We start from the raw sequence: 54,473 nt of genomic DNA, 5'->3' as shown, positions 1-54,473 counted from the left end.
TCTGGCCGACTGCCGCCCGCTGCTGAGCGACCTGCACGAGGCCGAACAGGCCGCGCGCGGTGCGCAGGCCGAGGCGCAGGGCCTGCTGTCCATCACCGCGCCGCAGATGTTCGGCATTCAGCATGTGGCGCCCATCGTGCTCGACTTCCTGCAGGCGCATCCCCGGGTGCAGGCGCGCACGCTGTTCGTCAACCGCGTGGTGCATCTGCTGGAGGAGGACATGGACGTGGCCGTGCGCATCGCGCACCTGCACGACTCGGGCCTGACCGCGCTGCAGGTGGGCGCGCTGCGCCGCATGGTGGTCGCATCGCCCGGCTACCTGGCGCGGCACGGCGAGCCGCGCCACCCGCACGAGCTGGGCCAGCACCGCGCGATTGCGTTTTCGTTCGACGCGCGGGCACCCTCGCCCTGGCGGTTTCGCGATGGCACCACGGGCACACCGCAGCAGGCCTGGATCAGCAACAGCAACGAGGTGGACATCGCCGCGGCCGAGGCGGGCCTGGGGCTCACCCGCTGCCTGGCCTACCAGGCCGCCGCCAGCCTGCGCGCCGGGCGCCTGCGCATCGTGCTGGCCGAGCATGAGCCCGACCCGGTGCCCGTGCACATCGTCTACCCCGCGGGGCGGCGCGCACCGGCCAAGGTGCGGGCCTTCGTGGAGTTCGCACGGCACCGCCTGGCTGCCGAGCCGGTGCTGCAGGGCCGCGGCCTGGCACGGCGCAGCAGCAGCACCAGAAGCAGCAAGCGGTGAGCACCGGCGGGTGCGCGGTGGACCACGCAGTTCAAGGCCATTTCATGGCCTTGCGCTCGCTGCCATTGCGCAAGCAGCTATCTAATCAATAGCAACCGCACCATCGATCACCGGCGCGTGCCGCTGCGCCCACCAGAACATCGGCAATGCCACCAGCGCCGCCACCGACAGCGCGACGAAGGCCAGGCCGAAATGCTGCCCGGCACCCACCACCGAGTTGGCCAGCGTGGGGCTGAGCGCCGCGCCCACGCCCTGCAGCGTCATCACCAGGCCCAGCGCGGTGTTGAAGCGGCCGCTGCCCTGCGTGAAGCGCTGCACCATGAGCGGCGTGGCCACCCCCAGCGCGCCGGCGGCCAGGCCGTCCAGGATCTGCACCGGCACGTTGCCCCAGTCGGCGGCGATGAGGTAGGCCAGCGCGCCGCGCACCGGCAGCACCAGGATGGCGGCGTACACGAACCACGCCACGTCGAAGCGGCGGCTGCGCGACACCCAGAGCGCCACCGGGATCATCGTGACCTGGGCCACCACGATGGCGATACCGGTCCACAGCAGCGGCGACGAATCGGCCACGGTGGCGGCCAGCCGCTGGTTGAGGAGTGGCAGCATCGCGGCATTGCCCAGGTGAAAGAACAGGCAGGTGATGCCGAACAGCAGCAGCGGCTTGTTGGACAGCAGTGCGCCCCAGCCGGTGCCGCGCTCGACATGCTCGCCCAGCGTCTCGGGCGACTCGCAGCCGCGCGCGGCCTGGTGGTCGATGTCCCCCGCGCGGATCGACAACACCGCCAGCACCGCGCCCACGGTCATCGCCGCCATCACGGCCAGGATCCAGTGCGCGCCGAACCAGTGCGCCACCAGCCCCGCGCCGATGGCCGACACCATGTTGCCCGCGTGGCTCCAGGCCTCGTTGCGGCCCGTCTGGTGCTTGAAGCCCGAAGCCCGCGCCAGCCCCAGCGTGAGCGCGGCCATGGTGGCCGCCAGCAACGCCCCGGCCACGCCGGTCATCACCTGTGATGCGATCAGCCACGTGCCCTGCAGCGTCGAAAACGCGAGCGCGCTGGCCGCCAGGATGGCGAGCGCAGCCACCACCGTGAGCAGGCGCTTGGCGCGCGAGCCGTCCACCCACGCGCCGGCCAGCGGCGTCATGGCCATGCCCGCCAGGCCGCCAGCGGTCATGGTGTAGCCGATGAGCTCCTGCTGCACCTGGCTCTTTTGCAGGTAGGTGGCCAGGAACGGCCCCAGGCCGTCGCGCACATCGGCCATGAAGAACGCCAGCAGCGCCAGCGCCATCAGCGAGCCCGGCACCGCTGCCGGGCCCGCGCCAGCCTTGCTGCCGGCGGGCAGGCCGCCGGCAGTTACCGCGCCGGCATCAGCCATGGCCGGGCCCCACGGGCTTGCCGTTCACCGTGCGGGCCTGCACCACCTGGCCGCCGCCGGTGGCCAGGGGGCGCACATCGCCCTCGGCCTTGACCTTGTCGCCGACCTTCAGGCCCAGGTGCTTCAGGCCGTCGGGCTTGGTGTGGATGAAGTCGCCGGTGTCCAGCACCACCCCGTTGGGCTCGCCGTGCTTGGCGTAGTTCAGGCGCGCCACGGTGCCTGCCACGTGGCCGGGGTGGTGGTGCGGCGCGGCGGGCTTGCCGTCGACCGAGACCACGCGTTCCAGTTGGTAGACCTCGTGCTCGGACTCGCCCTTGGGCGAGGGCTCGGCCACGGTGCCTTCCAGCACCACGGCCTGGCCGGGCTTCAAGGCAGCAAGGCTTGCCGACGCGGCGCTGTCGTGCGCGTCGCACACGAACTGGGCGGGGGCGCCTTCGCTGTCGATCATCACGCCTTCGATGGTGCCCTTGGGGCTGTAGATCAGGTGCTGGAACTGGCCTTCGACGGACCAGACGTCGATGTCATGGGGTTTGGCGGGCATGGGAATCCTTGTGTGAAGTGAATGAAAAAACGCGAAAGAAAAATGCAAGAGAAAAAGGACTGACAACGCTGCAGGGACCCGTCAGGCTGCGGCTGCGACACCGCCGGCCTGACGACAGGTCACGACGCGGGCTGCGGGGCTGGCACAGGTGGTACTGGCGGCGCCATGGGCGCTCCCGGCCCGGCTGCCGGCGGGACACCGGCAGGACCCGCAGGCCCGGGGCCTGGCTCGCGGGGGCCTTTGGGGCCGGCAGGACCGCGTGCTCCGGGGCCGCCCTTGGGACCGGCCTGGGGCGGCTGGGCTCCGCGCGGACCGGGCAGCGGGGGCTCCACGCCAGGGCCTGCGAACAGCTCGCGGGCGGTGTCGGCAGCAGGGCCCATCGCCGTGGCCTCCAGCGCACTGCCATGCGGCCCGCGAGAGCCCCATCCGCGTGCGAACAAGGTGCTGCCCGGCTGCAATGACGCCGCCATGGCCGTGCCCACATGCGGCGGAAAGCGCACGATGGTGCCGCTGTCCATCAGCACGCCGTTCGCCTCGCCGCCGGGGGCGTACAGCACCTGGGCCACGCGGCCGCTGGCGCTCATCGCGGCCAGCGCAGCGGGGTCGGGCCGCGGCGCAGGGGCGCTGCCCGAGGCGGGTGGCGTGTCTTCGACCGTGCGGCCACCGACGGTCAGCCGCACGGCACGCAGCACCGGCGCATTGGGCGCACGCCAGCCGCTGACCTGCACCGTGTCGCCGGGCCGCGCGGCCTGCAGCAGGGCTGGCGAGAGGTGGGGTGGCAACTGCACCTGCGTGCCGTCGGTCAGCAGCAGGCCGTCCACGTCGCCGCCGGGGTTGACCAGCCAGCGCTTGAGCTGGCCGGAGACGACGGGCGCCGCGCCTTGCTGCGCCGCATCGGGCGGCGGCCGCAGCGGCCGCGCGGGGCGTGCGCCGGGCGGTGGCAGGGCACCGGGTGCGCCTGCGAGACCGGGGACCGCTGCGCCGGCTGGTGGCGGCGCGAGAGGCGGTGGTGGGGGCTGCTGGGCCCAGGCAGCACCTGCCAGGCACAGGCCTGCGCACAGGGCAAGGGGACGAAGGGAATGTCGCATGGATCAACTCCAGTGGGTGGGAATGCCCTGGCTGTACTCACATTGCGTGCCAGGCACGATTCCCTTTCAAATCAACCACTTGCATCGTTGCACCGCCGGCTGGCTGCATGCGCGGGGGACACCCTGGCGTCCGCTTTGCGGACAGGTGGCACAGGCCATACCCCCCATCGCCGCCCCCGCATCACCCCATCCGCAGCCACAGCGCCGACAGCGCACACACGATGAGGAAGGGAATGCTGATCTTGTGGAACTCGCGCAGGCCGTGGGGCAGGCGCGCCAGCCGCAGCGCGATCAGGTTGGCCAGCGACCCCAGCACACAGCCGAAGCCGCCCACGCTCACCCCGGCGGCGAGCGCGGGCAGGTCGCGCACCGGGCCGTCGAGCAGGATGGCCGCAGGCACGTTGCTGATGAACTGCGAGGCGACGATGGCCGCCAGGTACGCGCGCCAGCCCTCGGCAATGGGCGCGTGCTGCAGCAGGCTGGCCACCGCGGGCAGCTCGGCCAGCTGGCGCAGGTCCACGAACATGAGCGCGATGATGGCCAGGAGCGCCCAGTCCACCCCCTTGAGCACGCGCGGGTAGAACACCAGGAATGCGCCGAACACCAGCGCCAAACCGGCCACCAGCCAGTGCCGCTCCAGCGCCACCACGAAGGCGACGAAGAGCACGCCGGCCAGCGTCAACAGCCGGGGCTGCACGGCCGGGGCCTCGGTCGCAGGGCGCAGCGTGATCGCGGTGCGCGGCACCAGCACCCACACCGCCACGAAGAGCCAAAACAGCATGATCGCCACCGTGGGCGCCATCATCCCCATGAAGCCGAGAAAGCTCTCGCCCGAGCGGTGCCAGAGGTACAGGTTCTGCGGATTGCCGATGGGCGTGAGCGCAGAGCCCGCATTCACCGCCAGCGCCTGCAGCACCACCAGCCGCGCTAGCGGCAGATCGGCCTGGGTGGCGAGCACGCGGGTCAGCGGCACCAGCAGGAACAGGCTCACGTCGTTGGTGACCAGCGCCGACAGCACCGCGGCACCTGCCGTGAGCAGCATCGCCAGGCTGCGCAGATCCGTCACGCGGCCCAGCAGCCGCTGGGCGGTGGCCTGCAGCATGCCGCTTTTCTCCACGCCCTGGGTGATGGCCAAAAGACCCGCCAGCGCGCCCACGGTCTGCCAGTCCACCAGCCGCAGGTAGTCCATGGGTGCGCGGGGCCGCAGCACGGCGAAGAGGACGGCCACGGCCACCAGCACCCACAACAGGCCGTTGCCGCCGCCGGGCGCCTCATCGGCTGCAGAGGACGCGCTGTGGGAAGGCGCAGTGGATGTGGCAGGTGCGTTTGCGCGGGCGGGAGAGGAGTCGGTCATGGACGGGTGAAGGTAAGAAAACGAGGCGCGCGGAGCGATGAGAACGCGACAGCGACATCGAAAGCGGCAACGACGGCGGCGGACACAGAGGCAGGCATGGGCCGGTCACAGTGCCAGCCCAATGGCCAGTGCGTGCAGCGCGCAGGAAGTGGTGTGGCACTCAAGACCCGTGCCCGCTGTTCAACACTGCACGAACGCCGCCCCGTACAGGGCGGCCGGGCTGCCAGGCACGTTGGCGTGGATGCAATGCGGACAGGCGGTGTCCGCGGATGAGACACCTGGGCGCGCGACGGCGACAGCTTGTAGCCGCACTGGTGGCGCGCGCAGGCTGCCGGCCGCGCGCGCGGAGCGTTCATCGCCATCGCTACTCCAGCCCGTACTGCGACAGCTTGCGGTACAGCAGCTGCCGGTGGATGCCCAGGCGCCGCGCGGCTTCGGCGCGGTTGCCCTGGGCGCGCTGCAGGGCCTGCTCGATCAGCAGCCGCTCCAGCCGTTCCACCGCCACGGGCAGTTCGGTGTCGAACCAGTCGGCGGGCAACGCGCTGGCGGCGCCTTCCGCGCCCACAGCATGGGCATCGGTGGGCGCGGAGCCGTGTGCCAGGTCGCCCTGCACGTCCGCCGCGCTGATCACCGGGTGGCGCACCAGCGCCTGGCAGCGCTCCATGCGGTTGCGCAGCTCGCGCACATTGCCGGGCCAGCGGTACTGCAGCAGCGCCTGCGCCGCGTCGGCAGACAGCGCCTTGGGCACGCCGTGGCCCGCTGCCAGCCGCAGGAAATGCTCGGCCAGCGGCACGATGTCGGCCAGGCGCTCGCGCAGCGGCGGCACGCGGATCGACAGCACGTCGAGCCGGTAGTACAGGTCTTCGCGAAAGCGCCCCGCGCGCACCGCCGCGGCCAGGTCGTGGTGGGTGGCAGCCACCACGCGCACGTCGACCTTCACCGTGCGGTGGCTGCCCAGCGGCGTCACCTCGCCCGCCTGCAGAACGCGCAGGATCTTGGCCTGCACCGGCAGCGCCATGTCGCCGATCTCGTCGAGCAGCAGCACGCCGCCGTCGGCCGCACGGAAGCACCCGGGCCGGTCGCCGGTGGCGCCGGTGAAGGCGCCGCGCACGTGGCCGAACAGCTCGCTCTCCAGCAGCTCGGGCGGAATGGCCGCGCAGTTGATCGCGACGAAGGGCGCGTGGGCGCGGTCCGAATGCCGGTGCAGCGCCCGCGCCACCATGTCCTTGCCGGTGCCGGTCTCGCCCAGCACCAGCACCGGAACGTGGCTGGCCGCCGCCAGGCCGATGCGCTTGTGCACCTCGCGCATCGCCTGGCTGGGGCCGACGAGGGTGTTCTCGTCATCGTTGCCATCGCGGCTGTCCTCCGCGCCGTGGGCGAGCTGCCGCGCCGTGTCGGGCGACGCCGTCTCCTGCCGCAGCGCGCGGGCCAGCACCTCGATCACCGCGTCGCGGCCGATGGGCTTGGCCAGGTGGTCGAAGGCGCCCAGGCGCATCGCGTCGATGGTGTTGGCGCCGCTGGCATACGCCGTCAGCACGATGACCGGCGGCAGGCGGGGCAGCCGGGCCTGCAATGCGGCCAGGGTCTGCAGGCCGTCCATGCCGGGCATGCGGTGGTCCAGAAAGACGGCGTCGTAGCGCTGGCGCGGCATGCCTTCGAGCGCTGCATCGCCGCTGGCGGCCTGGTCCACCGTGTGGCCCAGGCCCTCCAGCGTCTCGGCCAGGGTTTCGCGGAAGGCGTCGTCGTCGTCGACGATCAAGAGGCGTGCCATGGAAGCTCCAGTGCAAAGCGGGTGCCGCGGGGCGGCGCGGCGGCAGGCGGCGTGGCGCCTGCGGGGTCGTGGTGGGGCGCTGCGGGTACGTCGATTGCTTCGGGTGCTTCGGTGGAGGCCGTGGCGGTGGCGCCGCCCAACGCCACATGGTGCAGGTCACCGCCATGGGCCAGCGCCACCTCGCGCGCCAGCGCCAGGCCCAGGCCGGTGCCGTCGGCGCGGCCGGTGGCAAAGGGCTCGAACAGCCGCGCCTGCAGCGCCTCGGGCACGCCCGGGCCGTCGTCGTCCACCTGCAGCACCAGGCGGTCCGCGGGCTGCACCACGGCACCCAGCGTGACTGTGCCCCCCTGCTGCGCGTGGCGCACCGCGTTGTCGAGCAGGTTGTCGATGGCGCGGCCTACGTGCTGCGGGTCGAACTCGGCCTGTGCGGGGGCGCCGGGCCGCAGCACCAGTGCCACGCCGCGCCCGGCGGCGCGGGGGGCGGCGGCATCGAGCCGCTCCTGCAGCCACGCGGGCAGGTCGATGCGCCGGGGGGCCAGGTTCAAGGGCTGCACCAGCGCGAGCAGGCTTTGCACCAGGCCTTCCAGCCGTTCGATCTGGCCGAGGATGGCGCGCAGCGCCGCAGGGTGGCGCTCGGGCGCAGCGGCCAGCGCGTTCTCGGCCTTCAGGCGCATCGCGGCGATGGGGTTGCGGATCTCGTGGGCCAGGCCGCCGGTCATGCGGCCGAGCGCGGCCAGGCGCTGGTCGCGGCTGCGCTGCTGGGCGGCGGCGCGCAGCTGGGCGCGAGTGTCTTCAAAGCGCAGGCGGTAGCGGTTGAAGCCGTCGACGATGCGGTCGATCTCGCGCACGCCCGTGGGCTCCAGCACCGGCACCGCGTCGCCCTCGGCGGCGGCCAGGCGCGCCTCCAGCCGCTGCACCGCCCGCAGGCCGCGCAGCAGGATCAGGCCCAGCCAACCACCCGAGGCCAGCACGGCCACCAGCAGCACCGCCAGGCCGATGCGCAGGCTGTTCTCGGCCGCCAGCGCGCCGGCATGGGTGCGCGTCATGGTCCAGGCGGCCAGGTCGTTGCCCGGCGCGGCCAGCGGGCAGGCGGTGACGATGAGCGCCTCGCGGCTGCCGCGCACCACGTCGGTCTGGGGCTGGCGGGTGCGGGCGGCCAGCTCGGCCATCTCCAGGATCAGCGGCTGCTCGGCCGCAGGCACGTCGCGCTTGACGCCGCTGCCTTCGTAGGTGGGGTAGGCATACGCCAGGAACCCGCCCTGGGCCTGCCACACGCCCCCCTCGACATGCGGCACCTCGATCAGCACCAGCTGCAGCAGCACCTGCAGCAGGTCGATCTGCGGCTGCGCGGGCGCGGGCTGCGGCACCGACCGCGCGTAGCGTGCGGCGATGGCGCTGCACGAGCGCTCGGCCGCCGTGCGGCCGGCCGCCAGCTGGGCACCGGCACTGCCCCGGTAGACCGACACCATCACCACCGCCAGCGTGGCGCAGATGGCGAACAGCAGGACCCAGAAGAAAACCAGCTGGCTTCGGAGCGATCTCATGGCGGGCGGGCGGGCGGGCAGGGTCGGTGGAAGGTGGGGGGGGGTGCGAGGTCGACGTTCACGCCAGCCGCAAGGGCGGCCGGGGTCGCCACCCGCCATTCGGTGCTCAGGCACCAGGGTGCGGGTGACAGCCCGCGGACATCGTATCCAAGTTGACACCCGCGGCGTGTGAGGCAAACGGGCGTCCACAGCGGGCTGTGCGCCTACAGCGCGGGGGTGATGCGCCACCCCGGCGGGCGGAACCACCGCCACCCCGCTCTCAGCGCACCGACACGAAAATCGGGTTCGAGTAGAACCACAGGTTGCCGTAGTTGCGGTCGTTGATCTGGTCGTGCCGGGTGGCCGCGTCGGCGGTCTTGACGGGCTGGTCGGCCAGCGGCTCGCCCTGGAGCGTGAGGCCCGCGACGTTCTCGCCCAGGTTGGTGCCGCGCAGGCGGAAGTACTGGCTCTTGGCCGCGGGCAGCGTGATCTCCATGGCGTAGTAGCCGTCGCTCTCCTGCGTCCAGTCCGCCGCGGTGAAGCGCTTGACGACGCGGGTGCTCGCGTTCGTGGCCTGCTGGTAGGCGGCCGTGCCGGGCTGTGCCCGGGGGCCCACGTCGCCCGCGATCAGGTCGATGTGGTCCACCTTGGGCGTCATGTTGCCCAGGTTGCCGCTGCTGACCGGGCGCTGGTAGTTGTTGACCGGCGGGCTCTTGAAGCGGATGCGCACGGTGACGGTCTCGCCCTTGGTGGCCTTGAGGTCCTGGCCCATGGTGGCGGTGCCTTCGGCGCCCGTGGCGTTGAAGTCCAGGCCGTTGATTAGGTCGCCGAACACGCCGAAGCTGCGGCCCGCGCGCAGGCTGTCCACCACGCCGGCGATGCCGGCCTGCGACTGCGACTTGGTCTGCCAGACGTAGTTCTTGGCGTATTCGCCCGGGTAGTAGCCGCTGCTGTTGTTGTTGGCGTCGATCTCGAAGTGCGAGTCCGAGTTGGCGATGTTCCAGATGCGCCGGCCTTCGCCCAGCAGCGCGTCCCACGTGCCGCCCAGCTGCGCCACCACGTAGTCGACACCGCCGTAGGTGCGGTTGGGCTTGTTGGCGTCGATGTAGGCCGAGGTGTAGCCGCCGCGGTCGGGTTCGAGCTGGTTGCCGACCATGCCTTCGATCGCGAAGACGATCCGGGGCGCCAGGTCGTGCATCTCGCGGATGTTGGCGATCGTGTACTTGCCGGGGTTGCGCGAAGGGTGGTTGATGGTGGCGTAGCTGGTGTTCGGGTGCTTGTCTTTGAGCCAGGCGATGGCCTTCATCGCGTCTTCGCCGGTCTTGTTGTAGCGCTCGGGCGACTGCGCCTTCCACCGCGCGACGTCGGCCGCATCGAACAGCGACTCGTCGCCCGTGGTGAAGCGGTACTGGAACTCCTTGGCCGCGCTGGCCGAGGTCTTGAAGGTGGGGCTGCCTTCGAAGATGCCGACGTTGACGTGGTCGCGCGTGGGCATGTCCCACTCGAAGGCCGAGAAGATGGTCTTGTCGGCGTAGGTGCCCGCGGCCTGCAGTGCGGCCACGCGGGGCATCTCGTAGGCCTCCATGCCGTAGGCAAAGGCCTTGGGCGCCGGCAGGGGGTTGGCAGCGTGGTCGTACTTGGACGAGCGCAGGTGGTTGCTCAGCGACATCCAGTCGAGGTGGTAGGTGCCGAACGCCTTGCCCAGCACAAAGTCGAGCGTCTGGGTGGTGCGCGAGTCATCGGACTGCACGGTGTGGACGTGCAGGTCGCCGGTGGTCCAGCGGCCGGGTTCAGCGGCCGGCGTGCCGTCGCCGGAGCTGCCGCACGCGCCGAGCAGCAGCAGGGAAAGGAGCGCAGCAGACGCCAGGGGCGCGCGGCGCGCAGGGGGGACGCGGGATGGGAATGGGGAGTTCATGAATCAAAGGGATGGTGGAGTGGCGGTGGGGCCAGTCCGCCATGGAGCCCGCACAACGCGTGGTTATAGGCAGGGCATATGAACGTTCCGTGACGCGGTCGGGAGGCTCTTTCAGCGTTGGAAAAAGGCGCTTTTCAAGCGCTGCGCGCCTATGGGCAGGCGTGTTTTCGGAGGGTGCTGGCGGGCCCTGGCACACACCCTGCGATGCTGAAACCACAGGCGCCTTCAACAGGAAATGGGGAGCGCGCGCCGCACTTCAGCGCAAGCTGCGGCAGCCGAAACCGGGCCGTCGGTGCGGGTGGCAGGCGCCAGGGGATTGGGGCTGGGTATGCCCCGGGCCTCAGCCGTAGAGCACGTCCGAGCGCAGCACGTACTTGGTGCCCTCGGTGACGGCGGTGCCTTCGTGCCAGGTGTCGTGGACAAAGAGCAGCGCGCTGCCCGTGCGCGGTGCCACGGCGAACTCGCGGAAATCCGTGGTGCCACCGGAAAAGTCGTCGTTCAGATACACCAGCAGCGTGAGCTGGCTGGTCAGCCCCGACTCCATCCACGGGCCGTCCTTGTGCATCTTGAAGCGCTGGCCGGGGGAGTATTTATAGAACCGCAGGTCCTTGGGCAGCCCCTGCGCCACCTGCGTGCCCACGGCGGGCAGGGCCACCTGGCCGAGCCGCTGCCACAGCAGCGCCACCCAGCCGGGCGCCTCGACCATCACGCGCTCGTTGTTGCGCACCAGGGGCATCGCCTTGGGGCCGCCGGTGGTGCGCACGCCCGCGGCGCTGAAGCCGCCCGCCTCCGCCAGCTCGACCAGCTGGGCGCATTCATCGGCCGACAGGAAGTCCTGCAGCGAAAAGGCCCGCTCGGAGTGACGGATCAGGCGCATGGGTCGTGCGGCGCGGTGCGTGGGTGTGGGTGTGGTGCCAGGTGACCGCTTTCAATGCTGGTGGCCGTGGTCGCCGTGCACGTGGCGGTGCGCAATCTCTTCGGCGCTGGCGGCCCGCACTGCGGTGACCTTGCAGCTGAAGGTGAGCGCCTGCCCGGCCAGCGGGTGGTTGCCGTCCAGGTGGACTTCGGGGCCCTTGATCTTGACCACGTTGAACACCGCGGGCTGGCCGTCGGTGCCCACGCCCTGCAGCTGGCCGCCGACCTTCACGCCGGGCGGGAACTCGCTCTTGGGGATGGTGCGCACCAGGCCTTCGTCGCGCACGCCGAAGGCGTCTTCCACCGCCAGTTGCAGCGTGGTGGCAAAGCCCACGGCCTGGCCTTCGAGTGCGGCTTCGACCTTGGGGAAGATGTTGTCATAGCCGCCATGCAGGTAGGCCAGGCTGCCGGCATCGAGCGGCTTGCCTTGGGGCGTGGTCACCTTGTAGGTGATGGTGACGGCGGAGTCTTTGGTGATGGTGGTCATGGCTCGCTGGCGCTTTCGTCTGGGTGTCTAAAAAAGAGGGCGCAGCGCAGCGGTCGGCCAGCGGGCACCAACCCCTGGCAGCGCTGCGCGCGTCGAAACCCTGGATTGTCCACGAGCCGCCCGGCGCCTGCCGGGGAGCCCCGGCGACCCCACCGGGCGAAGGTGTTCAGGCCTGCACCGCCGCTGCGGCGTCCTCGCCCGGGCGCTCTTCCTCGGCTTGGCCGGGGTAGCGCGCAAAGCGGCGGGCTTCAGTGCCGTGCACAGGGTCCTGGTCGTCCCAGGGCCAGCCGCCGAACTGGGTGCGGCGGTAGTCGTTCATGGCCTGCATGATCTCGGCCTGCGTGTTCATCACGAACGGGCCGTACTGCGCCACGGGCTCGCCGATGGGGCGGCCCTGCAGCACCAGGCATTCCACGGTGGTGGGGCCGGTGTTGGTCAGCAGCCAGTCCTCGGTGGCGCGCACCTGCAGCGCGGCGTGGCGGTCCACGTCCTGCGGGCCCACGCGCAGGCTGTCGCCGACGAAGAAGTACAGCATGCGCTGCGTGCCTTCGCCCTGCGCGGCGGGCAGGGTCCACTCGGCGCCCGGGTCCATGCGCAGCGTCCAGATGGCGACGTCGCCCTCGGGCTGCGAGGCCCAGGACTCCGGCGGTGGCGCCAGGGGGTCGGGCGCGCCGGGCAGCGCACCGGCCACCACGGTGACGGTGGTCGCGCGGCCGGCGGCGTCGTTGTGCACCAGGCGCGGAATGCGCTCGTCCCACAGCATGGTGAAGTGCGGCTCCACCATCTTGTTTTTGGCAGGCAGGTTCAGCCAGATCTGGAACAGTTCGAGCGGGTTGGGCTCGGTGGCGTTGAGCAGCGGGAACATCTCGGAATGCACGATGCCCTTGCCGGCCGTGACCCATTGCACGTCACCGCCGCCAAAGCGCGCAGCCGCACCCAGCGAGTCGGAGTGGTCGATCAGGCCCTTGCGCACCAGCGTCACGGTCTCGAAGCCGCGGTGCGGGTGGCCGGGAAAACCGGGCACGGTGTCGCCGTGGTACATGCTCCAGCCGTCCTTGCCGCTGAAGTCGCTGCCGATCTGGCGGTCTTCCACCGGCACGGCGGGGCCGAACGCGGCGTTGCCTGCGGGGTAGGCGTCATCGTGGTGGGCGCAGAAAAGAAACGGGTCCATGGTGGGCCACTGCGGGCCCAGCAGCTGGGCCCGGACGATGGGGACCAGCGTGGCGGTGGTGGCAGGGGTGGACGACGACATCAGGGGGCTCCTCGTGTTGTGCACCGCCACTATCGGACGGTTGCCTGTCGAATATGGAGCCCATGGTGCCTGAACAGAAGGGCGGCGGATAGGACAGTGCGGTGCGCCGGGCGGGACAGTGGGGGCTTGGCGGCTCACCCAGCCATGCCGGAGATATTTGACAAAATTCGGCTCCAGCGCTTGTCTGGCAAGCGCAGATAGCTATGGTTTTGATATCAGGACAGCCATCGTGATGGTCGCCCTTCTCGTCCCATGGCCCGGGCCCGGGCGGCACGACTGCGACAGCGGCTCAGGCCTTCACCTCGACCACCGGTACGAAGCCGCCGAAGATCATGCGTTTGCCATCAAACGGCATGGGCGGGTTGCCGGGTGTGGAGGGGTCCATGCGCGGGTCTTCCATCATCTTCTTCATGCCCGCATCGCGCGTGGCTTTGTCCGGCCATTCGATCCAGGAGAAGACCACCGTCTCCTCGGCCGTCGCCTGGACCGCGCGGCGGAAATCGGTGACTTTGCCGTCGGGGACGTCATCGCCCCAGCCTTCGATCACGCGCAGAGCGCCGAGCTCGATGAATATCGGGTCGAGCTGGCGTGCGTGCTCAATGAATTTCTGCTTGTTGGCGGTGGGGACCGCGATCACGAAACCATCGATGTAAGACATATCCTGACTCCTGTGAGGTTGACTGTTCGAACTGCCCACCTGGGGCGTCTCATCCCGTATTCACCCGGCCCTGCGGACCGGACCCCGCCTTGCCATCAGTTGCGACTGTACGTCGCCTGCATGAACTGCTTCCAGCTCCCGTCCGGCTGCTGGCCGAATGAGGTGAGCGTGCGTTCACGGGGGCCCACAAGGGTGATGACGTCGCGGTAGCGCGCCGTGGCGCCATCGCCCTTGAAGCTCGGGCCTTCGGTTTCCAGCGTGAGCACCTTCTGGCCCGCGTCCAGCGTGCCGCGGTACACCCACATGTGGGTCATCATCGATCCGACCCAGGTGCCGAGGAACACGTTCTGCTCAGGGTCATAGCCCAGCGTCATCTGCATGCGCGCCTCGCCGCCACCGCCGGGCATGGTGCCCGCGCCTTCCATGATGACCCACAGGTCGCCGAGCGCGCGCACGTGTTCCGTGCCGGTGCCCTTTTCGGCCGGCTGGTCGGGGCCCATGTCGCAGTCGGACGTGCAGGTCCAGTCGCCCAGCAGCTGTTGCAGCCAGCGGTGCATGGCGTGGGGTTCGGTGTTCATCATGGTGGTCTCCTTGGTGGTTTGATCCTTGGGGGTCGAAGGCGGAGCGCGCTGCGCTCAATCGCGGTCTGGCGCGCCCAGTGGAAAGTAGTGGCGGTAGGGACGTCCGCCATCCACCGCCTGCGCAAACGACGGGCGGGCCAGCAGCCGGGCCCGGTAGGCGCGCAGCATGGGGTAGGCGTCGGCAATGGGATGCGTCCAGTCGGCGTAGAACAGCGCGGGTGCCGCGGCGCAGTCCGCCATCGTGAAATCGGCGCCTGCGGCCCAGGTCCGGCCGCCCCACTCGCCTTCCAGCCACGCGTAGGCCTTTTGCAGCTTGTCGGCCGCCGCGGCCACGCCCTCTGCGCGGCGGGCCGGGTCGCCGGTGAGCGCCGCGCTCACGGCCTGCTGCACCGGGGCCATCACGTGCAGGTCGAAGAAGCGGTCCATGAACCGCACCTCCAGCGCGGCCTTCGGGTCGAGCGGTATCAGGCGCACGGGGCCCGGGTGGGCCAGTTGCAGATGCTCGATCACGATGCTGCTCTCCACCACCGTCCGCTCGCCGTCCAACAGCACCGGGAACATCGCCAACGGCCAGTGGCGCAGCCACTCGGCGGCGTGGCCGCCCGGCGCGGCGGGGTCTAGATTGCGCAGCTCGTACGGTGTGCCGGTTTCATGCAGCGCGGTCAGCACCTTCTGGGTGTACGACGAAAAGGGGTGGCCGTAGAGGGCAAGCATCGGCGCGCTCATTCGGGTGCCACCACCATCCACGACACGCCGAAGCGGTCGGCCACCATGCCGAAGGCCTTGGAGAAGAAGGTCTTGGTCAGCGGCATCTGCACCTGGCCGCCGTCGGCCAGCGCATCGAAGTAGCGCCGGGCCTCGGCTTCGTCGGCAGGGCTCAGGGCCAGCGAGATGCCCTGGAAGCTGGCCTTGCCCGAGCCCATGCCGTCGGACGCCATGAGCTGCGTCTCGCCCACGGTGAACGCGGCGTGCATGACCATCTCCGGCGTGGGGCCGGGCCCGCCGCCCTCGGCGCAACCCGGGCCGGCGGCGGGATCGGGGTTGTCCTTGTAGCGCATGAGCGTGGTCACCTGGGCGCCCAGGGCGCTTCGGTAGAAATCCAGGGCCTCTTCGCAGCGGCCTTCAAACATCAGGTACGGCTCGATCTTCATGGCGGTCTCCTTGGGGTCGTATGGGGTGCGGCGCGCAATTGTGAACACCGTCCACAAACAATACCAAAGATAATGGACAGTGTCCACATCTGCCCCACCCATGAACGTAAGCACCCGCAACACCCCGGCCGCACGCAGCACCTACCGCCATGGAGACCTGCGCCGCGCCCTGCTGGATGCCGGCATCGAGCTGGCCCGCCAGGGCGGCCCCGACGCGGTGGTGCTGCGCGAGGCCACGCGCCGCGCGGGTGTGGCGCCCAACGCGGCGTACCGGCATTTCGCCAACCGCGACGATCTGCTCGATGCCGTGCGCGCCGCCGCCGTGGCCTCGGCCGCGCGCTTCATGGAGGCCGAGCTGTCCCGGGTGCCCGCCACCGGCACGCCCACCGAGCAGGCCCACGCCCGGGTGCGCGCCGTAGGCGCGGGCTACATGCGGTTTGCCCACGCCGAGACCGGGCTGTTCCGCACGGCTTTCGGCGGGCGCTTCACGGTGCAGCACGACCCGGACCCGGCCATGGGCGGCGCCACGGGGCTCAACCCTTTCGAGCACCTGAGCGCGGCGCTCGATGACCTGGTGGCCGCTGGCGCGCTGCCCGCCGAGCGCCGCCCCGGCGCGGAGTACCTGGCCTGGTCCACCGTGCACGGCATGGCCCTGCTGGCCATCGACGGCCCGCTGCGGGGCACGCCGCAGCCGATGCTGGACGCCCTGGGCCAGCGGCTGCTGGACATGGTCGAGCGCGGGCTGTAGACCGCGGCGCACACGGCGCAGCCCACCCCCCGACCCGCATCGCCTGGAGGCGGCCCCTTCGCTGCGGCCACGGACCGATCAAAGGGGCCTGCACATCCCCATCGCCACCCGATGCCCCCTTTTTAGACTGGGTTGTCGAAGTTCGCCTACACACCCGCGCCGCCTGCGTACCAATAATTCACATATTGAAACCAAAAGTCACAAACAAAACCAATTGGTCACAAAGCCGCTAACCGCCAGTGCGTCCCCCGGGAGCCGCACGCCGATGTGACCGTTGCAGCGCCCCTTGAGCACCACCATGAACTTCCACAGCAAAACCGTCACCCAGAAACTGACGATGGCATTTTTTGTACTGATCGCGTTGTTGATCGGTGTCTCCATCCTGTCGCTGCGCAGCCTGGGCGGCGCACAGGCCGAGTTCCAGAGCTTCGTCGGCAACGAATTCACCCGCGGCAGCCTGGCGCGCGATGTGCACGCCGCCGCCAGCGCACGGGCGATCTCGGCGCGCAACCTGATTCTGCTCACCGGTGCGTCCGACATCGCGATGGAAACCGCCGCCGTGAAGGCGGCGCACGAGCGGGTGCAGGACGGGATGTCCCAGCTGCGCGCGGCACTGGCCCGCGGCACGCACGTCGAGCCCGGCGAGCGCGCGCTGTTCGAGAAGCTCGAGGCCATCGAAAGCCGCTACGGCCCGGTGGCGCTCGACATCGTGGCCCTGGCGCTGGCCGGCAGGAAGGACGAGGCCACGGTCAAGATGAACGCCGAATGCCAGCCGCTGCTGCAGCAGCTCATCGCCACCACGTCGCAGTACACGCAGCTCATCACCGCGTCGGGCGCGCAGGAGATCCGCATCGCCGCTGAACACTACAGCGACAACCGCCTGGCGCTCGTGGCGGTGGCGCTCGTCGCCATCGCTGCGGCCGTGGGCCTGGCGCTGCTGATCAACCGCAGCCTCATGCGCTCCCTGGGCGCCGACCCCGTGGAGCTGAGCGCCGCGGCCCGCCGCGTGGCCTCGGGCGACCTGGGCCCGGTGCCCGGCGGCGCGGCAGCGCCGGCCGACAGCGTGCTCGCCTCGCTGGGCGGCATGCAGGCAGCGCTGGCGGGCATCGTGGACCAGGTCCGCGCCGCGGCCACCGCCATCGAAGCGGGCTCGCGCGAGATCGCCACGGGCAACACCGACCTGTCCCACCGCACCGAACAGCAGGCGCGCAGCCTGCAGCAGAGCGCCGCGTCCATGGAAGAAATGACCGCGACCGTGCAGCAGAACTCCGACACCGCGCAGCAGGCCAGCCAGCTCGCATCCTCCGCGCGCGCAGCGGCCGAAAACGGGGGCACGGTGGTGGCCCAGGTGGTCACCACCATGAACGACATCGCCACCAGCTCGCGCCGCATCGCCGACATCACCAGCGTGATCGACGGCATCGCGTTCCAGACCAACATCCTCGCGCTGAACGCTGCGGTCGAGGCGGCGCGCGCCGGCGAGCAAGGCCGCGGCTTTGCCGTGGTGGCCAGCGAGGTGCGCACGCTCGCGCAGCGCAGCGCCCAGGCCGCCAAGGAGATCAAGTCGCTCATCGAAGCCAGTGCGGACAAGGTCAAGACCGGCTCGACCCTGGTCACCACCGCGGGCTCGGCCATGACGGAGATCGTGGGCGAAGTGCACCGCGTGGCCGACCTGATCGGCGAGATCAGCGCCGCCACCCGCGAGCAGACCACCGGCATCAGCCAGATCGGCAGCGCCGTGGCCGAGCTCGACCAGTCCACGCAGCAGAACGCGGCCCTGGTGGAGCAGATGGCCGCCGCCGCGCACACCCTGAACCAGCAGACCCACGGGCTCGTGCAATCGGTGGCCGTATTCCGCGTGGACACCCGCTTTCAGCTGACGCACGCGCATCCCGCACCGGCACTGCTCGCGGCCTGATTCAGAATCTTTTCGGCCTCTACCGCGCGACCATCCAGCGCTATAAGCTACAAATTTAATAGCACCCTATTACCCATCGACCGACAGGCCATAGAGCGTTGCCGTGCGGCGCAACCGATCCACCAGCGCGCGGCGCAGCGCGGCGGGCTTGACCACCTCGACCTGGGGCGACAGGCGCATGAACTGGCCGCAGGCATGCTCCACCGACTCGATGGGCACCGTCACCGCCACCCGCCCGTCCTGCCGGCGTGAGGCCGGCGCCGCTGCCACCGCCCGCGCCACCGCGCTGCTGAGCATGCGCAACCCCTTGAGGCCTGCCGGCGTGGCCAGCAGCGTGGCCTCGCCGGTGTACAGCGAAGACTCGAAGCGCTCGATGGATGCCGCCCAATACGCGGGCAGATCGAACCGCGCCGGGCGCCGCACCGCCGCCTCCAGCGCCTGCGCCGCCAGGATGTTGGAGACGCGGTAGGTGCGCGGCCCGCCCTCACCGCGCGCCGAGGCATCGCCCGCCGCCCGGGCGGCAGGCAGCGCCACCAGGTACCAGACACCGGCCTTGAGCACCAGACCCAGCGGGCTCACGGTGCGCTGCACGGTGTCGGCCCAGCTTTCGTAGCGCATCGTGATCTGGCGGCCGTTCCACACGGCGGCGGCCACGGTGGCGAGGTGGGGCGTGGGGTCGCTCTCGCGGTACCAGTCCACCGGGTCCAGGTGCAGGCGGGTGCTCACCCGCTGGGCGTCTTCGCGCCAGGCAGCGGGCAGGGCCGACAGCAGCTTCAGGCGCGCGCCCTCCACCTCGTCGCCCAGCCCCAGCTGCTGCGCGGGGCCGGGCAGGCCGCTCAGGAACACGGCCTGCGCCTCCGACGGCGTGAGCCCGGTGAGCGTGGTCTTCCAGCCCGGCAGCAGCGCGAACCCGCCGTGGCGCCCGCGCTCGGCGTAGATGGGCACGCCGGCTGCGCTCAGCTGGTCCACATCGCGGTACAGCGTGCGCACCGAGATCTCCAGCGCATCGGCCAGCACGGTCGCGCTCATACGGCCCTGGGTCTCGAGCAGCATCTGAAGGGACAACAAGCGGCTGGCGCGCATGGGTGGATCGATGAGGTCGGTGGGGGGACGGGGACCGGCGGGCCGAACGGCCGGCCGCACCCCGCCAGAAACAGGCATCGCAAAGATAGCCGAAATACCTGCCATGCGGTGGCAGGTATGCGGGCGCAGACTGCAGTGCTGGTTGCCTTTCAACCACTTTCACCCGCCATTTCCAGCAGGAGCCCGCATGCCCGAAGACACCCTCACCGCCACGACGCCCGACACCTCCGCCACCGCCGCCCCGCCCGCTGCCGCCGACGCATGCGCCGTCGTCGAGCTGCGCCAGTACACGCTGCACCCGCACCAGCGCGAAGTGCTCATCGACCTGTTCGACCGCGAGTTTGTGGAAACGCAGGAGGCCCAAGGCATGCGCGTGCTGGGCCAGTTCCGCGACCTGGACCGGCCCGACCTGTTCGTCTGGCTGCGCGGCTTTGCCAGCATGCCCGCCCGGCGCCAGGCGCTCGAAGCGTTCTACGGCGGCCCCACCTGGGCGGCGCACCGCAGCGCCGCCAACGCCACCATGATCGACTCCGACAACGTGCTGCTGCTGCGCCCCGCCTGGCCCGGCGCAGCGGCGGCATTGCCCCAGCACCCGCGCCCCGCACCGGGTGCCGCCGCCGCCAGCGGCGCAGCCCCCGGCCTGCTGGCGGCCACCGTGTTCCACCTGCACGAGGCCGCCACGCCCGCGCTGCTGGACTTTTGCCGCCACCGCATGGCGCCCCTGCTGCAGCGCAGCGGCGCCCGGCAGGTGGCGTGGTACTGCACCGAGACCAGCCCCAACACCTTTCCCCGCCTGCCGGTGCGCGAAGGCGAGCATATGCTGCTGGCACTGGCGCTGTTCGGCAGCGAATCGGCGGCGCAGGCGTTTGCCACCAGCGGCGCCTGGGAGCGCGGCGTCGCGCCGGGCCTGGCGCCCTGGCTGGCCCGCGCGCCCGAGTCCTTGCGGCTGCAGCCCACGGCGCGCAGCGCGTTGCACGCCTGAAGCGGCCTCACCGGAGCACCACCATGGCCACGACACCCCACCTCATCACCATCCCCTCGCCCGCCGTGGCGCCCAGCGCCGCGCGCGACTTCGACTTCCTCATGGGCCCCTGGCGCATCCGCAACACGCGACTGGTGCGGCGCCTGGCGGGCTGCAACGACTGGGAGGTGTTCGACGCCACCGGGCATGCGCGGCCCCTGCCCGGCGGCATCGGCAACTGCGACGACTTTGTGCCGCTGGCCTGGAAGCCCGGCTTCGTGGGCATGACGCTGCGGGTGTTCAGCCCCGCCGCGCAGCGCTGGAGCATCTACTGGCTGGACAACACCACCGGCGGGCTTGATGCCGCCACGGGTTTGCTGATGCCGCCGGTGGTGGGCGGCTTCGACAACGGCGTGGGCATTTTTGAAGGCCAGGAACTGCTGGACGGCCGCCCCGTGCAGGTGCGCTTTGAATGGACCCGGACCGGCACGCCGACGCCGCGCTGGCAGCAGGCGTTTTCAGGCGACGGTGGCGGCACCTGGGAAGTGAACTGGGTGATGGAGTTCTCGCGGCCGGTGTGAACACGCCGCGCTGCAGGCCGCCGTGCCAGACAGGCCCCCTGGCCGATGCCGTGCGCTGCCTGGCGGCGGCCTGGCAGTGCCCCGGCCGAAGCTCGTTCGCTACCTCGACACCGCCGTATCGCCGCGCCCCGGGCGCTCCAGCGCGACCGACAATTGCGGTACATCGGCGATGTCGGGTCGGTCGGCACCGCCCAGGTCTTCCAGCGCGGTGAACTGGCCGTCCAGGAAGAGGAAGGTGGTCGTCTGCGCGATGTGCGCCAGCGCCGCCTGCGCATCGGCGAACCCGCTGCCCGTGGCCTTGTCGCCATCGAGCAGATAGGCATACGTGCCATCGGCCCCGTCATGCGACAGGCGGCCCAGGTCCACGAGCTTGTTCTTCACGTTGCTGGCGTACACGCGGCCCCGCACCGCATACAGCACGAAGGGCACCGCGGCCCTGCCCGCAGCAGCCACAGGCGCAACAGGCGCAGCAGGGCCAGTGGGAACAGCGGGAGCGACCGGTGCCGCAACGGGCGCCGACGACAGGGGGGTGGAATCCGGCATGGCAAGCTCCTTGGAGCGGCTGTAAAAACTCTGCGGGCGTCTCTGCAGCGCCCGGCCAGAGCCGCTGCGCTGGGTTTCGTCATCTGCGCTGGGTCGTCCCCATCATCATCATCATCAACGGCGGCGGCCCGCCCACACGCCCAGGGCCAGGCCTGCGGCGCCGAGTGCGGCCACCAGGCCCAGGCTGTGGCGCTGCGCGCGGCGCTGGCCGCCGTCGATGGCGGTGCCGCGCGAGGGCTCGAACAGGTTGCCGTCACCGGACGGCACGGCGCGCGCGCTGCCCAGGGCGCGCTCGGTCACCCAGCGCATCACCGCGCCCAGGCGCTCCGGCGCCAGCGTGTGGGCCACGCGGCCCGGCACGGCGGCAGCGCCGAGCCAGGTCACGGCCCGGGGGCTGTCGGCCAGCGCCACGATGGCGTCGGCCACGCGGCGCGGGTCCAGCATCGGGATGCGGGGCTGCAGGTTGCGGCCGGTGTAGTTGGCGCCGTGCGACAGGCCCGGCGAATCGACGAAGGTGGGCGCCACATCGCACACATGCACCCGGGGCAGGTCGGACACTTCGGCACGCAGCGCCTCGGACAGGCCGCGCAGCCCGAACTTGCTGGCCGTGTACGCGGCCGCATAGGGCGAGGGAATCCAGCCGCCCGCAGAAATCATGTTGATCAGCGTGCCCTCGCCGCGCTCGCGGAAGTGGCGCAGCGCTGCATGTGCGCCGTGCAGGTGCCCCAGCAGATTGGCCTCCAGCACGCGGCGGTGCGATGCCACCGGTGTCTCGTCGAACCGGCCCACCGCTCCCACGCCCACGCCGTTGATCCACACGTCGATGCGGCCATGGTGGCGCAGCGCGGTATCGGCCAGTTGGGCCACGGCGTCGGGGTCGGTCACGTCGGTGGGCACGCCCAGCGCGGTGTTGGCGCCGGCCTCGCGGCAGGCCATGGCCACGGGGGCCAGGGTGTCGGGGTTGCGGGCCGCCAGCACCAGGCGCGCGCCGCGGCGGGCGAAGGCCAGCGCGGTGGCGTGGCCGATGCCGCTGGACGCACCGGTGATGACCACCACCGGCGCCACCTGGGCGCTGGCGTTACGGAAGGCGTTGGAAGTAGCGGGGGATGGAGATGCCATGGCAGAAGGGGGATCAGCGCCGGCCGGTGTGTCGGCAGGGCATGGACAACAACGATGTCCGGTTGTAATCCACGCGCTGCCGCGCCGATGTAGGACGGTTGCCAGAACCCCCACCCGATGCGGCGGGCGGGGCGCTCGCCGCCCAGCCCGCGCCGTGCATCCGGCCTGCGTCAAGCCGCGCGCAATGCCGTCTCTGCCGGAAAGTCCGTGGACGCCGCCACCGCCCGCCACTGCGCGGTTTCGCGCTCGACGAACGCGTGCTTGTCGGCAATGGTCTGCAGCGTGTCCGTGCCCAGCGGCAGGCGCAGCGGGGGCGTGGGGCTGGCCACCAGTTGCATGATGGCCTGGGCCAGGCGCACCGGGTCGCCGGGCTGGTTCAGGTTGATGCGGCGCGCGGCCTCGCGCACGGCGCCGGCGCTCATGGCGTAGTCGTCCATCACCTGGGGCGACACGGCCAGCGAGCTGCCGTCCAGGAACTCGGTGCGAAAGTACCCGGGCTCCACCACCGTGGCGTGGATGCCCAGCGGCGCCAGTTCGGCGTGCAGGGCCTCGGTCAACCCTTCGACCGCGAACTTGGTCGAGCAGTACACACCGAACCCCGCGGCCGACTGCACGCCGCCCAGCGACGAGATGTTGACCACGTGCCCGGCGCGGCGTGCACGCAGGGCGGGCAGCACCGCGCGGGTCACGTGCAGCAGGCCGAACACATTGGTGTCGTACAGGCGGCGCACCTCGTCGGCCGTGGCTTCTTCGACCGCGCCCAGCAGGCCGTAGCCTGCGTTGTTGACCAGCACATCGATGCGGCCAAAGTGCGCCAGCGCGCGCTGCACGGCGGCCTGCGCCTGGGCTTCGTCGGTCACGTCCAGCGCCAGGGGCAGCAGCGCGTCGCGGGCGCCCAGGCGCTGTTCGACCGACGCGGCGCTGCGCGATGTGGCGACGACGGCATCGCCCTGGGCCAGCGCGGCCTCGGCAATGCGCGCGCCGATGCCGCGCGAGGCGCCGGTGATCATCCAGACGCGGGGATACGAGGAATGGGTGGTGGTGGCTGTGGTGGAAGTCATGGCAGGTCCTTGAGGTGGTGTTGAGCAATGGGCGGTGCCCATGGCCGTGAACTTTAGGCACGTCATTGCCACGCGACTAGCCCATAATCTCTGGATTCATTCGCAAGCAGTGCTTGCCAATCCACCACACACTCACCCCGCACCCGAACGGCACAATGCCTGCCCACCATGGCCATCAATGAACTGCGCGCCATCGCCAACTTCGCCAAGGCCGCCGAGCTGGGCAGCCTGCGCCAGGCCGCCGCCACGCAGGGCATCACGCCCCAGGCGGCCAGCCAGTTGCTGGTGCAGCTGGAGTCGCACCTGGGCGTGCGGCTGTTCCACCGCACCACGCGCAGCCTGAGCCTGACCGAGGAGGGCCGGCAGTTTCTGGCGTCGGCGCAGCCGGGCCTGGCCACGCTGCAGCACGCGGTGCAGGGCGCCCGGCGCGGGCGCGAGGAGATGGCCGGGCCGCTGCGCATTGCGGCGCCGCGCTCCATCGTGCTGGAGGTGATCTGGCCGGTGCTGCACGAGTTCTGCCGCCGCCACCCGCGGGTGGAGCCCGATGTGCAGCTGGACGACCGCATCGGCAACTGGGTGGAAGACCGCGTGGACGTGGGCTTTCGCTCGGGCTACCCGCCCGAGGGCGGCGTGGTCGCGCGGCGGCTGATCACCCTGCAGCTCATCGTGTGCGCCGCGCCCGCCTACATCGCCCGCCACGGCGCGCCTGCCAGCATCGACGACCTGGCGCAGCACCGCTGCAGCGGGTTTCGGCACCCGTCCACCGGCAAGCCCATGCCGTGGGAGTTCCAGGTGGGCGACGACATCGTGGCGCGCACGGTGCACCCCGCGTTCTGCACCAACGACATCGAGGTCGAGGCGCGCGCCGTGGTGGGCGGCCACGCGGTGGGCCAGCTGGTGGGCGTGACCGCAGCGCCGCTGGTGCGCAGCGGCCAGTTGGTGCCGCTGCTGCCCCAGCACGTGGCGCAGCACCTGGCGCTGTACGCGTACTACGGCAGCCGCACCGCGCTGCCCGCGCGGGTGCGGGCCTTCATCGACCTGGCGGTGGAGATGGTGGCGGGCAACCCGGCCTACACCCTCACGCCGCAGGAGCTGGCGGCCCACGGCCCTGCCGTCCAGAAAAAGCCCCGCGCACGCAAGCCGGCGCAGTGACGGTGGCGCACAGGGCGATGCACGGGCCGGTCAGGCCGGTCAGGCCGGTCAGGCCGCGAAGCCGCCGTCAATCAGCAGGCTGGCACCCGTGACCATGCCCGACTCGGGCCCCGCCAGGTAGGCCACCATGCCCGCGATCTCGTCGGGGTGCGCGTGCCGGTCCAGCGCCATCATCGAATGCATGTTGCCGGCCAGCGGACCGTCGGCCGGGTTCATGTCGGTATTCACCGGCCCGGGCTGCACGTTGTTCACGGTGATGCCGCGCGGCCCCAGGTCGCGCGCCAGGCCCTTGGTCAGCCCCACGATGGCGGCCTTGCTCATGCCGTACACGCTGAAGCCCGCCCATGGAATGCGGTCGGAGTTGGTGCTGCCGATGGTGATCACGCGGCCATAGGCGCCGCCCTGCACCATGTGGCGCACGGCGGCCTGCGTGGCGACGAACACGGCGCGCACGTTGACGTTCACCGTGCGGTCGAAGTCCGCCAGCGAGAAGCTGTCGATCTCGCCCGCCACCGCCACACCGGCGCTGTTGACCAGGATGTCGATGCGGCCCAGCGTGCGGGCGGCGTTGTCGATGGCCGCTGTGAGGGCCGCGGCATCGGTGCTGTCGGCGCGCAAGGCCAGCGCACGGCCACCGGCGGCCTCGACGGCTGCGGCCACGGCCTGGGCCGGTGCCTCGGAGCTGCTGTAGGTGAAGGCCACGGCGGCGCCATCGCGCGCCAGGCGCCGCACGATGGCCGCGCCGATGCCGCGCGAGCCGCCGGTGACGAACGCCACCTTGCCGGCCAGGGCGCCTGCGGTGGTTGCGGGGGACGGTGAAGGCTGCACGGAAGCGGGGGCAGGGGTAGAGGTGCTGGTCATGGTGTTCTCCGGGGAATCAGGGGTTTGCAAAGAGCGGTTGTGGAAGCCGCGAAACACCTGCAGTGTCGGCAAACCATTGCATGTGCGGTAGCCATGAATGGGCTGTATTTATTTCAACCCCTGGTTGAAAATGGCGTGCCACCCCGAGACCCACCATGCAGCCCCTGAGCCACCTCGAGTCCTTCGTCAAATCCGCCGAGTCCGGCAGCTTCTCGGCCGCCGCGCGGCTTATGGGCCTGACGCCTGCGGCCGTGAGCAAGAACGTGGCGCGGCTCGAAGCCGGCCTGGGGGTGCGGCTGTTCCAGCGCAGCACGCGGCGCCTGGCGCTGACCGAGGGCGGGCAGCGGCTGCTGGCGCAGATCAGCGAGCCGCTGGGCACGCTGGCCGACGCGGTGGCACACGCGGCCGAGGCCGATGGGCAGCCGGCGGGCACGCTCAAGGTCAGCATGGGCCTGGCGTTCGGGAGGGCCTACCTGGTGCCGTTGCTCGATGAGTTCTTGCAGCGCTACCCGGCCATCCAGCCGGACTGGCGCTTCGAGAACCGGCAGGTCGACCTGATCGGCGAGGGCTTCGACGCGGGCATCGGCGGTGGCCTCAACCTGAACCCCGACATGGTGGCGCGCACGCTGGGGCAGATCCACCTGGTGGTGGTGGCCGCGCCCGCGCTGCTGCGCGGCCGGCGTGCGCCGCGCCACCCCGCCGACCTGGCGCGCTGGGACGGCATTGCGCGCCGCACCATCCGCACCGGGCGCGTGCAGGTGACCACCCTGCGCAACAAGGCGGGCGATGCGGCCCCCGCGGAGCTGCGCCCGCGCATCGTCTTCGACGACCCCGAGGCCATGTGCCAGGCCGCGATGATGGGCCTGGGCATGGCCGTGCTGCCCATGCCGTTTGCGCAGCCCTGGCTCGCGCGCGGCGACCTGGTGCGGGTGCTGCCCGGCTGGTGGGCCGACTCGGGCCCCACCTCGCTGTACTACCCCAGCAAGAAGCTGCTGCCCGCGCGCACCCGGGTGTTCGTGGACTTCATCGTCGAGCAGTTCGCGCAGCGCGGCTTTGCGCAGCGCGTGCGGGGCGACTGACGGCGCACCGGCCAGGGACGGGCAGCGCGGCGCTGCGCTGACTTGGCCTGGTGGGGGATGGCGCGGCTGGCATCATGGAGGCCTCCCCGTCGCCCACCCGGCCACCGTGCCCGCCGCCGCATGACCGCATCCACGCCCGCCCCCCACACCCCCTTGCCAACCCCGGCACACGCGCGCGCAAAGCCGCTGCACATCGGCATCGTGGGCTGCTCCGCCGAAGGTGCGGCCCTGTGCTACCGCACGCTGTGCACCGAAGGCGCAGCGCTGATGGGCCGTGCGCACGCGCACCCCGAGGTGTCGATGCACACGCCCTCGCTGGCCGACTACGTGGACTGCCTGGACCGCGGCGACCTGCAGGGCGTGGCCGACCTGATGCTGGCGTCGGCCCACAAGCTCGCGCGGGCGGGCGCGGACTTTCTGATCTGCCCGGACAACACGATCCACCAGGCGTTCGACCGGGTGCAGCCGCATTCACCGCTGCCCTGGCTGCACATTGCCCAGGTGGTGGCCGCCGAGGCCGCGGCGCGGGGCTACCAGCGCATGGCGCTCACGGGCACCCGCTGGCTGGTGGACAGCAGCGTGTACCCCGACGCCCTGGCTGCACAGGGCTTGGCCTGGGTCAGGCCCGCCGAGGCCGAGCGCAGCGAGATCAACCGCATCATCATGGACGAGCTGGTGCCCGGCGTGATCCGCGCGCCGTCGGTGGCGACGTTTCAGCAGGTCATCGCGCGCATGCAGCGCGACGAGGGCTGCGACGCGGTGGTGCTGGGCTGCACCGAGATCCCGCTCATCCTCAGCGACGCGAACTCGGCCCTGCCCACGCTGGATTCGACGCGGCTGCTGGCGCGCGCAGCGCTGCGCAGGGCTGTGGCGGGCCACTGAGCGATAGCTCCCCGGGTCCGGCTCACTTCAACGCACGACCGCGTGGGCGCGCGGCACAGCGCGCCGCCTTTGGCTGCCGCAAAGGTCTGCGCTTCTACACTGCGCGAACGCACCGTCCGCCCACCGCTTGATGAAGGAGTCTGCATGCGCACTCGTCGCTGGCCCATTCGCTCGATTGGCATCACCGTCGGCCTGCTGGCGTGTCTGGCCGGGCCTGCCGCGCAGGCGCAATCCCAATCGCCAACGCAATCGACCCCTACGCCCTGGCGCGAAACCTCCACGCCTGAAGAGCAGGCGCTCGATGCCGCGGCGTTCGAGGGCGTGCAGGCCACGCTGGCCACGCCCCAGTTTGCCGATGTCGACAGCGCCGTGGTGGTGCTGCGCGGCCGGGTGGTGTACCGCTTCTACCGCGATGGCGAGCCCGACAAGCTGCGCGACACGCAGTCGGCCTCCAAGAGCGCACTGTCGGCCCTGCTGGGCACGGCCATCGCGCAGGGCCGCATCGCCAGCGTGGACCAGCGCGTGGTGGACCTGGTGCCCGAGTGGGCGCCCCTGAATCCCGACCCGCGCGCCGCCACCATCACGCTGCGGCACCTGCTGACGCTGACGGCGGGCTTTTCGCAGGCCAGCGACCCGCGCACCCGGTCCGGCAACGCGCCGCCGCTGCCCGCGCGCGAGGCCTGGGCGCGTCCGCTGGCGGCAGACCCGGGCCAGGCCTTCGCCTACGACAACTCCGTGACGCCGCTGCTGGCCGCCGTGCTGGAAAAAGCCACCGGCATGCCCCTGCCCGACTATGCGCACCAGCAACTGGTCGGCCCCATGGGGTGGGCCGCGCCGCGCTACCAGGGCAGCATCGTGCACCTGCGCACGCTGGACATGGCCAAGCTCGGCCAGCTGTACCTGCAGCACGGCCAGTGGGACGGCAAGCCGCTGGTGCCCGAGGCATTCGCCGATGCCTCAGTGCAGGTGCAGAGCACCGGCGGCCCGCCGGTGGGGCTGTCGTACGGCTACCTGTGGTGGGTGGTACCCGGCAAGGCGCCGCGCCCCACCTTCATGGCCAGCGGGTTTGGCGGACAGTTCATCTGGGTGTATCCGCCGATGGACCTGGTGGTGGCCACCACGTCCACCGTGTCGGCCGAAAGCGGGCAGCGCGGACAGGCGCTGCAGTGGATTCGCAACCATGCGTTTGCAGCGGCGCAGCGGCGGGTGGCGGCGGAGCGGAAGTAGCAAGGCGGGGCGTTGAATCCGCCCTCCTGGCCTGAGGAGGGACAAGCGCCGCGTCCCCCGCAAAAACCCCCTCTCCCCGGCCCTCTCCCGCGGGGGAGAGGGAGTCAGACAGGGCGCTGCGGTGGCGGTTGATGGCGGCAGCGCCCCACCGGCGTCACTGCTGCTTGTTCACGAACGCCACCGTGAGCCCCTTGGCCGTCACCGTGATGGCCCCCGGCTGCAGGCCCATGCCGTCGAACATAGCGGTGTCTTGCGGGCGCAGCTGGTGCAGCGTGACTTCGCCCAGCGACTGCTCGGCCAGCACCGGGCCGTAGGCGTTGAGCAGTTCGTTGACCGCCGGCTTGAGCGTGGGGAAATCCAGTTTGCCCAGCTTGATCTGGTGCGCCCGCAGCGTGCGGTCGCTGGCCTCGTAGCGCAGCGCAAACTCCACATCGAACGTGCCCGCATGGCTGCGCCGCAGCGCAGCGCCCGCCGCGTCCACCGCCATGGTGGCGCCGATGCGGTTCACCTCGGGCAACAGGCGCAGCCGCGGCGCCTGCAGGGTCAGGTCGAAAAGGCCCTGCACCGGCACGCTGCGCGGGAACTTGGTGGACGTCATCTCCTGCAGCTGCGACAGCGGCACGGTGTAGCTGGGCAGGGCCCACGCGGCACGCCCCGCCAGCGTCAACACCGCGGCGCCGCCCAGGGCCAGGCTGCGGGAGGCGGTGGTCAGAAATCGTCGGCGGTGCAGCATGGCTGGTTCTCTCCTTGAAGGGCTGTCGGACACACCGGCGATGAAAAGGTGCCGGGTGATTCACCGCCATCGTGCCACTTCTGCATGGCCTGCGTGCTAATTTATCTATTCATAAATGCATACAAACCATTGAATTCATTGGATTTTCAACGAAATCTATCCATTCATATAATCATTCATGGCCCGCCCACCAGAACTTACCTCCAGAGCCCTGACCGCCCTGCGCCGCCAGGGCGGCGTGCTCACCAGCGCCGAGCTGCAGGAACTGCTGGGCGTGAGCCAGCCCACCGTGTCGCGGGCGCTTGCGCCGCTGATCCACGCGGGCCAGGTGCAAAAGGTGGGCGCGGCACGGTCGCAGCGCTATGTGCTGCCGCGCACCGTGCCCAACGTGGGCAACGAAGTGCTGGTGATGCGCATCGACGCGCACGGCCGCCCGTCTCCGTTTGCGCGCATGGTGCCGCTGGAGGGCGGCGCCTTCTGGGTGGACGAGGCCGACGGTGTGAGCGCGCGGCACGACGGCCTGCCCTGGTTTCTGGACGACATGCGGCCCCAGGGCTTCATGGGCCGCACCTTTGCGCACGCCCACCCCGAGCTGCAGCTGGGCCACGACCCGGGCCACTGGAGCGACGACGACGTGCTGCGCGCCATGACGCTGTATGGCGACGACCTGCCGGGCAACCTCATCATGGGCGAGGCTGCGTTCCAGCGCTTTCACACGCTGCCTGCACGCGCCTCGCGGGTGGACTCCGCCGCGGCCTACCCCGCGCTGGCCGAGCAGGCCATGCGCGGCACCCACCCCGGCTCGTCAGCGGGCGGCGAGCAGCCGAAGTTCTGCACCATCACCGCGGGGCGACACGTGATCGTCAAGTTCTCGCCCGCGGGCGACGCCCCCGCCGACCAGCGCCTGCGCGACCTGCTGGTGTGCGAGCACCTGGCGCTGCAGACCCTGGCGCAGGCCGGGCTGCCGGCGGCGCCCACGCAGCTGTTCATGGACGCGGGGCGCGTGTTCCTGGAGTCGGAGCGTTTTGACCGCACGCCGCTGGCGGGGCAGGGCACCGACCACCTGGGCGGACGCATCGGCATGGTGTCGCTGCAGGTGTACAACGCCGAGTACGTGGGCGAGATCGACAACTGGGCCGCCACCGCCAACCGCATGGCAGCGCGCCACCTGCTGACCCCCGCCGACGCCCGCACCCTGCGCCTGCTGGAGGCCTATGGCCAGCTCATCGCCAACACGGACCGGCACTACGGCAACATCTCGCTGGTGCTCAAAGATGACGACTGGGCGCTGTCCCCCACCTACGACATGCTGCCCATGCTCTACGCCCCGGTGGGTGGCGAGCTGGTGCCGCGCGACTTTGCCAGCCGCCCCCTGCAACCCACCGCCGCCACGCTGGGCGAATGGGCCGATGCGCGGGGCCTGGCACTGGCGTTCTGGCGCGCAGCGGCGGCGGATGCGCGGGTGTCGGCTCAGTTTCGGGGCATCGCGGCCGAGAATGCAAGCCACATAGGTCACATAGGCCACATAGGCCGCTAGCGCTTATCCACAAAGCGCTGCCAGCTATTATTTCAATAGCTGAAGTTCCCTGGCGTCTCAGCGCCCCACCACCGACCAGCCGACCTTCTGGTCGGTCTTGTCGTTCTCATACTCCCACGCGGTGCCGCAGCGGTCGCACACATAGCGGGTGATGGTGACGGTGCCGTGGTCGCGCTCTTCCTTGCGGTTGCCGCGCTGCACCAGCTCGGCGTGGCCGGGGGCCTTGCGCCAATTGCGCTGAATGCCCTGGCACGGCTCGCACAGAGCCATGGGTTTGAGATCGTTCTGTCGGGCCAGGTCTTTGGTCATGGGTGGGGCAGCCTGGGGGCTGTGGTGTGGGGGTGGTTTGCGTGCTGCGGGGCGGCTACTGTAAGGCACCGGCGAACGCGGGGGCCCGGCAGGGCGGGCGGATTGCAAGCCAAATCGGCCTTGAGCGCCCGATGATAAAGCGCCACCAGCTATCGAATCAGGAGTGGGCGCCCATCCCCACCCCCAGCGCCTTGTCCATGCGCGCGTTGTGCAGCACCACGCCCGCGCGCTCCACCTGCTGGCGCGCCTGCACCACAAAGCCCTGCGCGGCAAAAAACGGCTCGGCGGTCAGGCTCACGTGGGCGTGCAGCCGGGCGATGCCACGCGCCACGGCCTGCGCGTGGATGTGGGCCATCAGCGCCCGCGCCACGCCCTGGCCCGCAAACGCCGGGGCCACGTAGAACATGTCGATGGTGCCGTCGGCCTGCAGGTCCGCAAAGCCGGCGATGGCGCCACCTTCATCTGCCTGTGCGATGAAGGGCTGGTTGGCCTGCATGCGCTGGGCCCACTGCGCGGGGTCGTGCTCCAGAGGCGCCCAGGCGGCGAGCTGCTCGGCGGTGTAGTGCTTGCACGCGAGGCCCTGCACCGAGGCATGGAAAACCGCACGCAATGCAGGCTCGTCGCCGGGCAGGAAGTTGCGGATGGAGACAGAGGGCATGGCAGGAGCGCGGCGCGGGTGGGCCACCCGCGTCAGCCTGCGGCCATGCGCAGCCGGCGCGCTGCGTCTTCGTCGCGCGCATCGTCGATCTCGCGCAGCACGGCCTGCATGTCCACATCGACGTGCTCGGGCGCGTAGCGGCCGGTGAGCGGGGTCTCGTTGGTCAGCAGGCCGCTTTGGTACAGGCTCCAGATCTCGGGGCCGTACTGGGTAGCGCGCAGCTCGGGCGCGAACTGGCCGAAGAAATCGCGCAGGTTGGCCACGTCGCGCAGCAGCATGCGCTGGGCGTGGTTGTTGCCGGCAGCGTCCACCGCCTGGGGCAGGTCGATGATGACGGGGCCGTCCGCCGCGGGCTGGCCGTCTTCGCCGGGCAGGTGCGCCAGCAAGATGTTGAACTCCGACAAATCGCCGTGCACCACGCCCGCACACAGCATGCGCACCACCTCGGCCACCAGCGTGGCGTGGTGGGCGCGGGCATCTTCGGGCGTGAAGCTCACGTCGTTCAGGCGGGGGGCTGCGTCGCCGTTGGCGTCGGTCACCAGCTCCATCAGCAGCACGCCGTCGTGAAAGTTGTAGGGCTGCGGCACCCGCACGCCGGCGGCGGCCAGGCGGTACAGCGCATCGACCTCGGCGCTTTGCCACGCGGCCTCCTGCTCTTGCCGGCCGAACTTGCTGCCCTTGGCCATGGCGCGGGCCGAGCGCGAGTTCTTGACCTTGCGGTTCTCGGTGTAGTCCACCGCCTGCCGAAAGCTGCGGTGGTTGGCCTCTTTGTAGATCTTGGCGCAGCGGGTTTCGTCGCCGCAGCGCACCACGTAGACCATGGCCTCCTTGCCGCTCATGAGCTGGCGGACCACGGTGTCGATCAAGCCTTCTTCAACGAGGGACTGCAGGCGGGGGGGTGCTTTCATCGGTGCATTTTGCCCGTGTGGCGCCGCCTGCCGGGCCGCGCTGGTGGCGCGGGTGTTTTTTCAGCGCGCGCTGCGCAGGTCCATGAGCCGCTGGTGCACGGCATCGCTGCCATCCACCGGCAGCTGGTGCTTGGCCTGCAGGTAGTGGTCGGTGAACACGTCCAGGTAGGCCTCCAGCGTGTGCGCGGCGTGTGGCTCGCCGGCCAGTTCCAGGCACAGCGCGCCCACCTCGGATGTGCAGAAGTGGTCCATACGCGTGGAGCGGCGCAGGTGGTAGCGCGACAGCTGCTCGGGCTGCAGGCTGAGCACGGGCAGGTGGTCGAGGTAGGGGCTTTTGCGGAACATCTTGCGCGCCTCGGGCCAGGTGGCGTCCAGCAGCACGAACAGCGGGCGCTTGCCATTCGGTGGCGCGACCTCCGTGACCACGCGCTCCGGCGCCACGAACTCGCCGGGGAACACCACGTAGGGCTGCCACTGCGGGTCGGCCAGCAGCGCCAGCAGGCCGGGGTGCACCTCGGTGCGCGCCCAGCCAAACGCAAACGTGTCGGCCACCACGTCGGCGATCAGCCATCCGGTGTTGCTGGGCTTGAGCGGCTCGATGTCGGCCATCAGCAGGCACATGCCCGCGCGCGTGGGCACCTCGGGGCGCAGCGCGCACATGCAGTGGCTGGGCACCAGCCGGCAGCCGGCGCAACGCGCGCCCTTGGGGCCGCCGCGCGCGAGGAAGGGCTTGGCGCTGCGGGCCAGGCGCTCGGTGCGCAGGCGGGAGACGGCGTGGGGCGCCACGCTGGCCGGCAGGGCCGTGCCTGGCGCCTCGCTACGACCCACCCGACTGCTCCAGCGCAAACAGCGGCAGCTCGGCTTTGCGGCTGAGCCACACGCCGCCGCCCAGCTCGATCGCGCCCTCTTGCAAGCCGCGGCGGTACAGATCGGCGCGGTGGCGGAACACGCGGTTGTCGGTCAGGTCTTCGTCGATGATGTCGCGCTCGTAGTCCTCGCGCGATACCGCCTCCACATACAGCGCGCCTTGGGAGAGGCGGCCCAGGTTGTGCAGCGCGGCCTTGAGGTCCGGCGGGCTCAGGTAGGGCAGCACGCCCTGGCAGATGACCAGGTCGAACGGCTTGTCCGCCGCGTAGTCCACCACGGAGCCCTGCTCCCACCCGAAGCGCTCGCACAGGTAGCTGCTGATCTCCACGCCCTGGTAGCTGGCCTGCGGAAAATGCTGCGCCACGATGCCCTTCCACAGCCCGATGCCGCAGCCCACGTCCAGCACGCGATGCACCGGCACCCGCAGGTATTTGAGATAGCTGCACACAAACGTGCCCAGCCGCTCCATGTGCGCCGGGTCCACCACGCTGGTCTTTTTGTCGAAGTAAAAGCGCTGGTAGTAGGCCTCGTCAAAAGTGGTGGCGCTGGCGGATTTCAATGGCGGGTCCTCGTGTTGGGGGGTTCCCCTCACCCGGTGGGCGGGCGGGGAACGAAGCGGCCAAGTATCCCCTACGCACCAAGGCGCTGCGCCACCGGCGCCTCACCCCTGCGGCGGGGTGCATGCCGTGCAGCGGCCACGGGCCGGCAGGGCAACGGCGGCGGCAGCGGTGACGACATGGCCCTGCCGATCACGCCGCAGCAGGCTTGGGCGGGCGGTGCAGCGCGCACAGCTTGTTGCCGTCCGGGTCGCGCAGGTAGGCCAGGTACAGCGCACCCGACGGGCCTTCGCGAAAGCCTGGCGGGTCTTCGCACGTGGTGCCGCCGTGGGCCACGCCGGCTGCGTGGAACGCGTCGGCCTGCTCGGGCGACTGCACCGCAAAGCCGATGGTGGCGCCATTGCCCTGCGTGGCGGGCTCGCCGTTGATGGGGGTGGAAATGGCGAAGGTGCCGTTGGGGCCGCGGTAGAAGTAGCGGTTCTTGTTGGCCACGCCGGGCGGCACACCGAGCGTGCCCAGCAGCGCGTCGTAAAACTTCTTGGACACTTCCAGGTCGTTCACACCGACCATCACATGACTGAACATTGTTGTTGTCTCCGTTGGGCCCCTGCAGGGGCGGGTTGTGGGCGGGGGGATGTTACTGGCTCATCGGTGCGTGAGCCGGTCGCCAGCGTGCCACGTTGCGCGCATGCGGGACGCCCGGATGACCTCCACCGCCTGTCCCGCATGCACCACATGCTATTGAATACATAGCATTCCACCCAGGCAGCGCCATGTTGCCCACGCCCCGGCAGGCGACTGCGCGCACGCGCACTGCGGAATACCCGAGTGGGGTTCTGCCCCTGGATGAACCGATAATATGCATACATAGCGAACGCGGGCCCCACGGCCGGTTCGCTGCGTGTGTTTCATCGAGTGGTTGATAAAAAAGGAATCCGAAAATGAATGTAGGCATCCGAAAGACCGTGTCCGCCCTGGCGGGTGGTGTGGCAGTGTCGGTGTGTGCGGTGGGCGTGGTGCACGCGCAGTCGCTCACCATCGCGTTGGCCGCAGAGCCGACGGCGGCCGACCCGCACTATCACAAGATGACGGCGAACGATGCCTTTTCGGCGCACGTGTACGACTCGCTCGTGGCACGCAATGCCAAGATGGAGCTGGTGCCCTCGCTGGCCACGTCGTGGAAGAACCTGGACGACCTGACGTGGGAGTTCAAGCTGCGCCCCGGGGTCAAGTTCTCCAACGGCAAGCCGTTCACGTCCAAGGACGTGCTGTTCACCATCTGCCGCACGCTGAACAACGAGACCAATGTCTCGGAGTCGTACACCGACACCACCAAGCGCATTACCGATGTGAAGACGCCCGATGACCTGACCGTCATCATCAAGACCATCGCGCCGCTGCCACTGCTGCCCGCTGAAATGGCGCGGTCGCTGCCCATAGTGTGGAGCGGCATTGCGCAAAGCGGCAAGCTTGCTTTCGCCCCCAAGACGGGCTGCGGCGTGACCGGTGCCTGGCCCACCGTGACCGACTTCAACACCGGCAAGACGGCCATCGGCACCGGCCCGTTCCTGATGAAGTCCTACGTCAAGGGCACCGGCATCCAGCTGGAGCGCAACGATGCCTACTGGGGCGAGAAGCCGCACTGGAAGACCGTGAAGATGGTGCCCGTGCCCAGCGCCGGCCCGCGCCTGACGGGCCTGCTGTCGGGCGACTACGACGTGATCGAAAACCCCGCCGCGCGCGACCTGACCCGTGTGAAGGACAACGCCAAGTTCGACTTCGTCGCCACGCCGTCGACGCGCCTGGTGTTCCTGCAGCCCGACATCGGCCGCAACCCCAGCCCGCAGGTGAAGGCCGCGGACGGCAAGAACCCGCTGCAGGATGTGCGCGTGCGCCGGGCCATGAACATGGCCATCGACCGCAAGGCCATCGTGCAGCGCATCATGGACGGCATGGCCACGCCCGCCTACCAGTACATGCCCGACGGCATGTTCGGCGCGCTGCCCCAGGCCCCCGAGATCAAGTTCGACCCCGAAGGCGCCAAGAAGCTGCTGGCCGAAGCCGGCTACCCCAATGGCTTCGAGCTGACGCTGTCGTCCACCAACGACCGCTACGTGAACGACGCCCAGGTGGCCCAGTCGGTGGCGCAGTACTTCACGCGCATCGGCATCAAGACCAACGTGGATGCGATGACGGCATCGATCTACTTCCCCAAGCGCGCCAAGCGCGAGTTCAGCCTGCCCATGGGCGGCTGGCCTGCGGAAACGGGCGAGGCATCGGCGCTGTTCCAGCTGTGGGTGGCATCGCTGGATGCGCCCAAGGGCCAGGGCACCAGCAACTACGGCGCCAACTACAACCCCGAGTTCGACAAGCTGTACCTGCCGGCTGCCGACCTGGTGGACCCCGCCAAGCGCAAGGCAGGCCTGGAAGCCGCGACCAAGTTCGCGCTCGACAACGTGGCGCTGATCCCGCTGCACTTTGAAAGCAGCATCTGGGCCTTCAAGAAGGGCCTGAGCTACGAAGGCCGCCGCGACCAGTACACGCTGGCCACCTCGGTCAAGCCCAAGTAAGCCGTCGCGGGTCAGTGAACGATACGGGGTGCGCCTGGCGCACTCCGTATTTTTATTTTTCCTTCAGCGCCACGTCGCGCCCTCATCGCGCAATGCCGCGCAATGCCGCGCCCAGCCACGTCGTCACAGGCCAGCCATGTCCAAAGCCCCCTTCTTCACCCTGCCCAGCGGCAGGCGCCGTGCCGCTGAGCCGAGGCTTCCATCCATTTCGCGAGGGGGTGCCTGAGTGCTCATCTTCATCCTGCGAAGGCTCATGCAGAGCCTTTTTGTCCTGCTGGCCGTGTCGCTGGTGGTGTTCTTTGCGGTGTATGCCGTGGGCGACCCGATCGAACTGCTGGTCAATGCCGAGGCCAGCGAGGCCGACCGCCTGGCGATGATCAAGCGCCTGGGGCTCGACCTGCCCATCTGGCAGCAGTACACGAGCTTTCTGGTGCGCGCGCTGCAGGGCGACCTGGGCACCTCGTTCGTGCACGGCATCCCTGCCATCGAGCTGATCGTGCAGCGCATTCCGGCCACGCTGGAGCTGGTGCTGGTGGCGATCACGCTGACCATCGTGGTGGGCATTCCGCTGGGCCTGATCGCAGGTCTGAAGAACGACAAGCCCACCGGGCGCGGGCTGATGGCGGGCTCGGTGCTGGGCTTTTCGCTGCCCAGCTTCTGGCAGGGCATGGTGCTGATTTTGTGTTTTGCGGTGTGGCTGCAATGGCTGCCCGCCGCGGGGCGCGGCGACACGGTGGCGGTGTTCGGCGTGCCGCTGTCGCTGCTGACGGCCGACGGGTGGAAGCACGTGATGCTGCCGGCCGTGAACCTGGCGCTGGCCAACATCGCGCTGGTGCTGCGGCTCACGGCCACGGGCGTGGTGGACGCCAAGACGCAGGAATACGTGAAGTTCGCGCGCGCCAAGGGCCTTAAGCCCCGGCGCATCCTGACGCGCCACATCCTGCGCAACATCTTGATCCCGGTGGTCACCGTGATCGGCATGGAGTTCGGCACGCTCATTGCCTACTCCACCATCACCGAAACGGTGTTCGCCTGGCCCGGCATGGGCAAGCTGCTGATCGACAGCATCTACCAGCTGGACCGCCCGGTGGTCGTGGCCTATGTGCTGCTCGTGACCTTCATCTTCGTGATGATCAACATGCTGGTGGACATGCTGTATGCCGCGCTCGACCCGCGCGTGCAGCTGCAGGAATCGGAATAACCGCGGGCACCGACAACGATGACAATTCCAGAATCTCCCTCCACGCCGGTCGCGCCGATCACCCCGAAGACGTCGATCACACCGAACACACCGGCCCCATCCGCCGCGACACCGCTGTCGGACACGCCGCGGCGCCGCGCCATCCTCAAACATCTGCGCAGCCGCCCGTCCGTCAAGGGCTCGGTGATCGCGCTCATCGTGCTGCTGCTGGTGGTCATGCTGGCGCCGTTCCTGGCGCCGCAGAACCCGTATGACCTGGCGGCCCTGGACCTGATGGACGGCCGCTTGCCGCCAGGCTCCAAGAGCATGGACGGCCTGACCTACTGGCTGGGCACCGACAGCCAGGGGCGCGACATGCTCAGCGCCATCCTGTACGGCCTGCGCATCAGCCTGACCGTGGGCCTGGCCGCCGTGGCGCTGGCCACGGTGATCGGCAGCCTCGTCGGCCTGGTGGCCGCCTACATCGGCGGTTTTGTCGACACGGTGCTGATGCGCATCGTGGACTTCATCCTGGGCTTTCCGACCATCCTGGTGGCGCTGGTGCTGCTGGCCATGCTGGGCCGCGGGGTGGACAAGGTGGTGATCGCCATCGTGACCGTGCAGTGGGCGCACTACGCGCGCATCATGCGCAGCCGCGCGCTGCAGGAGCGCCGCAAGGAATACATCGAGGCGGCGCAGAACCTCGGGTTCCCGGCGTGGCGCATCATGCTGCGCCACCTGCTGCCCAACTGCCTGGGCCCGGTGATGGTGTTCGCCACCATCCAGATCGCCAATGCCATCGTGCTCGAAGCCACGCTGTCGTTCCTGGGCGTGGGCGTGCCCATCACCGAGCCGTCGCTCGGCCTGCTCATCGCCAATGGTTTTCAGTACCTGCTGTCGGGCGACTACTGGATCAGCATGTTCCCGGGCCTGGCGCTGCTGCTGTTGATCCTGACGATCAACGTGATCGCCGACCGCCTGCGCGCCGCGCTGGACCCGAGGGGCTGACGATGACCACGACGACGACAACAACAACGCCTTTGCTTGAAGTGCGTGGCCTGCACACCGTTTTCCATACCGAAGAAGGTGCCTGGCCTGCCGTGAGCGGTGTGGACCTGTCCATCCAGCCCGGCGAGATCGTGGGCCTGGTGGGGGAGTCCGGCTCGGGGAAATCGGTCACCGGTTTTTCCATCTTCGGCCTGATCGACCCGCCCGGCGAGGTGATCGCCGGCGAGGTGCTGTTCCAGGGCCAGGACCTGCGCGGGCTGACCGAAGAGCAGATGCGCCGGTTGCGCGGCAACCGCATCGCGATGATCTTCCAGGACCCGCTGATGACGCTGAACCCGGTGCTGCGCATCGAGGAGCAGATGCTCGAAGCCATCCAGACGCACCACCCCGAGGTCTCGCGCGCGGCGGCCCTGCAGCGCTGCGTGCAGGCGCTGGAGATGGTGGGCATCCCCGCCCCCGCATCGCGCCTGCGCAACTTCCCGCACGAGTTCTCGGGCGGCATGCGCCAGCGCGTGGCGATTGCCATTGCGATGCTCAACCAGCCCGCGCTGATCATCTGCGACGAGCCCACCACGGCGCTGGACGTGACCATCCAGGGCCAGATCCTGTACCGCATGCAGGAGATCTGCCGCACGCACGGCACGGCGCTGGTCTGGATCACGCACGACCTGGGCGTGATCGCCGAGCTGGCCGACAAGGTGGCCGTGATGTACGCGGGCAAGATCGTGGAGTCCGGCCCGGTGGCGCAGGTGCTGGACGCCCCGGCGCACCCGTACACCCGCGGCCTGCTCGATTCGCTGCCCGGCGCCATCGCGCCCGGCGAGCGCCTGCGCCAGATCAGCGGCATGGCGCCCACGCTGAGCAACCGCCCCGCAGGCTGCGCCTTTGCGCCGCGCTGCAGCCGGGCCCTGCCCCAGTGCGCCACCACCGAGCCCGAGCGCACGGTGGCCGGCGGCCGCACCTACCGCTGCTTTGCCCCCCTTGTTGCCCTGGACCCTGCCGCATGAGTACGACCCTGCCTCCCGTCATCGAGCTGCGCAATGTCCACAAGCGCTTTACCAAACACCAGGACCTGATCGGGCGCGCGCTGGAGCTGGCGCGCAAGAAGCCCGTGCCCCGCACCGTGCACGCCGTCAACGGCGTGAGCCTGTCCATCGCGCCCGGCGAGGTGCTGGGCCTGGTGGGCGAGTCGGGCTGCGGCAAATCCACCCTGGGCCGCGTGGTGGCCGGCCTGCACCACCAGACCGAGGGCGAGCTGCTGTACCAGGGCGCCGACGTAGCGGGCCTGAACCGCGCCGACAAGCTGGCCTACACGCTGGGCGTGCAGATGGTGTTCCAGGACCCGCAGGCCTCGCTCAACCCGCGCCAGCGCCTGCACCAGATCCTGGGCGAGGCGCTGCAGGTGCACAAGCTCGCGCCCGCAGCCGAGATCCCCGCGCGCATCGACCAGGCGCTGGCCGAGGTGGGCCTGGCCGCCGAGTACCGCGACCGGCTGCCGCACCAGCTCTCGGGCGGGCAGCGCCAGCGCGTGGGCATTGCCCGGGCGCTGATGGTGTCGCCGAAGTTTCTGGTGTGCGATGAACCGGTGGCGGCGCTGGATGTGTCCATCCAGGCGCAGGTGATCAACCTGTTCATGGACCTGCGCACGCAGCACGGCCTGACCTACCTGTTCATCAGCCACGACCTGGGCGTGGTGCGGCACATCTCCGACCGCGTGGCCATCATGTACCTGGGCAAGATCGTGGAGATGTCGACCACGGCCGAGATCTTTGCGCGCGCCAACCACCCCTACACGCAGGCGCTGATGGCCGAGGTGCCGGACCTCGCGCGGCGCAAGCGCGTGTTCGTGCCGATAAAGGGCGAAATCCCCTCGCCGCTGAACCCGCCATCGGGCTGCACGTTTCACCCCCGCTGCCCCCACGCCATGCCGCGCTGCCGCGAAGAAGTGCCGCCGCTGGAAGCCATTGCACCCGGCCACTGGTCGGCCTGCCACCTGAACCACACGGCCCCTTGAACCCGCCTGACCGCGCCTGACCCCACCTGATCCACCCGACCCAGCTGACCCACCTGACATGCCCCACGAACCACGCCTTCAAACCTTGCGCGACGCCGTGCTGCGCGTGGGCCGCCACGCGGTCGAATACGGCAACGGCGTTGCGACCGGTACACCCGATGCGCGCACCATCACCCTCCACACCTACCGGCCCGCGCACGCCACCGCCCATAGCCCCGTCGTGCTGGTGCAGCACGGCGTGATGCGCAACGGCGACGACTACCGCGACTTCTGGATTCCGGCCGCCGAGGAGCACGGCCTGGTCATCATCGCGCCCACGTTCTCCGACGCGCAGTGGCCCGACGTGGTGAGCTACAACAACGGCAACCTGCTGGCCACCACCGACCGCGCCGCGCTGGCCGACACCGCCCCCACCACGGCGCCCGAGGCCTGGTCGTACACCGTGGTCACCCGGCTGGTGGACGACCTGAAAGCCGCCGGGGTGCTGGCGGACCAGCCGCTCTACCTCTTCGGCCACTCGGCGGGCGGGCAGTTCGTGCACCGCCTGCTGAGCGTGCTGACCCCTGGCGTGTTCACCCAGGTCGCCGCGGGCAACCCGGGGTGGTACACGCTGCCGCTGCTCGACCTGCCCTTCCCCGAAGGGCTGAGCGGCACCCCTGCCGATGCCGACAGCCTGGCCCGCTTGTTCGCTGCCCCGCTCACGATCCTGGCGGGCGACCAGGACACCGAGACCGCCGACCCGCACCTGCCGTCCGAGCCCGCCGCGCTGCGCCAGGGCCCGCACCGCTATGCGCGCGCGCTCAACTACTTCGCGACGGCCCAGGCCGAGGCGGCGCGCCGGGGCCTGCCGTTCGCGTGGCAACTGCACACCATCGCAGGCATCGGCCACGACGGCGAAGCCATGTCGGCCGTGTGCGCGCACCTGTGGTTTCACCACCGCCTGCCCGACGCTGCGCAGCTGGCCGCGCTGGCGGGCCGGCACACGGCCTGACCGCGTCCGACCCGAAGCCGAACGCCAACGCGTCGCCCATCGCCCATCGCCCATCGCCACACCCTTTTTCGGAGCCGCCCCCATGACCTCACCCACCACCCAGTCCCTCGTCGATGGCATCACCGCGTGGATGCAATGCGAGTCCCCCACCAGCAGCCCCGAAGGCCTGGCGCGCATGGTCGCGGTCATGCAGGGCTATGCAGCAAGCGCCGGCCTGCAAGCCGCGGTCACGCCGCTGGGCGCTGCGGTGGGGCCGCTGCTGCACATCAGCAACCGGGCTGCGGGCGACGTACGGCCGGGCCTCTTGATCCTGGGCCACTCGGACACCGTGCACCCCATCGGCACGCTGCAGGACAACCCCTGCCGCATCGAGGGCGACCGCTTCTATGGCCCCGGCGGTTATGACATGAAGGCCGGCATCTACCTGGCGCTGACCGCGCTGCGCGACCTGGCCGCCGCAGGCGCCACCGCGTTGCCGGTGGACTTTGTGGTGGTGCCCGACGAAGAGACCGGCAGCCACGCCTCGCGCGCACACATCGAGGCCTTTGCACGCAACGCGCGCTACACCCTGGTGTGCGAGCCCGCCCGCGCCAACGGAGGCAAGTGCGTGACGGCGCGCAAGGGCACCGGCATGCTGCGCCTGGGCGTGAAGGGCCGCGCCGCGCATGCCGGCGTGCAGCACGAGAAGGGCCGCAGCGCCATCCGCGAAATGGCGCACCAGATCCTGGCGCTGGAGGCCATGACCGACTACGCGCGCGGCGTCACCGTCAGCGTGGGCACCATCGAAGGCGGCACCGCCACCAACACCGTGCCCGACCGCTGCCGCTGCGTGGTGGACTTTCGCCTGCCCGACCTGCAGGCGGCGGACGAGCTGGTGGACAAGATGCAGGCGCTGCGCCCGGTGGGTGCCGACATGGAGCTCGACATCGACGTCGAGGTGAACCGCCCGCCCATGGTCAAGAGCGAAGCCGTGCAGGCCCTGCTGGCCCGCGCGCAGGAGTCGGCCCGCCACGCCGGCTTCACGCTGGAAGACGCCCCCATGACGGGCGGCGGCAGCGACGCCAACTTCACCTCGGCCCTGGGCGTGCCCACGCTCGATGGCCTGGGCGCCGATGGCGACGGCGCGCACACGCTGCACGAGCACATCCTGGTGTCCACGCTGGAAGCACGCTTGAACTTCTGGCGCCATCTGCTGGCGCATCTGGCGTAGGCTTCGGGGGAAGACCTCCAACACGTCCAGCACAGCCCGCATGTCCACCACCACCTCCACCATCGCCACCGCTGCCCCCGAGCACTTCACCCCCGTCCCGCTCGACAAGGCCTACCGCCTGCTCAACCACGGCCCCACCGTGCTGGTGTCGGCCGCGCACGCCGGCCAGCACAACGTGATGGCCGCAGCCTGGGCCTGTGCGCTGGACTTTGCGCCGCCCAAGGTGACGCTGGTGCTGGACAAGGCCACGCGCACGCGCGAGCTGGTGGAGGCCAGCGGCGAGTTCGCGCTGCAGCTGCCCACCGTGCCCATGGCGGCGATGACCGTGGCCATCGGCACCGACAGCGCCAAGACCCACCCGGACAAGCTGCAGCAGCACGGCGTGCCGCTGTTCCACGCCCCCAGCCACGCCAGCACCCACATCAGTACCCACATCCCGCTGGTGCACGGCTGCGCCGCCTGGCTGCTGTGCCGCGTCATCCCCGAGCCCCACAACCAGCAGACCTACGACCTTTTCATCGGCGAAGTGGTGGCCGCCTGGGCGGACGAGCGCGTGTTCCGCCACGGGCACTGGGAGTTCGACACCGCGCCCGATGCGCTGCGCACGCTGCACTACGTGGCGGGTGGGCAGTTCTATGCGACGGGGGCGTCGATCAGGGTGTGAGGGGCGGTGGTGGTGCGCGGGTAATGCACAGGTGATGCGCATGGGCCTGGAGCGCGCGGAGCAGATGAGCTGGCCGCGCAAAACACTGTGCAAAAATACAGTCATCTGCGCATTCCACCCCTGCCTGAGGACCCGCCATGACGAAGACGCCCCGCGCTGCTTCCGCCCTGACCGACCCCGAGTCGGCGCTGTTTGCCAGCATCCGAACGCTGATCGAGTCGGCCCGCAGCACGGTGGCCCGCGGCGTCGACCTGGTGCAGGTGCACACCCACTTCGAGATCGGGCGGCACATTGTCGAGTTCGAGCAGCAGGGGGAGCAGCGGGCGGGCTATGGAAATGCCTTGCTCAGTCTTTTGTCCGAGCGGCTGACCGCAGAGTTCGGCAAGGGCTTCGGGCGCAGCAATATCGCCTATTGCCGCAGCTTCTACCTGGCGTACCGGGAGCGCGTGCTGATTGTCCAGACAGCGTCTGGACAATCATCGATGGCGCTTGGCACCGCGCCGTTTCAGATCGGCCAGACAGCGTCTGGACAATCTGAGCGCCCCTTCACCCTCAGCTGGTCCCACTACGTTTTCCTGCTGGGCATCAAGCATGCCGAGGAACGCAGCTTCTACGAAATCGAGTCCACCCAGCAGCAATGGACCTTGCGGGACCTCAAACGCCAGTTTCAGAGCGGGCTCTACGAGCGCCTGGCCCTGAGCCGCGACCAGGACGGCATTCGCCAGCTGGCGCAGCAGGGGCACACCGTCAGCCGCGCCAGCGACCTGCTCAAGGAACCGCTGGTGCTGGAGTTCCTGGGGCTGTCCGAGCAGGCCCGGTTTTCCGAATCGGACCTGGAGGCGGCCATCATCAGCCAGATCGAGCGCTTTCTGCTGGAGCTGGGCAAGGGCTTTCTGTTCGAGGCGCGCCAAAAGCGTTTCACCTTCGACGACGAGCATTTCTTCGTGGACCTGGTGTTCTACAACCGCCTGCTGCACTGCTACGTGCTCATCGACCTCAAGCTGGGCAAGCTCACGCACCAGGACCTTGGGCAGATGCAGATGTACGTCAACTACTTCGACCGCCACGTCAAGACCGACACCGAAGCGGCCACGGTCGGCATCGTGCTGTGCAAGAAGAAGCACGAGGCGCTGGTCGAGATCACCCTGCCCCAGGGCGCCAACATCCACGCCAGGGAATACCAGCTGTACCTGCCCAGCAAGGAAGAGCTGCAGCAAAAGCTGGCGGAATGGGCGGATATTGAGACGAAACAAGCCCCTGCCGCTTGATCAGCAAGCGCCAGCAGCTATCAAAAGCATAGTATTCGACCTATTCGGCCCGTACAGTTCCTTCAGCCCATTCCACCCACCCATCCCATGCGCATCCTCCACACCTCCGACTGGCACCTGGGCCAGCACTTCATGGGCAAGAGCCGCCAGGCCGAGCACCAGGCGCTGATCGACTGGCTGCTGGTCCAGGTCGATGCGCATGCGGTGGATGCGGTGCTGATCGCGGGCGACATCTTCGACACCGGCGCCCCGCCGAGCTACGCGCGCGAGCTGTACAGCCACCTGGTGGTGAGCCTGCACCGCCAGGGCGTGGCGCTGTTGCTGCTGGGCGGCAACCACGACTCGGTCGCCACGCTGGGCGAAAGCCGCGCGCTGCTCGCGGTGCTGAACACGACGGTGGTGGCGGCCGTCAGCGACCCGGCCGACCATGTGGTGGTGCTGCCCCGGCGCGGTGGTGATGGCGGCAGCAATGAGCCCGGCTGCATCGTCTGCGCCGTGCCGTTCATCCGCCCGCGCGATGTGTGGCAAAGCCAGGCCGGGCAGAGCGCTGAGGACAAGCAGCAGTCCCTGCAGGCAGCCATCCAGGCGTACTACCAGGGCGTGCATGACGCGGGCCTGGCCCTGCAGGCGCAGCTGCAGCAGACGCTGGGCCGGCGCGTGCCCCTCATCGCGACCGGCCACCTCACCACCGTGGGCGCCAGCAGCAACGAGTCGGTGCGCGAGATCTACGTGGGCTCGCTCGACGCCTTTCCCACCGCCGCATTTCCGCCGGTGGACTACATCGCGCTGGGGCACATCCACAAGCCGCAGAAGGTGGGCGGCCTCGCGCACATCCGCTACTGCGGATCGCCCATTCCGCTGGGCTTTGACGAGGCGCGGCAGCACAAGGAAGTGCTGCTGGTGGACCTGGATGCCACCGGCCTTGCAGGCGTCACGCCGCTGCCCGTGCCGCGGTTTCAGGCGCTGGTGTCCGTGAGCGGCAACCTCGCCGCCTTGCCCACGGCCATCGCCGCCGCCGCATCGGAAGGCACGGCCGACAAGCCGGCCTGGCTGGAGGTCACCGTGGCCGAAGACGACTACCTGCAAGACCTGCCCGAGCGCATCAACACCATGACGCAGGGCCTGCCGGTGGAAGTGCTGCGCGTGCGCCGCCAGCGCGCCAGCGCCATCGCCACCCTGTTCTCCGAGGCGCTGGAAACCCTGGACGAGCTGAGCCCGGGCGACGTGTTTGCACGGCGGCTGTCGCAGGAAGACCTGTCGCCCGACCTGCGGCAGGCCCTGAACCAGCGGTACACCGACGTGGTCCGCAGCATCACCGAAGGCGCGGCATGAAGATCCTGAAGCTGCGCCTGAAGAACCTCAATTCGCTCAAAGGCGAATGGGCCATCGACTTCACCCAGCCGCCGTTCACCGAGAACAGCCTGTTCGCCATCACCGGCCCCATGGGCGCGGGCAAGTCCACGCTGCTCGACGCGATCTGCCTGGCGCTGTACCACCAGACGCCACGCCTGCCCAGCGTCTCCAAGTCGTCCAACGACCTCATGACGCGCCACACCGCTGACTGCCTGGCCGAGGTGGAATTCGAAGTGAAGGGCGCCGTGTACCGCGCCTTCTGGAGCCAGCGCCGCGCCCGCGACAAGGTGGACGGCGCGCTGCAAGACCCCAAGGTGGAGCTGGCCCAGGTCGACCCCGCCACCGGCCTGGGCACCGTCCTGTGCAGCCAGAGCAACGACAAGCTGCGCCGCGTGGCCGACATCACCGGGCTGGACTTTGGCCGCTTCACCCGGTCCATGCTGCTGGCGCAGGGCCAGTTCGCCGCCTTTCTGAACGCCAGCGCCAACGACCGCGCCGAGCTGCTCGAAGAGCTGACGGGCACCGAGATCTATGGCGACATCTCCCGCCGCGTGTTCGAACAGGCCCGTGACGCCCGCGAGCAGCTGAACCAGCTCAAGGCCCGCGCCGACGGCGTGGAGCTGCTGCCCGCAGAGCGCAGCGCCGCCATGCAGGCCGAGTTGCAGGAATGGACCCGGGCGCTGGCCGAGGTGCAGCACGCCCACGCCGCCACCAGCACGCAGCGCCAGTGGCACATCGACGTGGACCACAGCGCGCAGTCCGTGCTGGCCGCCACCACCGGCCAGCAGCAGGCCGCTGCCGCACTGCAGACCGCCGCTCCCGACCTGCAACGCCTGGCCGACAGCGAGCCCGCCCAGGCCCTGCGTGCACCGCACGCGGCGTGGCAGCAGGCCCAGGCCGCCTGCGAAGCCAGCGACACCCTGCTGGCCAGCCTGCAGGCGCAGCACCAGCGCGAGTCCGCACAACAAGCCCAGCACCACCACGCCGCCGCCGTGCTGGCCCGCCGCGTGGCCCACGCCGCACAGGCCGCGCTGGCGCAGGCCGAGGCCGCGCAACAGCGCCACACCGGCTACTGCACCACCCACGCCCAGCACGCCCACCTGGGCGAGCGCCTGGGCGAATGGCGCCAGCAGCTATTGCAACGGCAGCAACTGCAGGGCAAGCTGGCCGAGCACCACACGGCGCTGCAGGCGCTGCAGGCAGACATCGCCCAGCGCAGCGACCAGGTCACCGCCCAGAGCGCGCGCGTGGACGCCGCCACGCAAGACCAGGCCACCGCCACCGCCGCACTGCGCACCGCCCAGGCAGAGCAGCAGCAACAGCTGGGCGGCCACACCATCGCCACGCTGCGCGAGCGCTGGCAGCACGCACAGGGCCGCGTGGCCGCCTGGCGCCATGCCGTGCAACTGGGCGAGCAGCGGCGCGAACTGGCAGAGCAGCAGGCCTCACTGGGCACGGAAGTGCAGCGCATCGAAGCGGCCACCGCCAGCCAGGAGGCCGCACGCCTGGCACTGCGCGCGCAGTACAACGGCTTGAAAGAACAGGTGGCCGACAAGCGCCAGATGCTGGAGCAAGAGCGCCGCATCCAGAGCCTGGACCAGCACCGCCACGCCCTGCAACCCGGCGAGCCCTGCCCGCTGTGCGGCGCCACCGCGCACCCCGCCATCGACGCCTACCAGGCGCTGGACGTGTCGGCCACCGAGGCCGCGCTGCAGCACAAACAGGCCGAGCTGGAGGCGCTGACCGCCCAAGGCCAGGCCGTGGCAGAGTCGCTGGCCACCAGCAAGACCCGGCTGGCCGAGCGCATGGACCAGCAACAAAAGACCGCCCAGCGCATCGGCCAGTGGGATGCAGAGTGGGCCACCTGCATCGAACCCCTGAATGCGCCGAACGTGCAGAGCGAACAGAACGTTCTGAACGCAGCGGACCCCTCCGATGCGCCGAACGCGCTGACCGCATTGCCCGCGCTGCGCACCGAAGACTGGCAGCACGCCGACCAACTCGCAGCCGGGCACGCAGCCGCCCAAGCCGCTCAGGCACGCCTGGCCGACGCCCTGCACAACGCAGAGGCCGCAGAGCAGCGCGTGCAGCAAGCCCAGGCTGCTGCCAGCCAGTGCGACCAGAGCCTGCAAGCCGCCACGCACCAACTGGCCCTGCAGCAGCAAGCCGTGCACGAAGCGCACGCGCGGCAAGCCACGCTGGCAGACACCATCAGTACCGCCCAGGCCGAATGCACCGCGCTGGACACCCGCCTGCGCGCCGCCGTGCAAGCCGCCGGCTACGACCTGCCCGCCGACCACGCGCCCTGGCTGCAAGCGCGCGATGCCGAATGGCAACGCTGGCGCCACACCCAGGCCGAGCTGCAGACGCTGGCCCAGAGCATCACGCGCCTGCAAGCCCAATGCGACGCTGCACAGGCGCAGGCTGAACTGTGGTCGCAACGCTGGGCTGCGCTGCAAGCCACTTCCGCTGGCGGTGCAGACCAGCCCGCCGACGCGAACCTGCAGCTACCCCTGTCGGCTACCCTGGACGACGACGGATCCCACGATGGCACGGCCGATGCAGCCGCAGCCTTGCAGGCCAGCGTGGCGGAAATTGAGCGCCTGCAACGCACCCTGGCGGCTTTGGAAGGCCGCCAAGCGCAGGCACAAACCACCCGCACCCAACAAGCCACGGCCCTGGAGGCCGCGGCCCACGCATGGCACGCCGCGCTGCAGGCCAGCCCCTTCGCCGACTTGGGCCGATTCAACGCCGCCCTGCTGCCCGAGCCCGAGCGCCAGCGCCTGGCCGCCCAGCGCGACGCCCTGCTGGCCGCACAGCAACGCACCGACGCCCTGCTGCAGGCCGCGCACGCCCGCCATGCCGAGCTGCAGGCCCAGGCGCTCACACCGCAGTCACTGGACGAGCTGACCGCCCGCCTGGCCGAGCTGGAAGCGCAGCGCAGCGCCGTCAGCGAACAGATCGGCGCCCACCGCGCCCTGCTGACGCGCGACGACCAGCTGCGCACCACCCAACAAACCCTGTTCGCGCAGATCAGCCAGCAGACCGCCGACAGCGACGTGTGGCAGCGGCTGGACGCGCTGATCGGCTCCTCCAAAGGCGACAAGTTCCGCAAGTTCGCCCAGGGCCTCACGCTGGACCACCTGCTGCAGCTGGCCAACAAGCACCTGGCCCGCCTGCACGGCCGCTACCTGCTGCGCCGCAAATCCACCGGCGAGCTGGAGCTGGAGATCGTCGACGCCTGGCAAGGCGACGTGGCACGCGACACGCGCACCCTGTCCGGCGGCGAAGGCTTTCTGGTCAGCCTGGCGCTGGCCCTGGCGCTGTCGGACCTGGTGAGCAACAAGACGTCGATCGACTCGCTGTTTCTGGACGAAGGTTTCGGATCGCTGGACGGCGACACGCTGGAGGTGGCGCTCACGGCGCTGGATTCGCTCAACGCCAGCGGCAAGATGATCGGCATCATCAGCCACGTGGAGGCGCTGAAGGAGCGGATACCGGCGCAGATCCGCGTGGTGAAGGGCGGGGGCGTGGGGTACTCGCGGCTGGTGGTGTAGGGCGCTCGCCGGCAACATCCGCTCGGGTTGGGACTGTCGATGCCTGGCGCGGCGTTCGACTGGCTCAGCGTGAACGGCTCAGGTGGATGCCTGCCGCAGGATGCCTGCCGCAGGATTCCTGCCGCATCAGCCGCAGGCCTGCGGCGGCAGCTCCTGCACCGCGCCCATCTTGTCGATGACCAGATCCATGAACGCCGACACGGCCAACGGCAGGTAGCGCCTGCTGGGGTAGACCATGTGCACGCCGTGGCCCACCTGGTGATAACCGGGCAGCACGGGCACCAGCAGGCCCGCGCGCAGGTCGCGTTGCGTCAGCGTGGAGGGCAGCAGCGCAATCCCCAAGCCCGCCAGCGCGGCCTTGCGCAGGGCCTGCGCCGTGTTGCCGCTGAAGCGGCCGGACACCTGCACCTCGGCCGGCGCGCCATCCGGCCCCGTCACGCGCCAGGTGGCCTTGCCGCTGGGGTGGCCGAACACCAGGCAGTCATGGGCTGCCAGGTCTTGCAGCGTGGCCGGCACGCCCTGGCGGGCCACGTAGGCGGGGCTGGCCACCAGGCCGTCGGTGCCCGCGTCCAGCACCTTGCGGGCAAACAGGCCCGAGTCCTCCAGGATGCCGCCCCGAAACGCCACGTCGATCCGGTCTGCGATCAGGTCGGCGCGCCCGTCGCTGAGCACAAAGTCCACCCGCACCTTGGTGTGCGCCACCAGGAACTCGGTCAGCCACTCCATCGCAAAGAAATCGAAGAAGTCCGCCGGGGCCGCCACCCGCACCAGGCCGCTGGGCTCCTGGTTGACCGCCAGCAGTTCCTCGCCCGCATCCATCAGGCCCTCCACCGCGCCGCTGCAGCGCTCCAGAAACACCTGGCCCGCGCTGGTGAGCGTGAGATGGCGGGTCGAGCGCTGCATCAGCCGGGTGCCCAGGTGTGCCTCGAGCTGCTGCACCCGGCGGCTCAGGGTGTTGGGCGGCACGCCCAGGCGGCGCGAGGCCTCGGCAAAGCTGCCGCAGCGCACCACCTGCACAAAGACCGCAACGTCGTTCAGATCCAGCATGGCTGCACTCGCTCGCTCATTCACGTATTCATTCATTCGATTAATGGACGAGTGCAATCATATTGCGCTATCTAGTCAATCAATCGATGAATTTTTAAGCTACAGGCATCACTTCAACACCTTCAGGGTTTCAGGATGTCTGCTCCAGCTTCAGTCCCACGCGCCATCGCCCACCGCACCCGCGGCACCACGCACGGCCCCATCACCCGCCTCATGAGCCCTGGGGACCTGGGCCAGGTGCTCAAGCCCTTCATCTTTCTGGACCTGGTTCACTTCCAACCCGGCGCGGCGCAGCAGGGCTTTGGCATGCACCCCCACTCGGGCATCGCCACGGTCACGTTCTTGTCGGAAGGCGATGTGCGCTACGAAGACAGCACCGGCCATGCCGGCCTGTTGCCCGCAGGCGGTGTGGAATGGATGCGTGCTGGCAACGGCGTGTGGCACACCGGTGCCCCGGTGGGCGACACGCCGGGCCGCGGCTTTCAGCTGTGGGTGGCCCTGCCCGCCGCGCTGGAGAACGCACCCGCCCAGAGCCAGTACCTCGCCCCCGAGCTGGTGCCCCAGGTCGGCCCGGTGCGGGTGCTGATGGGCACCTACGGCCCGGCGCGCAGCCCGGTCGCGGCGCCGGGCGGCATGACCTACTTGGCAGTGCAACTGGCCCAGGGCGAACGCTGGACCTACACCCCGCCCCAGGGCCACACGGTGGTGTGGGCAGCGGTGGCTACCGGGGCACTCACTGCAGGCGAAGGCCTTGACGCTGGCGAACTGGTGGCGTTCAAGCCCAGCAGCCAAAGCATCGACTTTGTCGCCACCGAACCCACCCGGTTCGTGCTGGGGTCTGCCGTGCCGCACCCGCACGACCTGGTCATGGGCCGCTACTCGGTGCACACCAGCCCGGCCGCACTGGCACAGGGCGCCACAGAAATCCGGCGCATTGCAGGGCAACTGCGCCAGGCCGGGCGGCTGGCCTAGGGCGGGGCTGAACAGGGCGGGCGCATCGCGCAGGCCTGTCCAGCGTCGCCTTGGCTCCACTCACCTTCCATCACGTTCTTCCAACCCACTTCACTCACTCACTCACCCAAGGAAACATCATGAACATCGGCATCATCGGCTCTGGCGGTCTCGGCTCCAACGTGGCCCGCGCATTGGCCCGCAACGGCCTGTCGGCCACCCTCTCCACCCGGCGCGGTCCGCAATCCCTGGCCGCTCTGGTGGCCGAACTGGGCCCCACCATCCAGGCCGGCACCGTGGCAGAAGCTGCCGCCGCAGACATCGTGCTCATCGCCGTGCGCTGGGAAGACCTGGGCCAGGCGCTGGGCCCCCTGCCCGCCTGGAACGGCCGCATCGTCATCGACGGCACCAACCCCGTGGAGTTTCTGGACCCCGACTCGCCCGACGCGCAGGACCCCACCAACCCACTGGCAGCCTACGGCATCAAGGCCATCGACCTGGGCGGGCGCTCGTCCAGCGAAGTCTTCAGCGAATTCGTGCCCGGCGCCCGCGTGGTCAAGGCGTTCAACCACCTGGACGTGAACGTGCTGGCGCAGCCTCAGGTCTCCGGCGGCCAGCGCGCCATGTTCTACGCAGGCGACGACGCCGCCGCCAAGGCTGCAGTGCGCGAGGTACTGGACGCGATTGGCTACTTCCCGGTGGACCTGGGCACGCTGGCGGTGGGCGGGCGGCTGTCGGAGCTGCCGTTTGGGGCGTTGTCGAGTACGCAGTTCATCACGATTTGAGTGGGGCGCCTGCCAGGGCATGTCAAAAGGTCCGAGCGCTTCGCAGCCAGGGCGCGACAGAGCCACCCTGGCTCACAGCCCGCCCGATGACTGCGACTGCAGTTCGCGGATCCGCAAGCCCGATGCCGTGCGGGCCAGGACCACCGTGTCTTCGCTCACCATGCTCATGCCAGGGAGGCCTTGTGCCTGCACCGACGTGCGCTGCGTGTACTGCAGGCGCGCGGTGGTCCATGGAAAACCACCCCGCGTGATGCGCACATTGTCGAATTCGGTCTGGGTGTGGGCTTGCAGCACCGTGAGTGCCGCGGACGACTGCTTGAGGTAGCCGCACAACTCGGCCTTGCCGCCCTCGACCTCCCAGCGCCCACGCTGGCCCTTGGCCGTCAGTTCCACCTTCACATCGTCCGTGTAGTCATCGCAAGCGGCACTGTCGCCCTGCAGGGCGCGCGCCGTGTGCTGCGTCAGCCACCCCATCACACGGGGCTCTGAAAAGGTGAAACGTGCATGCGCATAGAACCCGCACAGCAGCAGCAAGACAACAAATATCAGTCGAATCATGGAATGGCAAAGCCGGAACAACGGCGCACAGTGAAAGAACAGCCGCGGATATTACCCATCCACCAGGCAGCAAAAACCCTCGGCACGCGCCGCCTGAGCGTCAACGCAACATCCGTGCGTTCAATGCCCTGCTGCAGGCAGATCAAGCGCTTCTTGAGGGCTTGCCACAACGCCGCCAGTGCCCGTCTTCTTTCGAGCGCCTGGGTCACGCGGCCGGCCCAGGCCATGGCGCCACGGGAACTTCGATACCTTCAAAAGAATTGACGACTTCGAGCCCATGGTCGCATCGCGCCTCCAACGGCAGACAAGGCGCACTGCTTGCGCTGCGTCGAGCCCACCCAGCCGTCAGACGCACTTCAGCGTTGAACTTGGTTTTGGCAGCTCCACCGTTTGACGGTGGGCGGTGATGTATTGAGGTCATGTTCTGCCGTGCAGCCGGTAACGCTCTTGTCGAGAGGCCTCGTAGCCACCGCAGAGGTGCCTGAGTATTCACAGGCCACCCAATACTGCTGCGTGGAGGGCGGGAACACCCACTGCAAGTGCAGCGTCTTGCCCCGACTCTGCGTGCGGTTCGGCACCTTTTGCACGAGCAGCTCCGGCGGGCCTTCATAAAAACCCACGTTGTACAGGGGGTAGCTGCCATTGCTGCCGCGGACTTGCCAATCAGGGGGCACGTTGTCCGAAGGCGTTTGCTGGACCTGCAGCGATTGCGGACACGGGCTGCCCGTTGGCGTTGCGTCGGGGCGAGGTGCTGATTGCGCCATGGCGAGAGCCATTAAGCCAGGACCGATGAGCAGGAAGACGATGTGACGGTGGATGATCATGGTGACAGCTGCGCTCGGTGTCGAGGGGGAGCGTGAGGTAAAAATTGAGCCAAATTGGCCTCTGCCGCTTACTGCAAAAGCGCTAACAGCTATAACTTTATGAGCAAAGGCATGACGAAGTCGTGGACTACCGCACTGCCAGCGGCTCCTCACGATCACTGGAAATCCCACTGCCCCGCGGATACCTCTTTCGCCCGATTTGTCACGAGCCCCCGCTGCGGCACGACCACCGCTTGAGGGTGATGGGTGAACTGGTCAGATCGTGTTGCACCGAGCACGATGTCAGGCTCTTGTCGAGCGGTTTGGCGACTATCGCGGCTGTTCGCCCGTACTCACAGCCCACCCAGTAAG

The 54,473-nt window shown here is 69.7% G+C and carries 54 protein-coding genes (1 of these 54 running past the window's edge); 23 read left to right on the top strand and 31 right to left on the bottom strand.

The window, feature by feature from the left end:
• Positions 1-748 carry the 3' portion of a LysR family transcriptional regulator gene (locus ACSQ3D_RS22880; RefSeq protein WP_436128452.1) on the top strand. Its footprint begins 194 nt before the window's first position, so only the last 748 of its 942 coding nucleotides appear in the window; its start codon lies beyond the left edge, outside the window; the stop codon is at positions 746-748.
• Positions 749-829: 81 nt separating this feature from the next.
• Here the strand turns inward: ACSQ3D_RS22880 and ACSQ3D_RS22875 are convergent, their stop codons facing one another.
• From ACSQ3D_RS22875 to ACSQ3D_RS22810, 14 genes are all read right to left on the bottom strand, one after another.
• The gene (locus ACSQ3D_RS22875) at positions 830-2,122 is read right to left on the bottom strand and encodes an MFS transporter (RefSeq protein WP_436128451.1); all 1,293 of its coding nucleotides are present in this window, start codon (positions 2,120-2,122) and stop codon (positions 830-832) included.
• On the bottom strand, positions 2,115-2,663 hold the full coding sequence (locus ACSQ3D_RS22870; RefSeq protein ID WP_436128450.1) for a hypothetical protein: 549 nt from the start codon (positions 2,661-2,663) through the stop codon (positions 2,115-2,117). The genes ACSQ3D_RS22875 and ACSQ3D_RS22870 overlap by 8 nt, the downstream gene beginning before the upstream one ends.
• Before the next feature lie 119 nt (positions 2,664-2,782).
• Positions 2,783-3,751 carry a hypothetical protein gene (locus ACSQ3D_RS22865; protein ID WP_436128449.1) on the bottom strand — a complete coding sequence of 323 codons (969 nt, stop codon included), beginning with the start codon at positions 3,749-3,751 and terminating at the stop codon, positions 2,783-2,785.
• 181 nt (positions 3,752-3,932) lie between these two features.
• Positions 3,933-5,105, bottom strand: coding sequence for an SLC13 family permease (locus ACSQ3D_RS22860; protein WP_396505689.1), 1,173 nt, complete (start codon positions 5,103-5,105; stop codon positions 3,933-3,935).
• 364 nt (positions 5,106-5,469) lie between these two features.
• Entirely contained in the window at positions 5,470-6,876 is a 1,407-nt protein-coding gene (locus tag ACSQ3D_RS22855) for a sigma-54-dependent transcriptional regulator (protein WP_436128448.1), read from the bottom strand.
• A complete protein-coding gene (locus ACSQ3D_RS22850; RefSeq protein WP_436128447.1) occupies positions 6,861-8,420 on the bottom strand; it encodes a sensor histidine kinase in 1,560 nt (519 codons plus the stop codon). Before ACSQ3D_RS22850 ends, ACSQ3D_RS22855 begins: the two co-directional genes overlap by 16 nt.
• A gap of 259 nt (positions 8,421-8,679) precedes the next feature.
• Positions 8,680-10,314 (bottom strand): S-layer protein, encoded by a 1,635-nt coding sequence (locus ACSQ3D_RS22845; protein ID WP_436128446.1) that lies wholly within the window; start codon positions 10,312-10,314, stop codon positions 8,680-8,682.
• A 340-nt stretch (positions 10,315-10,654) separates the two neighbouring features.
• Positions 10,655-11,191, bottom strand: a complete 537-nt coding sequence (locus ACSQ3D_RS22840) for a prolyl hydroxylase family protein (RefSeq protein WP_436128445.1) — start codon at positions 11,189-11,191, stop codon at positions 10,655-10,657.
• 51 nt (positions 11,192-11,242) lie between these two features.
• Positions 11,243-11,716 (bottom strand): FKBP-type peptidyl-prolyl cis-trans isomerase, encoded by a 474-nt coding sequence (locus ACSQ3D_RS22835; protein WP_436128444.1) that lies wholly within the window; start codon positions 11,714-11,716, stop codon positions 11,243-11,245.
• 166 nt (positions 11,717-11,882) lie between these two features.
• Positions 11,883-12,968, bottom strand: a complete 1,086-nt coding sequence (locus ACSQ3D_RS22830) for a pirin family protein (RefSeq protein ID WP_436128443.1) — start codon at positions 12,966-12,968, stop codon at positions 11,883-11,885.
• Between the two features lie 289 nt (positions 12,969-13,257).
• Complete coding sequence (locus ACSQ3D_RS22825; RefSeq protein WP_436128442.1) at positions 13,258-13,626, bottom strand: DUF1428 domain-containing protein; 369 nt, start codon at positions 13,624-13,626, stop codon at positions 13,258-13,260.
• 95 nt (positions 13,627-13,721) lie between these two features.
• The gene (locus ACSQ3D_RS22820; RefSeq protein WP_436128441.1) at positions 13,722-14,207 is read right to left on the bottom strand and encodes a DUF1579 domain-containing protein; all 486 of its coding nucleotides are present in this window, start codon (positions 14,205-14,207) and stop codon (positions 13,722-13,724) included.
• Positions 14,208-14,261: 54 nt separating this feature from the next.
• Positions 14,262-14,921 carry a glutathione S-transferase family protein gene (locus ACSQ3D_RS22815; protein ID WP_436128440.1) on the bottom strand — a complete coding sequence of 220 codons (660 nt, stop codon included), beginning with the start codon at positions 14,919-14,921 and terminating at the stop codon, positions 14,262-14,264.
• Positions 14,922-14,929: 8 nt separating this feature from the next.
• The gene (locus ACSQ3D_RS22810) at positions 14,930-15,358 is read right to left on the bottom strand and encodes a VOC family protein (RefSeq protein ID WP_056411656.1); all 429 of its coding nucleotides are present in this window, start codon (positions 15,356-15,358) and stop codon (positions 14,930-14,932) included.
• Positions 15,359-15,458: 100 nt separating this feature from the next.
• Between ACSQ3D_RS22810 and ACSQ3D_RS22805 the strand changes: the two genes are divergently transcribed.
• Both ACSQ3D_RS22805 and ACSQ3D_RS22800 read left to right on the top strand, forming a co-directional pair.
• Entirely contained in the window at positions 15,459-16,106 is a 648-nt protein-coding gene (locus ACSQ3D_RS22805) for a TetR/AcrR family transcriptional regulator (protein ID WP_436128439.1), read from the top strand.
• Positions 16,107-16,404: 298 nt separating this feature from the next.
• Positions 16,405-18,024, top strand: a complete 1,620-nt coding sequence (locus ACSQ3D_RS22800; RefSeq protein WP_056411282.1) for a methyl-accepting chemotaxis protein — start codon at positions 16,405-16,407, stop codon at positions 18,022-18,024.
• Between the two features lie 69 nt (positions 18,025-18,093).
• Here the strand turns inward: ACSQ3D_RS22800 and ACSQ3D_RS22795 are convergent, their stop codons facing one another.
• Positions 18,094-19,107, bottom strand: a complete 1,014-nt coding sequence (locus ACSQ3D_RS22795) for a helix-turn-helix transcriptional regulator (RefSeq protein ID WP_436128438.1) — start codon at positions 19,105-19,107, stop codon at positions 18,094-18,096.
• A 187-nt stretch (positions 19,108-19,294) separates the two neighbouring features.
• Between ACSQ3D_RS22795 and ACSQ3D_RS22790 the strand changes: the two genes are divergently transcribed.
• Positions 19,295-20,089, top strand: a complete 795-nt coding sequence (locus ACSQ3D_RS22790) for an NIPSNAP family protein (protein WP_436128437.1) — start codon at positions 19,295-19,297, stop codon at positions 20,087-20,089.
• Positions 20,090-20,112: 23 nt separating this feature from the next.
• Positions 20,113-20,649, top strand: coding sequence for a hypothetical protein (locus ACSQ3D_RS22785; protein ID WP_396505676.1), 537 nt, complete (start codon positions 20,113-20,115; stop codon positions 20,647-20,649).
• A gap of 99 nt (positions 20,650-20,748) precedes the next feature.
• Here the strand turns inward: ACSQ3D_RS22785 and ACSQ3D_RS22780 are convergent, their stop codons facing one another.
• The 3 genes from ACSQ3D_RS22780 to ACSQ3D_RS22770 form a co-directional block, all read right to left on the bottom strand.
• Complete coding sequence (locus ACSQ3D_RS22780; protein ID WP_436128436.1) at positions 20,749-21,192, bottom strand: hypothetical protein; 444 nt, start codon at positions 21,190-21,192, stop codon at positions 20,749-20,751.
• A 114-nt stretch (positions 21,193-21,306) separates the two neighbouring features.
• On the bottom strand, positions 21,307-22,311 hold the full coding sequence (locus ACSQ3D_RS22775; protein ID WP_436128435.1) for an SDR family oxidoreductase: 1,005 nt from the start codon (positions 22,309-22,311) through the stop codon (positions 21,307-21,309).
• Positions 22,312-22,481: 170 nt separating this feature from the next.
• Positions 22,482-23,372: an oxidoreductase gene (locus tag ACSQ3D_RS22770; protein WP_056171047.1), complete on the bottom strand. Its 891-nt coding sequence runs from the start codon at positions 23,370-23,372 to the stop codon at positions 22,482-22,484.
• A 168-nt stretch (positions 23,373-23,540) separates the two neighbouring features.
• Here ACSQ3D_RS22770 and ACSQ3D_RS22765 point away from each other — a divergent pair, with 168 nt between their 5' ends.
• Entirely contained in the window at positions 23,541-24,524 is a 984-nt protein-coding gene (locus tag ACSQ3D_RS22765) for a LysR family transcriptional regulator (RefSeq protein WP_396505673.1), read from the top strand.
• 48 nt (positions 24,525-24,572) lie between these two features.
• Here ACSQ3D_RS22765 and ACSQ3D_RS22760 read toward each other — a convergent pair whose 3' ends face one another.
• Positions 24,573-25,385 (bottom strand): SDR family oxidoreductase, encoded by an 813-nt coding sequence (locus tag ACSQ3D_RS22760; RefSeq protein WP_436128434.1) that lies wholly within the window; start codon positions 25,383-25,385, stop codon positions 24,573-24,575.
• A gap of 155 nt (positions 25,386-25,540) precedes the next feature.
• On the opposite strand from ACSQ3D_RS22760, the gene ACSQ3D_RS22755 reads away from it, so the two are divergent.
• The 3 genes from ACSQ3D_RS22755 to ACSQ3D_RS22745 all read left to right on the top strand — a co-directional run bounded on the left by ACSQ3D_RS22755 (position 25,541) and on the right by ACSQ3D_RS22745 (position 28,573).
• Positions 25,541-26,464: a LysR family transcriptional regulator gene (locus tag ACSQ3D_RS22755; protein ID WP_056411267.1), complete on the top strand. Its 924-nt coding sequence runs from the start codon at positions 25,541-25,543 to the stop codon at positions 26,462-26,464.
• A 120-nt stretch (positions 26,465-26,584) separates the two neighbouring features.
• The gene (locus ACSQ3D_RS22750; RefSeq protein ID WP_436128433.1) at positions 26,585-27,346 is read left to right on the top strand and encodes an aspartate/glutamate racemase family protein; all 762 of its coding nucleotides are present in this window, start codon (positions 26,585-26,587) and stop codon (positions 27,344-27,346) included.
• A 144-nt stretch (positions 27,347-27,490) separates the two neighbouring features.
• Positions 27,491-28,573: a serine hydrolase domain-containing protein gene (locus ACSQ3D_RS22745; protein ID WP_436128432.1), complete on the top strand. Its 1,083-nt coding sequence runs from the start codon at positions 27,491-27,493 to the stop codon at positions 28,571-28,573.
• Between the two features lie 154 nt (positions 28,574-28,727).
• Here the strand turns inward: ACSQ3D_RS22745 and ACSQ3D_RS22740 are convergent, their stop codons facing one another.
• Positions 28,728-29,306 carry a DUF1439 domain-containing protein gene (locus ACSQ3D_RS22740; RefSeq protein WP_436128431.1) on the bottom strand — a complete coding sequence of 193 codons (579 nt, stop codon included), beginning with the start codon at positions 29,304-29,306 and terminating at the stop codon, positions 28,728-28,730.
• 178 nt (positions 29,307-29,484) lie between these two features.
• On the opposite strand from ACSQ3D_RS22740, the gene yjjJ reads away from it, so the two are divergent.
• Positions 29,485-30,843 carry a type II toxin-antitoxin system HipA family toxin YjjJ gene (yjjJ, locus tag ACSQ3D_RS22735; protein ID WP_436128430.1) on the top strand — a complete coding sequence of 453 codons (1,359 nt, stop codon included), beginning with the start codon at positions 29,485-29,487 and terminating at the stop codon, positions 30,841-30,843.
• 57 nt (positions 30,844-30,900) lie between these two features.
• Here yjjJ and ACSQ3D_RS22730 read toward each other — a convergent pair whose 3' ends face one another.
• From ACSQ3D_RS22730 to ACSQ3D_RS22705, 6 genes are all read right to left on the bottom strand, one after another.
• On the bottom strand, positions 30,901-31,152 hold the full coding sequence (locus ACSQ3D_RS22730; RefSeq protein ID WP_056171071.1) for a hypothetical protein: 252 nt from the start codon (positions 31,150-31,152) through the stop codon (positions 30,901-30,903).
• Between the two features lie 157 nt (positions 31,153-31,309).
• The gene (locus ACSQ3D_RS22725; RefSeq protein WP_436128429.1) at positions 31,310-31,810 is read right to left on the bottom strand and encodes a GNAT family N-acetyltransferase; all 501 of its coding nucleotides are present in this window, start codon (positions 31,808-31,810) and stop codon (positions 31,310-31,312) included.
• Positions 31,811-31,842: 32 nt separating this feature from the next.
• The gene (locus ACSQ3D_RS22720) at positions 31,843-32,718 is read right to left on the bottom strand and encodes a PA4780 family RIO1-like protein kinase (protein WP_436128428.1); all 876 of its coding nucleotides are present in this window, start codon (positions 32,716-32,718) and stop codon (positions 31,843-31,845) included.
• 60 nt (positions 32,719-32,778) lie between these two features.
• The gene (locus ACSQ3D_RS22715) at positions 32,779-33,546 is read right to left on the bottom strand and encodes a tRNA-uridine aminocarboxypropyltransferase (RefSeq protein WP_436128427.1); all 768 of its coding nucleotides are present in this window, start codon (positions 33,544-33,546) and stop codon (positions 32,779-32,781) included.
• On the bottom strand, positions 33,536-34,144 hold the full coding sequence (locus ACSQ3D_RS22710) for a methyltransferase domain-containing protein (RefSeq protein WP_396505665.1): 609 nt from the start codon (positions 34,142-34,144) through the stop codon (positions 33,536-33,538). Before ACSQ3D_RS22710 ends, ACSQ3D_RS22715 begins: the two co-directional genes overlap by 11 nt.
• Before the next feature lie 190 nt (positions 34,145-34,334).
• Positions 34,335-34,727, bottom strand: a complete 393-nt coding sequence (locus tag ACSQ3D_RS22705) for a VOC family protein (protein WP_056171083.1) — start codon at positions 34,725-34,727, stop codon at positions 34,335-34,337.
• 356 nt (positions 34,728-35,083) lie between these two features.
• Here ACSQ3D_RS22705 and ACSQ3D_RS22700 point away from each other — a divergent pair, with 356 nt between their 5' ends.
• The 11 genes from ACSQ3D_RS22700 (at position 35,084) to ACSQ3D_RS22650 (ending at position 49,957) form a co-directional block, all read left to right on the top strand.
• A complete protein-coding gene (locus tag ACSQ3D_RS22700; RefSeq protein WP_436128426.1) occupies positions 35,084-36,712 on the top strand; it encodes an ABC transporter substrate-binding protein in 1,629 nt (542 codons plus the stop codon).
• A 226-nt stretch (positions 36,713-36,938) separates the two neighbouring features.
• A complete protein-coding gene (locus tag ACSQ3D_RS22695) occupies positions 36,939-37,913 on the top strand; it encodes an ABC transporter permease (protein WP_056171089.1) in 975 nt (324 codons plus the stop codon).
• 18 nt (positions 37,914-37,931) lie between these two features.
• Positions 37,932-38,900, top strand: coding sequence for an ABC transporter permease (locus tag ACSQ3D_RS22690; RefSeq protein ID WP_436128425.1), 969 nt, complete (start codon positions 37,932-37,934; stop codon positions 38,898-38,900).
• Between the two features lie 2 nt (positions 38,901-38,902).
• Positions 38,903-39,907, top strand: coding sequence for an ABC transporter ATP-binding protein (locus tag ACSQ3D_RS22685; protein ID WP_436128424.1), 1,005 nt, complete (start codon positions 38,903-38,905; stop codon positions 39,905-39,907).
• Positions 39,904-40,914, top strand: a complete 1,011-nt coding sequence (locus ACSQ3D_RS22680; RefSeq protein ID WP_436128423.1) for an ABC transporter ATP-binding protein — start codon at positions 39,904-39,906, stop codon at positions 40,912-40,914. Before ACSQ3D_RS22685 ends, ACSQ3D_RS22680 begins: the two co-directional genes overlap by 4 nt.
• Positions 40,915-40,972: 58 nt before the next feature.
• Positions 40,973-41,905, top strand: a complete 933-nt coding sequence (locus tag ACSQ3D_RS22675) for an alpha/beta hydrolase (protein WP_436128422.1) — start codon at positions 40,973-40,975, stop codon at positions 41,903-41,905.
• Positions 41,906-41,987: 82 nt separating this feature from the next.
• The gene (locus ACSQ3D_RS22670; protein WP_436128421.1) at positions 41,988-43,115 is read left to right on the top strand and encodes a M20 family metallopeptidase; all 1,128 of its coding nucleotides are present in this window, start codon (positions 41,988-41,990) and stop codon (positions 43,113-43,115) included.
• 40 nt (positions 43,116-43,155) lie between these two features.
• Positions 43,156-43,779: a flavin reductase family protein gene (locus tag ACSQ3D_RS22665; RefSeq protein WP_436128420.1), complete on the top strand. Its 624-nt coding sequence runs from the start codon at positions 43,156-43,158 to the stop codon at positions 43,777-43,779.
• A gap of 137 nt (positions 43,780-43,916) precedes the next feature.
• Positions 43,917-45,047, top strand: a complete 1,131-nt coding sequence (locus ACSQ3D_RS22660) for a PDDEXK nuclease domain-containing protein (RefSeq protein ID WP_436128419.1) — start codon at positions 43,917-43,919, stop codon at positions 45,045-45,047.
• 87 nt (positions 45,048-45,134) lie between these two features.
• Positions 45,135-46,379, top strand: coding sequence for an exonuclease subunit SbcD (gene sbcD, locus ACSQ3D_RS22655; protein ID WP_436128418.1), 1,245 nt, complete (start codon positions 45,135-45,137; stop codon positions 46,377-46,379).
• Positions 46,376-49,957, top strand: coding sequence for an AAA family ATPase (locus ACSQ3D_RS22650; RefSeq protein ID WP_436128417.1), 3,582 nt, complete (start codon positions 46,376-46,378; stop codon positions 49,955-49,957). The genes sbcD and ACSQ3D_RS22650 overlap by 4 nt, the downstream gene beginning before the upstream one ends.
• Before the next feature lie 126 nt (positions 49,958-50,083).
• Here ACSQ3D_RS22650 and ACSQ3D_RS22645 read toward each other — a convergent pair whose 3' ends face one another.
• Positions 50,084-51,004 carry a LysR family transcriptional regulator gene (locus ACSQ3D_RS22645; RefSeq protein ID WP_436128416.1) on the bottom strand — a complete coding sequence of 307 codons (921 nt, stop codon included), beginning with the start codon at positions 51,002-51,004 and terminating at the stop codon, positions 50,084-50,086.
• A gap of 135 nt (positions 51,005-51,139) precedes the next feature.
• Here ACSQ3D_RS22645 and ACSQ3D_RS22640 point away from each other — a divergent pair, with 135 nt between their 5' ends.
• Positions 51,140-51,976 carry a pirin family protein gene (locus ACSQ3D_RS22640; protein WP_436128415.1) on the top strand — a complete coding sequence of 279 codons (837 nt, stop codon included), beginning with the start codon at positions 51,140-51,142 and terminating at the stop codon, positions 51,974-51,976.
• Between the two features lie 119 nt (positions 51,977-52,095).
• Entirely contained in the window at positions 52,096-52,740 is a 645-nt protein-coding gene (locus tag ACSQ3D_RS22635; protein WP_436128414.1) for an NADPH-dependent F420 reductase, read from the top strand.
• A 72-nt stretch (positions 52,741-52,812) separates the two neighbouring features.
• On the opposite strand, the gene ACSQ3D_RS22630 is transcribed toward ACSQ3D_RS22635, so the two are convergent.
• From ACSQ3D_RS22630 to ACSQ3D_RS22615, 4 genes are all read right to left on the bottom strand, one after another.
• Positions 52,813-53,298: a hypothetical protein gene (locus ACSQ3D_RS22630; protein WP_436128413.1), complete on the bottom strand. Its 486-nt coding sequence runs from the start codon at positions 53,296-53,298 to the stop codon at positions 52,813-52,815.
• Positions 53,295-53,525: a hypothetical protein gene (locus ACSQ3D_RS22625; RefSeq protein WP_436128412.1), complete on the bottom strand. Its 231-nt coding sequence runs from the start codon at positions 53,523-53,525 to the stop codon at positions 53,295-53,297. Before ACSQ3D_RS22625 ends, ACSQ3D_RS22630 begins: the two co-directional genes overlap by 4 nt.
• Before the next feature lie 129 nt (positions 53,526-53,654).
• On the bottom strand, positions 53,655-54,122 hold the full coding sequence (locus ACSQ3D_RS22620; RefSeq protein ID WP_436128411.1) for an STY0301 family protein: 468 nt from the start codon (positions 54,120-54,122) through the stop codon (positions 53,655-53,657).
• Positions 54,123-54,324: 202 nt separating this feature from the next.
• Positions 54,325-54,465: a hypothetical protein gene (locus ACSQ3D_RS22615; protein WP_436128512.1), complete on the bottom strand. Its 141-nt coding sequence runs from the start codon at positions 54,463-54,465 to the stop codon at positions 54,325-54,327.
• Positions 54,466-54,473 lie beyond the last annotated feature (8 nt).

It is taken from the genome of Acidovorax sp. LjRoot117 (assembly GCF_964252695.1).
GTDB lineage: Bacteria > Pseudomonadota > Gammaproteobacteria > Burkholderiales > Burkholderiaceae_C > Acidovorax.
Note: the sequence above shows the minus strand (reverse complement) of the source record. Positions and strands in the feature narration are given on the sequence as shown.

Excerpts from the sequence above, each read along its gene's own strand:
- ACSQ3D_RS22875 (WP_436128451.1), bottom strand. The coding sequence starts at position 2,122 with ATGGCTGATGCCGGCGCGGTAACTGCCGGCGGCCTGCCCGCCGGCAGC.
- ACSQ3D_RS22870 (WP_436128450.1), bottom strand. The coding sequence starts at position 2,663 with ATGCCCGCCAAACCCCATGACATCGACGTCTGGTCCGTCGAAGGCCAG.
- ACSQ3D_RS22865 (WP_436128449.1), bottom strand. The coding sequence starts at position 3,751 with ATGCGACATTCCCTTCGTCCCCTTGCCCTGTGCGCAGGCCTGTGCCTG.
- ACSQ3D_RS22860 (WP_396505689.1), bottom strand. The coding sequence starts at position 5,105 with ATGACCGACTCCTCTCCCGCCCGCGCAAACGCACCTGCCACATCCACT.
- ACSQ3D_RS22855 (WP_436128448.1), bottom strand. The coding sequence starts at position 6,876 with ATGGCACGCCTCTTGATCGTCGACGACGACGACGCCTTCCGCGAAACC.
- ACSQ3D_RS22850 (WP_436128447.1), bottom strand. The coding sequence starts at position 8,420 with ATGAGATCGCTCCGAAGCCAGCTGGTTTTCTTCTGGGTCCTGCTGTTC.
- ACSQ3D_RS22845 (WP_436128446.1), bottom strand. The coding sequence starts at position 10,314 with ATGAACTCCCCATTCCCATCCCGCGTCCCCCCTGCGCGCCGCGCGCCC.
- ACSQ3D_RS22840 (WP_436128445.1), bottom strand. The coding sequence starts at position 11,191 with ATGCGCCTGATCCGTCACTCCGAGCGGGCCTTTTCGCTGCAGGACTTC.
- ACSQ3D_RS22835 (WP_436128444.1), bottom strand. The coding sequence starts at position 11,716 with ATGACCACCATCACCAAAGACTCCGCCGTCACCATCACCTACAAGGTG.
- ACSQ3D_RS22830 (WP_436128443.1), bottom strand. The coding sequence starts at position 12,968 with ATGTCGTCGTCCACCCCTGCCACCACCGCCACGCTGGTCCCCATCGTC.
- ACSQ3D_RS22825 (WP_436128442.1), bottom strand. The coding sequence starts at position 13,626 with ATGTCTTACATCGATGGTTTCGTGATCGCGGTCCCCACCGCCAACAAG.
- ACSQ3D_RS22820 (WP_436128441.1), bottom strand. The coding sequence starts at position 14,207 with ATGATGAACACCGAACCCCACGCCATGCACCGCTGGCTGCAACAGCTG.
- ACSQ3D_RS22815 (WP_436128440.1), bottom strand. The coding sequence starts at position 14,921 with ATGCTTGCCCTCTACGGCCACCCCTTTTCGTCGTACACCCAGAAGGTG.
- ACSQ3D_RS22810 (WP_056411656.1), bottom strand. The coding sequence starts at position 15,358 with ATGAAGATCGAGCCGTACCTGATGTTTGAAGGCCGCTGCGAAGAGGCC.
- ACSQ3D_RS22805 (WP_436128439.1), top strand. The coding sequence starts at position 15,459 with ATGAACGTAAGCACCCGCAACACCCCGGCCGCACGCAGCACCTACCGC.
- ACSQ3D_RS22800 (WP_056411282.1), top strand. The coding sequence starts at position 16,405 with ATGAACTTCCACAGCAAAACCGTCACCCAGAAACTGACGATGGCATTT.
- ACSQ3D_RS22795 (WP_436128438.1), bottom strand. The coding sequence starts at position 19,107 with ATGCGCGCCAGCCGCTTGTTGTCCCTTCAGATGCTGCTCGAGACCCAG.
- ACSQ3D_RS22790 (WP_436128437.1), top strand. The coding sequence starts at position 19,295 with ATGCCCGAAGACACCCTCACCGCCACGACGCCCGACACCTCCGCCACC.
- ACSQ3D_RS22785 (WP_396505676.1), top strand. The coding sequence starts at position 20,113 with ATGGCCACGACACCCCACCTCATCACCATCCCCTCGCCCGCCGTGGCG.
- ACSQ3D_RS22780 (WP_436128436.1), bottom strand. The coding sequence starts at position 21,192 with ATGCCGGATTCCACCCCCCTGTCGTCGGCGCCCGTTGCGGCACCGGTC.
- ACSQ3D_RS22775 (WP_436128435.1), bottom strand. The coding sequence starts at position 22,311 with ATGGCATCTCCATCCCCCGCTACTTCCAACGCCTTCCGTAACGCCAGC.
- ACSQ3D_RS22770 (WP_056171047.1), bottom strand. The coding sequence starts at position 23,372 with ATGACTTCCACCACAGCCACCACCACCCATTCCTCGTATCCCCGCGTC.
- ACSQ3D_RS22765 (WP_396505673.1), top strand. The coding sequence starts at position 23,541 with ATGGCCATCAATGAACTGCGCGCCATCGCCAACTTCGCCAAGGCCGCC.
- ACSQ3D_RS22760 (WP_436128434.1), bottom strand. The coding sequence starts at position 25,385 with ATGACCAGCACCTCTACCCCTGCCCCCGCTTCCGTGCAGCCTTCACCG.
- ACSQ3D_RS22755 (WP_056411267.1), top strand. The coding sequence starts at position 25,541 with ATGCAGCCCCTGAGCCACCTCGAGTCCTTCGTCAAATCCGCCGAGTCC.
- ACSQ3D_RS22750 (WP_436128433.1), top strand. The coding sequence starts at position 26,585 with ATGACCGCATCCACGCCCGCCCCCCACACCCCCTTGCCAACCCCGGCA.
- ACSQ3D_RS22745 (WP_436128432.1), top strand. The coding sequence starts at position 27,491 with ATGCGCACTCGTCGCTGGCCCATTCGCTCGATTGGCATCACCGTCGGC.
- ACSQ3D_RS22740 (WP_436128431.1), bottom strand. The coding sequence starts at position 29,306 with ATGCTGCACCGCCGACGATTTCTGACCACCGCCTCCCGCAGCCTGGCC.
- yjjJ (WP_436128430.1), top strand. The coding sequence starts at position 29,485 with ATGGCCCGCCCACCAGAACTTACCTCCAGAGCCCTGACCGCCCTGCGC.
- ACSQ3D_RS22730 (WP_056171071.1), bottom strand. The coding sequence starts at position 31,152 with ATGACCAAAGACCTGGCCCGACAGAACGATCTCAAACCCATGGCTCTG.
- ACSQ3D_RS22725 (WP_436128429.1), bottom strand. The coding sequence starts at position 31,810 with ATGCCCTCTGTCTCCATCCGCAACTTCCTGCCCGGCGACGAGCCTGCA.
- ACSQ3D_RS22720 (WP_436128428.1), bottom strand. The coding sequence starts at position 32,718 with ATGAAAGCACCCCCCCGCCTGCAGTCCCTCGTTGAAGAAGGCTTGATC.
- ACSQ3D_RS22705 (WP_056171083.1), bottom strand. The coding sequence starts at position 34,727 with ATGTTCAGTCATGTGATGGTCGGTGTGAACGACCTGGAAGTGTCCAAG.
- ACSQ3D_RS22700 (WP_436128426.1), top strand. The coding sequence starts at position 35,084 with ATGAATGTAGGCATCCGAAAGACCGTGTCCGCCCTGGCGGGTGGTGTG.
- ACSQ3D_RS22690 (WP_436128425.1), top strand. The coding sequence starts at position 37,932 with ATGACAATTCCAGAATCTCCCTCCACGCCGGTCGCGCCGATCACCCCG.
- ACSQ3D_RS22685 (WP_436128424.1), top strand. The coding sequence starts at position 38,903 with ATGACCACGACGACGACAACAACAACGCCTTTGCTTGAAGTGCGTGGC.
- ACSQ3D_RS22680 (WP_436128423.1), top strand. The coding sequence starts at position 39,904 with ATGAGTACGACCCTGCCTCCCGTCATCGAGCTGCGCAATGTCCACAAG.
- ACSQ3D_RS22675 (WP_436128422.1), top strand. The coding sequence starts at position 40,973 with ATGCCCCACGAACCACGCCTTCAAACCTTGCGCGACGCCGTGCTGCGC.
- ACSQ3D_RS22670 (WP_436128421.1), top strand. The coding sequence starts at position 41,988 with ATGACCTCACCCACCACCCAGTCCCTCGTCGATGGCATCACCGCGTGG.
- ACSQ3D_RS22665 (WP_436128420.1), top strand. The coding sequence starts at position 43,156 with ATGTCCACCACCACCTCCACCATCGCCACCGCTGCCCCCGAGCACTTC.
- ACSQ3D_RS22660 (WP_436128419.1), top strand. The coding sequence starts at position 43,917 with ATGACGAAGACGCCCCGCGCTGCTTCCGCCCTGACCGACCCCGAGTCG.
- sbcD (WP_436128418.1), top strand. The coding sequence starts at position 45,135 with ATGCGCATCCTCCACACCTCCGACTGGCACCTGGGCCAGCACTTCATG.
- ACSQ3D_RS22650 (WP_436128417.1), top strand. The coding sequence starts at position 46,376 with ATGAAGATCCTGAAGCTGCGCCTGAAGAACCTCAATTCGCTCAAAGGC.
- ACSQ3D_RS22645 (WP_436128416.1), bottom strand. The coding sequence starts at position 51,004 with ATGCTGGATCTGAACGACGTTGCGGTCTTTGTGCAGGTGGTGCGCTGC.
- ACSQ3D_RS22640 (WP_436128415.1), top strand. The coding sequence starts at position 51,140 with ATGTCTGCTCCAGCTTCAGTCCCACGCGCCATCGCCCACCGCACCCGC.
- ACSQ3D_RS22635 (WP_436128414.1), top strand. The coding sequence starts at position 52,096 with ATGAACATCGGCATCATCGGCTCTGGCGGTCTCGGCTCCAACGTGGCC.
- ACSQ3D_RS22630 (WP_436128413.1), bottom strand. The coding sequence starts at position 53,298 with ATGATTCGACTGATATTTGTTGTCTTGCTGCTGCTGTGCGGGTTCTAT.
- ACSQ3D_RS22625 (WP_436128412.1), bottom strand. The coding sequence starts at position 53,525 with ATGGCCTGGGCCGGCCGCGTGACCCAGGCGCTCGAAAGAAGACGGGCA.
- ACSQ3D_RS22620 (WP_436128411.1), bottom strand. The coding sequence starts at position 54,122 with ATGATCATCCACCGTCACATCGTCTTCCTGCTCATCGGTCCTGGCTTA.